This window comes from Kouleothrix sp., from assembly GCF_046328425.1.
In the GTDB taxonomy this organism is placed as follows: domain Bacteria; phylum Chloroflexota; class Chloroflexia; order Chloroflexales; family Roseiflexaceae; genus Kouleothrix.
The window spans coordinates 1-57,671 of sequence record NZ_JAXLWP010000039.1; the positions used below are offsets into that span (position 1 = coordinate 1).

The following is a 57,671-nucleotide window of genomic DNA, read 5'->3' on the forward strand; positions in this document are numbered from 1 at the left end:
TGTGATCAGCCGAATTTGGTATCACTCCTCGAGCATTCGAGCGAGCTACATATACTCGAGCTGGCTGACGCGCCGGCGCCACTCGGCTTTGATCTCCACCGGCGTGCCCTCGCTTGCCAGGAAATCCAGCAGCAAGCGGTTGAACACATTCGGCTGGTCGAGAAACGGGAAGTGATTCGAGCGCCGCAGCTCGAGCACCTGCAGCGAGCGGTATTTTTCGCGTAGCAGGTCGGCCTGGTCGTGGCTCACAATGCTGTCGTTCGAGCAGTACACCGCCAGCAGCGGCGACTCGAGCCTCGGCAGGTCGGTTCGCAGGTCGGCCTTGAGCACTGATGCGACAACCCGCTCGACCACATGCTCCGACAGGCTGTCGGTATCCTCGATGATCTCCTCTTTGATCTGCGAGTCGTCGACTTCGATCTGCCGCACCAGCTTCGACCAGATATTGGTGGGCTGGCTGCGTCCCAGCAGCCGTGAGAGCAGCGCGCCCGGGCGCACCGAGATCGCCTGAGCGCCGTGAATCGGCGTGTTGACGGTCATGATCTTGCCGAAGCGCGCCGGGTGGTTGATCGCCGCGCGGATCGCCACCATGCCGCCAAGGCCATGGCCCGCCAAGTTCACCCGCGTCAGGCCCATATTGTCCATGAAGCCCAGCAGCAGATCGACATACTCGGGCAGCGAAAACTCGCTATCGCGTCGGTCGGACTCGCCAAAGCCCCAGAAATCCAGCGCGTACGCCCGGTTGCGCTCCGAGATATGATCCATCGTCGGCAGCCAGTAGCGCCACGAGCCAAGCCAGCTATGCAGAAAGATAATGGGCTGGCCACGCCGGCCGACCATTTCATAATGCAGGAGTCGATTGTTGAGATGGATCGCGCTCACGAGACGAACTCACACTAGTAAGGCCGGTGATTATTCTTCGGTAAACGCCATTTCAGGCTGCGAGAGCGGCAGCATAAAGCTAAAGGTGCTGCCTTTGCCAAGCTCGCTCTGCACCCAGATCTCGCCGCCGTGCAGCTCGACAAACGACTTGGCGATCGAGAGCCCCAGCCCGGTGCCGCCTACTTCATCGCGCAGCGGGTTGTCGGCGCGGTAGAAACGGCGGAACAGGTGCTGCTGCTGCTCGGGCGAAAGCCCCACGCCGTCGTCTTCCACGTCTACTTGCAGTAGCCCGGCCGGGTTCATAAATGCCCGCAAGTGTACATGCGCGCCTGGGTAAGTGTATTTTACTGCATTCGACACCAGGTTGAGCACCACCTGCGTCACGCGGCGCAGGTCGGCGGTGATCGGCGGCAGGCCAGGCGCGATATCGAGCCGGATGTCGGTGGTTTTACGCTGGATCTCGGCGCGCATGGTCTGGAGTACATCGTTCAACACATAGGTCATATCCACCTGCTCGAAGTTCAGCAGGATCTTGTTTGCGTCGATCCGGCCGATCTCAAGGATGTCGTTGATCAGATCCATGAGCCGGTTGGCGTTGTTCTTCACAACGCTCAGGAATGCCTGCTGCCCCTCGGCTAGCGGCCCGGCCGCGCCCAGCAGCAGGAGGTCGACATACCCTTTGATCGACGTGAGTGGTGTGCGCAGCTCGTGCGACACGCTCGAGATAAAATCGCGCTTGGCACGGTCGGCCTCGATCTCGCGTGTGACATCGCGCAGCACCGCTACGCTGCCGTAGCGAATGCCATCGGGCCGCACCACCGCCGCGAAGTTCATGGCGATCGTCTGCGGCGGTGCGGCTAGGTCGAGGATGCGGTTCACGTATTTGCCGCTCTCGTCCACGATCTGCAGGCCCTCGCTCAGGCCGTTGAAGATCTGCGTAGCCTGCTCGGGGCGCATTCCTGCGCCGCTATACGCCTTCAGATGATCGAGCGGCTGCTGCAGCGCGTACGACGCCGGAATGTGCAACACCTGCTCGGCGGCCGGGTTGAACAGCACCACCCGCTGGCGCTCGTCGAGCACGATGACGCCCTCGGTGATGCTCTGGAGGATCGCCTGGCTCTTGCTGGTTTCCTCGCGCTGCTGCGCGAAGAGCTCGGACATGCGCAGGCCCTGCTCGGTAATAAACGAGTACAGCTCGGCATTGTGAATGACGATCGCGATCTCATTGGCGATCGTGGTCATCAGCTGCACCTGCGCCTGGCTGAAATAGTTGAGCTTGGGGCTAGTGAGCATCAGCACGCCCAGGATCTCGTCTTTCGTGCGCAGCGGGATGGCCACTGCCGAGCGCACCTCGTCGGCGCGGCCGTGCTCGCGCACCCAGCGCTCGTCGTGGCGCACATCCGGGATACTGACGCCCTGCTCCTGGTCCATCACCCATCCGGCCAGGCCGCCGCCGTCGGCGAAGCTGATCGGAATATAGGTCGAGCGCACCGTGCCGTCGGCGCCGAGCACCGCCCGGCAGATCAGCGACTTCGACTGTGGGTCGCGCAGCATGATCGAGCCGCGCTTGACGCCGACGGCCTTTGACATCAGGCCGAGCGATTTGGTGAGCGTGGCTTCGAGCTCGAGCGTCTGCGAGAGCTCGAGCGTGATCGAGTGAACCGCTTGCAGTCGCTCTTTCTCGGCCGAGAGCAGCGTATTGGCCTCGGCCAGCGCGGCAGTGCGCTCGATCACGCGCTGCTCGAGCTCGCTGGCAAAGCGGCGCACCTCGGCGAACAGCCGGCCGTTGCGGATAGCCTGGGCCGCCAGGCTGGCCAGCGCGAACGCCAGCTGGGCGTGCTCGTTGTTGTATGCGCTAATCTCGCTGCTATCGACGGTCAGCAGGCCGATCACCTCGTCGTCGATCAGCAGTGGCGCGCCGATCCAGCCGTGGATGTGCTCGGTGCCTTCGATCACAATAAAGTCGCTGTCGTGCTGCACATCGTCGATCACCAGCGGCTGGCGTGTCTCGACGATCGTGCGCATGTTTGCGTCGTCGGCCAGCTTGAATGAGAACTGCTCGATCTGCGTACGATAGTGCTCGTCGAAGCCGCGGGTCGCGACGATCCTCACGATATCGTCGTCGCGCAGCAGCAGCGAGGCTGTGTCGTATGGCACCACGCGCCGCAGCTGATCGAGGATGAGCGTGGTGATCTCGTCGATCGCCAGCACGCCCGTGAGCGTCTGCGCCACCTCGCGCAAGGTGTCGGCGGCCTGGCGGCGCGCCTGCTCGCTGGCGAACAGCCGGGCGCTCTCGAGCGCCAGCGCCGATTGGGTGGTTAGCAGCGACATGAGCGAGAGTTCGCGATCCTGCCAGTCGCGCGGCTGACGATTGCCGAGCAGCAGCACGCCCAATGGCTGTTCGCGCGTGCCGATCAGCGCGTTGAGGGTGCTGCGCAGCCGCATCTGCTGCGCGATCGAGGGCGTCTCGGGCAGCTCGTCGAAGTCGCGAATGGCGATTGGGCGCTCGGCGTGCAGCAGGCTGTGTGCAATCGCAGCGACATCCTGCGAAATCTCGCGCTCGATCACATTCGGCCGCTCGCCGTCGACGATCACCTGCTGAGTAGGCTGCTGGTGGTCGTCGAACATCAACACGATCCCGACATTGCCTTTCAGCAGGTCGAGTGCGCTGCACGCGATTGCATAGATCACCTCCTGCTGGTCGAAGTTGCCCGCGAACACCTGGCTAATATCGTAGAGTGCGGTCAGCTCCTGCACGCTCTGGCGCGACTCACCAAGCAGGCGTGCGTTTTCGAGCGCAGTAGCGCCCCACGAGGCGATCGTCGCCAGCAGGCGCGTGTCGTCGTCGCTGAAGGTAAACTCGCTCTGATCGCTCTCGATGCCGATCACGCCGATGATCCGGTCGGCGGCGATCATCGGCACGCCCAGCCATGCGCGCGCGCTCTCGCGGCGGCCATTGCCGCGGATCCGCAGCGGCTCGCGCGTGCGAATGACCTGGGCCATCGGGCCGCTCTGGGCGCTGGCCGGCGGCGCCGCGACGCGCCGGCCGTTGGTGTAGCACAGCGGGAATGTGATCAGGTCGCGCCGCTCGTCGTACAGCGCGATCGCAAAGTTGGTGGTGTCGAGCAGGCGGCTGGTCTGGCGATAGATCAGCTCGAGCAGTTCGTCGTGCTTTGATACTGCGCTCAGCGCCTGGCCGATCTGGTTGAAGGTCGCGAGCTCTTCGATCCTGCGGCCGCGCTCCAGGAACAGGCGCGCGTTGTTGATCGCGATCGCCGCCTGGTTGGCAACCGTCGAAACAAAGCGCAGGTCGTCCTGGTTGAAGGCGTGGCGCTCGTAGCTCTGGATGTTGACGATGCCGAGCACTTCCTCGCCAAGCAGAATCGGCACGATCAGGAACGATTCTTCTGGCTGGTCGGAAGGGTCGAGCCGCTGCGGGCCAGGCGGCAGGCCGTAGAAGCTCCAGTACTCGTCTTCGGTGTTGAGCAGCAGCGCTTGGCGGTGGGTGATCGCCCAGTGGTTCGCGCCACGGTCGATGATCCGCGGGGTGAGCTGGACGCGCGTGCCGCCGACGTATGCGATCGGGTAGCTGAGCTGACGCTGGCCGGCGTTGTACAGGCCGATAAACGACGTGCTGACATTGATCACTTTCCCCAGCTCGTTGTGCAGCCGCTCGAGCATGTCGCCCAGCTCCAGCGTCGAGCTGACCGCGCTGCCGATATCGCGCAGCGCATTCGCCTCGCGCAGCCGCCGCTCACGCTCGGTGAACAGGCGTGTTTTGGAAAGTGCCGTGGCCACCTGGCTGGCTACCGTGGTCAGGAAGCGCTGGTCGTCTTCGTCGAAGGCGTTGGGGCTGAAGCTCTGGACATTGATGATGCCCAGCACCTCGTCGCTGAGCATAATCGGCACGCTCAGCCACGACGCGGTCGGCGGCTCGTTGTTTGCCACCGGCGCGGTCGAGAGCTGCTCGACCTCGGCCGCGCTGCGTAGCAGGATGGGGCGCTTCTCAATCACCACGCGCTCCGACAGGCAGCTGGGGTCGTCGACCTGCATACGAATAGTGTTGGGCACGCGCCGGCTGTGCTCCCACAAGATCGGGAATGTCAGCTGGTTGGTAGCGGCATCGTAGAGCGCGATAAACGACTCGCGGGTGTCGAGCACTTCGCTGATGCCGCGATGCAGCGCCTCAAGCAGCTCGCCCTGCTCGAGTGTGGCGTTGATCGCCTGGCTGATGCTATTGAGTGAGATCAGCTCGGCGATGCGGCGCTCGCGCTCGGCGAACAGGCGCGCGTTCTGCAAGGCGATCGCCGCCTGGTCGGCCATGCCCGAAAGCAGCAGCTCTTCGTCGCGGCTGAACTCGCGGCGCTGGATGGTCATGACGCTCAGCACGCCGATCGTGACGCCGCGATAGTTTACCGGCACGCCCATGAACGAAGTATAGTGATTAGCGCGGTTGAAATCGGGGTACAGCGAGCCGCCATCGCGCTCAACATCGGCGACGATCAGCGTGGTGCCGGTGGCGGCCACGCGCCCGGTGAGGCCGCTGCCAACTGCCGGCCGCAGTGTGCGGGCGATCTCCTGCGGGATGCCGAGCATCGCTGCTGGCTCGAGCACCCGGCTCTCGGTGATTGTCCAGAGCGCGACGGTATTCACATCCAGGTGTCGCCCAACCAGCTCCATCAGGTTATCGAGCACCTGCTGCGGGTCGAGCGTCGAGCTGAGCAGGCGCGCGGCCTCAAGCAGCGTTTCGAGCTCGCCAACTTTGCTCTTCAGCGCCGAGGCGCTCTCCTGGGCTTCGCCAAACAGGCGCGCGTTCTCGATCGCCGTCACCATCTGGTTGGCGATCGTCTGGCATAGCTCGATCGTCTGATCGCTAAACTGTTGCTGCCGGCCAACAAAATCGATCCCAGCCGCGCCGATGAGCCGGTCGCCGACGATCAGGGGAAGCAAGGCCACCGAGCGAATGTCGAGCACCTTGAACATCTCGCGCGTGCGTACCAGGATCGGATCGTTCTGAGCGTCGTGTACGATCAGCGGCTGGCGATGTTGTTCGAGCCACGCGACCGACGGGTTGCCCTGCAGCGGGATGCTGATGCTTTTCGACTGCTCGGGCGTCGCTGGCACCAGCTCACCCGCGATCGTCACGGTATTGGCGGCATAGTCGTAGAGCACAATCCGCACCTGGTCGGCGCCGCTGGCGCGCGCCAGCGCTTCGATGGCCGCCCGGTAGATCTCGGAGGTTGCCAGTGTCGAGGCCGCGACCGACGAGACGCGATTCAGCAGCGCAAGGAACTGCACCTGGTCGGTAGCGCGCGCGAACAGCTGGGCGTTCTGGACGCCCAACGACACCTGGGCGCCCACGCTCACCAGGAACTCGCGGTCGCGCTGGCTGAATGCCTGGAGCTGGCGGCTGCTGACGCCCAGCGCGCCGATCGGTGTGCTATCGTAGGTGAGTATCGGGATGCCCAGGTACGAGCGTACGCGGTCGTCGGGCGAGCTCAGGAACAGCGGGTGCAGCTGTTGATTCTCGGCAGTCGCGGCCTCGATATCGTCGAGGTGCAAGATCTGGCTATTGCGAATGATCCAGCCCGCCAGCGTGCCAGTGCTGATCTGGGCAATATCGTCCTCGCTGTCAAGCGTCACAACGCCGCGGTCGAACACCAGCGCTCGCGCGATCCCACGCTCGTGGTCGATCAACGTCAGGCTGGTGCTGTCGGCGCCGAGGGTTTCGTGAAGCACCTCGTGCAGCCCGCCGACCATGGGGCGCAGGTCGAGTGTCGAGTTGGTGACGTGGCCGATCCGGCTGATCGCATCAAGCTCGGCGATGCGCCGCTCGCGGTCGGTAAACAGCCGGACGTTCTGCGCGCCCAGCGCTACTTGGCTTGCCACGGTGCTCAGGAAGGCGAGCTCGCGCTCGCCATAGACACCTGGCGTATAGCTTTGCGCCGATAGCACGCCAACAATATCGCCGTCACCTACCAGCAGCGGCACGCCCAGCCACGCAGCCGAGGGCCGCTCGACATTCCCAAACATCGAGGGCACGATATCCGCGGGCGTTTCTTCGCGCAGGTCGCGGAACAGCAGCGGCGCGCGGTGTCGCACGATCCACTCGACCAGCCCCCTGTGCGTCGGCTGGCGCTCGACCTTCTCGAACAGGCGCACGCCCTCATCGACGGCTAGCCCGCGCACGAGCATATGCGTGTCGCTGCGGTAGGTACGCACCATAAATGCGTCCATCGGCAGAAAGCTCGACAGGCAATCGTAGAGGCTATTGAACATCGTCTCGATATCGAGCGTCGCGCTGACGATATTGCCGATGCGGTTGATGACGGCAAGCTCGGTCAGGCGCTGCTCGCGCTCGGCGAACAGCCGGACTTTTTCGAGCGCCACCGCCAGGTGGTTTGCGAGCGTCGAGAGGAACTGCACGTCGCGTTCGCTAAACGCGTTTGCTTGCATGCTCTGCGCGCACATCAGGCCGATGACCTGGTTCTGGCTCAGCAGCGGGATGCCCAGCCACGATCGCACATCAGCCGCGCCCAGGCGCAGCGGCTGGATCGGCAGGCTGGCGCGCTCGGCCGGAAGATCGCGAATATATAGCATGCCGCCGCTGTCGATCACCCAGTCGCTCAGCCCGTTCTTTGGCACCGTAGCCTTGTGGTACGGCGCCATATGCTGGCCAAACTGGTTGAACAGCTCGTAGCGCATGGTCTTCTGCTGGCTGTCGACCGAGAGCACGAAGAAGAACGGCAGCTCCCCGAGATACGCGGCGATCTCGGCGTAGACGCGCGCGAGCAGGTCGTCGAGGTCGAGCGACGAAACCGTAGCTGCGCTGGCGCGCGCCAATGCGGTCATCTGGGCGGCCTGGTCGCGCGCCTCGCGCAGCAGCTCGAGGTTCTCGATGGCGATCGCCGCCTGCTGGGCGTAGATTTCGAGCGCTTCGACCGTGCGGCGATTAGGGCGCTGGCGATCGTACGGGTTTTCGACCGAGATCAAGCCCAGCAGATTGCTGCGGGTGCTATACAGTGGCACAAACAGCTCATCGCCGGCCTGCCACTCGCCGGGTGCGCGCTCGTCGGTGATCGTCGTGCCCGATACGCTGCTCAGGTCGATCTCGGCGGCTATCTCGCGCACGTCGTTTTCGGGGATGAAGAAGCTGCGCCCGATGCGAAAGCGCGGATCGAGAAATCGCTCGGCGATGGCAACCGGGAATACGCCGTGCTTGATCCGCTCGACTTCCTCCAGCGGCAGGCCAGCTGCGGCGATAATCCGCAGCATATCGGGCGCGTCGCTGTCGACGATGTTGATGACCACCACCCGGAAGCCCGTGGTATCGACGATGCTGAAGGCGATCTGCTCAAGCACCTCTTCGATCGAGCGGTCGGCGCGCAGCGCCTGGCCAATATCGAGCACTTCCTTGAGGAGGCCGGCGCGGCGCTGCAGCAGCTCGCGCTGGCGCACTTGCTCGTTGTAGCGCTGCGTATTGCCAATCGCCAGGGCTGCCTGGTCGGCCAGCGCGCGCATGAATTCGATCGCGTCGTGGTTAAAGTTGTGCGGCGTGGTGCTATGCAAGTTCACAACGCCCACAACCTGGGCCTCGTAATAGATCGGCATTGCCAGCGCCGAATGCGCCTGCGGGCCAAGGCCGGCCAGCCGATCGTCGCTGTCAAGCTCGTTGGCCAGGATGGGCTCGCCGTGCGCTATGGCCTGGTCGGCCAGCGTGTTGCTGCCGCTGACGATCTGGTTCAGCAAGTTGGCGTGTACCTCGCGCTCGAAGCCACTTGCCGCGATCACACGCACGGCGTCGAGGTTGTCGGCCGTCAGATTGGAAGTGCGCGGGCCTTCTTCGAGCGTGAACGCGCGCATAGCCTCTTCAAACGCGAAGCCCTGGTGCAGCGCGATATAGCCGCAGCCCGCGCCGGTAGCCCGCAGTGCCTCCTCGAGCGTAAAGCCCAGGATGTGGCCGAGCGACAGGTTCGAGGTGAGCTGGCGGCTGATCCGCTGGAGCGCTGTCAGCTGCTGCAGCCGGCTGCGCAGAAATTCATCGGCCGCCTCGTAGCGGCGCGCGTTGTTGATAGCCTGCGAGGCTTGCGCGGCGACAATCGTAAGCAGGCGCTCGTCGTCGGCGGCGAAGCTGTTGGGTTTGTTGCTGAACAGCTCGAGCGTGCCAAGCAGCTGATCGCCGAGGTTCAAGGCCACGCCGAGGTAGCTGCGGATGGGTGCACCGTCGGCGAATGTGGTGAAGTGCGGCCGTGCAGGCGCCTGCTGAAAGTCGTCGAGCCGCAGCGCGCGGCGGTGCATCGCCAGCCAGCCGGCCAGGCCGCCCGCTGGTTGGGTTGCTACGGCTGCATTGCTGGGCCGAATCCCGCGCGTTGTCATGACGCGCAGCGTCTTGCTGGATTCATCGAACAGGCTGATCTCGGCGCCAGTGAATGGCACCATCAGCTGCACGCCCACCAGCACAGCCGACAGCATCTCGTCGAGCGATTGGTTGATCTCGAGGCGCCGGCTGATCGTCTGGAGCTGCTCGAGCTCGTTTGCGCGGCGCTGCTCGGCGATATACAGCTGTGTATTGGCGAGTGCGGTGGCGATCTGGCTGGCGAGCGTTTGTGCGAGGTTTACATCGGCGCGGGTGAAGCGCCGATCTTGCTCGACATACCCGATTGTGATCAGGCCGACAGCGCGGTCTTTGACGCGCAGCGCCAGCACCAGCGCGCTGCGCAGGCCGCCGAGGCGCAGTGTGTTAGCCAGCGGCGAGCTGTGCGCGGCGGCGTTTGCGCCGTCGATCAGCAGTGGCTCGCTCGACTGCATCAAGCCAGTGATAAACCGGTTGTTGCCGATCGGCTGTGGCGCCGCGGCCGGCTCGTCGTGGCCTTCGAGGTTATACGAGGCGGCCTCGTATAAGTTATCGGGGTCGTTCTGATCGACCAAGAAGAGCCGGCAGCGATCCGCGCCCATCACCAGCGCGATATTCTCGGCCACGCGCGTCAGCATTGGCTCGGTGCGCAATGCCGAGCTGAGCATCTGGCCGTTTTCATACAGCACAAACAGCTCGCGCGCGCGCTGCTGCTGCTGTGTCACCAGCTGGGCATTGCGCAGCACAAGCGCGGCCGGCTTGGCGAACGACTCGATCAGCAGGCGATCGTGATCGGCGAAGCGCGCGCTCGCGCGCGTATGCATCAGCACCAGGATGCCTACCAGGTCGTCTTGCACCAGCAGCGGCACGCCAATGCTTGCCCGGAAGCCCTCGTGCTCGAAGATGCTCAGCCGATGCGCGTAGCGCTGGTAGTCGTCGATCAGGAGCGTAGCGCGCTGTAGGGCGGCCTGGCCGGCAATGCCTTGGCCGCGGCTCTGGCGCATACCGGTGTAATCGTGCGACATACCGTGGCTTACCATGAGCTGCAGGTCGTTATCGTCGGAGAGCGTGTAGATCCCGCCGCCTGCCGCGCCGCTGAGGTTCACCGCGCGCTCGAGCAACGAGCGCAGCACGCCATACAGATCGAGCTGGCCGGTCAGGTCGAAGCGCAGCGCCGAGGCGGCCTCGAGCGTAGCCTGCTCGCGCTGATGGGCGGCCTCGCGCTCGATGATTGCCAGCAGCAGCTCGAGCTGGGCGCGCAGCGCCTGTACAAACGCTGGCGAAAGCGCCAGATCAGCTTCGGCGGCGGAGCCAAGCAGCAGGGCGCCGGCCGGCGCGCCGGCATGCGTCAGCGGGATCTCGAGCACATTAGGGTTCGAGCGGTAGCCATTTTGCAGCAGGCGCTGCTCGTCGTCGCCGTTGAGGCCCCAGCTAGCGACGACCTGCGAGATTGCGGAGGTATGTAGTAAAAATAAACCCCAAGGACACGGAAGGCGTCGCTGTGCTAAATCCGCAATCTGTCGGGCAAACTCTGCCTTGCCTTGCAGTATTGCGACGCTCTGGCCACAGGCTGCCAAATCGGCCAGGAGCTCCCAGGCTCGTACCTGTGGCGAAGCTAGCGTTGTCGTGTCCATATCCAGGGGTATGCTCCTCCCAGAATACGGTTAGCTCGAAACCGTTGCTGGATGCTGGTACGGTGATATGCTCGGCGTAGGAGCAGCAACGCGCATTTCCGGCCGGCACGCGCCAGCGAGCGCCGGCGGTTGTTATGGCCGGGCATAGCTGGCATGGCTACGGCGGCCTAGCTCGCGCGCCTCGGCGAGTGCGTGTTGCCGTGCATTTTCAACTGCCTCGCTCAGCTCGCGAATATCGTAGAATGGGCCGTCGTCGCTGGTAAGCACGCCAATCGAGAGCGACATCAGCGGCACCTGGCGCGGGGTGCCCTGGTCGTCGTTGACGACGATATAGCCATTACGGCGGTCTTTGTAGTTGTATTGCAGGCCAATTTCAGCGTCGAAGCGCTCGCACAGCCGTGTGCAGATCGCCTTGAGGTGCTCGGGCGTCGAGGTCATCACGAAATCGGGGCCGACCACCATCTGGCCGATGAAATCGCCGGGGCCGCCCAGCTCGTTGATCACCTCGTTGAGCATGAGCGCGGTGAACTTGAGCACGTCTTCGCCCACCACCGCGCCATAGGCCTGGGTGAATGTCTCGAAGCCGTTGATATGAGCCTGGGCCAGGCCCCAGCCCGTGCTAGCCACCAGCTGGCGGTACTGCTCGTTGATTAGCTCGGCGGTGGGCAGATTGGTGACGGGGTGGGCCAGGTTCTTCTGGCGGGCGCGGTCGAGCGCGCCCTTGACGATCGTGTGCACCTCTTCGATATCGAAAGGCTTGACGATATAATACTCGGCCTGCACCTCGCCCAGGCCCTTGATGCGATCCTGCTTCTCGCCGCGGGCGGTGAGGAAGATGATCGGGATATGGCGGGTGCGCGCACTCTGGCGCAGGGCGCGGCCGATGTCGTAGCCCTCCATATCGGGCAAATTGACATCGAGCAGGGCCAGGTTTGGCGGCGTCTTGCGGCAGATATCAAGCGCCACCTGGCCGCGCATGGCCGTCATTACCTCGTAACCCTGCGACGTAAAGTAGATCTTGAGCAGGCTGGAAATATCTGGTGCGTCTTCAACGACAAGAATCTTATCCTTGCTCACAGGGGTGCCTCCTAATGGCGCAATCGCGCCGCCTCGGGCCACGATACATGAAGCGGCGCTATCGGTTCTTCATCGGATAGTGCGTCGGGCCGCTCGATCACGCGCGGCCATTTGTACACCGTACGCAGCGGCTCGCCCTGATCGTCGACCTCCAGGTCGTCGATGTTGGTCATGGGCCGAACATTACGGCCGACCACGGCCTCGGTGTCGGCGTAGATGAGCGTGCTATTCGAGCCGATCATACGCGCGGGGTACACCACAAAGCCGCTGCCGATCTTACAGTTGTGCCCAACCGCCGAGCCAATCACCGGCAGGCCGACCTCTTCTTTCTCGGGGCGGCTGGCGCCCTTGCGCTGGTGGTACGTATGGATCGGCTGGTTGCGCAGGTCGAAATCGGTGAAAATATTGCCCGCGCCAATAAAGGTATTCCGGCCGACCACACACATCTGCAAGCAGCTGAGCTGCGCCACCATGGAGTTCTCCATCAGTGTCGTCATGAAAATACCGGCGTTCCAGGGCAAATAGCAACGGTCGCTGACAACACTGAGCATCACCTGCGAGCCTTGCATGATCGTCACATTCTTGCCGATCAGGCTGTTGGTGATCACCACGCCGGCGCCAATGGTGACGTTATCGCCGATGATGGTTGGCCCGTGAATGGTGGCGGTTGGGTCGATCGAGCAGTTTTTGCCGACCTTCACCAGCCGCGAGCTTGAGAGGAAATGGTTGCGCCAGCGTGGCGCGAACGGGTTGAGCTTGTCGAACAGGGTGGTGAAAGAGACTGCGAGTTTTTCCTTCCAGCTTTCTTCGGCGAGCTGCTCGTGGATACGGCCCCACGAGAACACGCCAAACGGCGAGTTTGCCAGGAATAGGTGCACCCAGTTTTCGATCGAGAGAAACGCGCGCCTGGGCACCTGGAAGACCAGATCGCCGTGATTGGGGGCCATGTAGGTCGGGATGTGGTAGTAACCCATCTCGCGTGGGTCGGTCGGCACCACCAGCGGCTGTGGCTCTTCGGTGACGCCGCTCGGGTAATAGTAGAGATCGGCGATATAGACGTTATGCTGAATATCGAGCGTGATGCCGTCTTGCAGGCGTAGTGCGTGGGTGGTGATGGCCTTATCGTCGAGCGCAAACGCAATCTGGCAGGCATGGCCGCTAGCCTTCGCTTGCTCGATGAAGGTATTGATCAGCTGATCGTTGAAGAAGAGATTATCCCGGTAGACGAGCAGTTCCTCGCGTTCGCTTGGAATCTCGGCCAAGGAGTCCACTTCCAGTGCGCCGCGGCAATGGTGGGCTAATAAGTCGCGCTGTAGGAGCCAGAGCGGCTTATTCAAAATGCGCAGATCGCGGGCCGGCTCGCCGAAGGGGGGGATCGGTGTGCGCTCGCGTATAACGATGCGTTTCATAGGCTAGGTTCCCCTTGTTGTCGGCCGGAGGGCGTAGTGAGTTTGGATGGCCTCCTCCGGGGTTCTACACCCCTTTTACTATACAAGATAGCGTCAGCGTATCCAAGATTTGGAGATTACATTCGCATTACGCGTGGCGCTGCGTAATTTGTATTATTTGTTAGCAGCCGATCTGAATGGCAGCGCCTCACGCTAGTCGATGGCGTCTTTGTCGATGGCGAAGATGCAGGCGTTGCTGCCGGTGCCGCGGCACTCGATCTCGTCCATGTGGAACGAGTGCCCGCCCGTCACCCACGTCAGCGCCTCTTCCAAGATCCCCTGCGCCAGGTGGCAGCACGGCTTCTCGCTCGTCCGCCCCCAGCACACCGGGCACTTCTCGATGATATACAGAAACTGCCCCTTGCGCTCTTCCACCCGCGTCGGCTGATCCGAGAACCGGTCGAACGTCTGCGCCGTCGCATTCAGCGCAATCTTCATCTTCATCGTCATCGGCATCAGCTTGAGCGCCAGGTCGGCCATGCCCAACAGCGGCCCGAACTCCTTCAGCCCCAGGTTGAAGGCATACCGCCCGGCGCGCAGCTCCATCCCGCGCGCCCCGCGCGGCCCGTACATCGTCTCGGTCGACTTCGAGATCGTGGCCAGGTCGACGAAAGGGAACTCGCGCTTGAGGTTCGAGGCCGGGTAGTTATTGACCAGGTGGCGCGCGCCGGCGAGGTTGAGCAGCGCGTTGACCCCATTGCGGCCCATCACGTCTTCCAGGCTGATCAAATACAAGCGCCCGATCAAGTTCGGGTAGAAGCGCGGCTCGAGGTCGTTTGCGGTGCCACGGTCCTCTGGCATTGCCCGGCTCCTTACGGGGACTAGTGCGGAAGGCTAAAGCTGGATTCGCGACCAGAAAGCTTAGTTCATTGTACACGATGCGCTATGCGTAGTCAATCGCATCAGAAGGACTTCGGTGGGGTATGGCGGCAGTACCATGCGCCTAGCTGGGCCGCCGACGTGCAGATAACTGCCGCAGCGACGCCGAAATGCCATGGCTGCCAGGGCCGCTGGCGAGCGCAAACAAGCTGGTACAATTGAGATATGATCGTCATAACTGAGTATCCCGTAAGATTCACGAGCTGCGCGGTGAGTATTTTTGCCTTCGGCAGAGCGGTGCTTTTCGTTTCTCGTGCGCAGAAAGCGGCGCGGAGCACTACCTTCTGCGCACAGAAGAGATGCAGTACCTTGCTGCCACAGGCAAAATCGGCGTACGGCGCGGGCCACCGCGTCACTCGTGTAAGGTTGAGGCAGTGAAGCCGTTGCGCATTGCGGATCGGAGGCGCCGCGCCGGGCTGTTGGCGCGCGCGTGGCTGCCCGGCTCGTTCGACCATGTAGCCATCGCGGCCGTGCTGCTGCTGATCTTCGCGGCGGCGGCGCTGCCGAGCGCTCAGAGCGATACCTGGTGGCAGCTGCGCACCGGCCAGCTGATCGTGCAGACTGGCAGTATCCCAACGACCGACCCATTTAGCTCAACTGTGCGCGGCGGCCCCTGGCCGAACCACGAGTGGCTGGCCGAGGTGTTGTTCTACCTGGCGTATGCGCTGGGTGGGCTGCCAGCGCTGTTCGCGCTGTGCGCCGGGCTGATCGTGCTGGCGTGGGGCGGGCTGGCGCTGGTGTGCGAGGGACCGGGGCGGGTGCGCGCGGCCGCGCTGCTTCTCGGCGCCACCAGCCAGGCGGCGCTGTGGAGCGCGCGCCCGCACCTGTTTTCGCTGGCGCTGCTGGCGGCCGCGCTTGGGCTGGTGCCGCGGCGCCGGCTGCACTGGCTGTACCCGGCGCTGTTTCTGCTATGGGCGAATCTGCATGCCGGCGTAGCATTTGGCGGAGCGCTGCTGGCGGCGGCGACGCTGGTGGCGTTTGCGCGCGACTGGCGCGACTGGCGCGGCTGGCGGCGGAGCGATGGCGCACGTTGGGCGCTGATAGTGCTGGCGAGCGGCCTCGCGACACTGGCCAACCCGCTGGGAATAGGGCTGTGGCGGTATGTGCTGGCCTCGTTCGGCGATACGACGCGCGCGTACCTGACGGAATGGCAGCCGCCGAGCTTGGGCTGGCCGGCCAGCTACCCATTCTTCATGCTGCTGGGCATGTGCGTGGCTGCGGTGGTGGTAGCGCGCGCTAGCTGGCGCGGCCAGCGCGACTGGACGCTGCTGGCGGTGGCGCTGGTGTTTGGGCTGCTGGGGCTGCGCTCGATCCGGCATACCGCGTTTTTGCCGCTTGTGGCCGCGCCGCTGCTGACTCGGCCGCTCCGCGATTGGCCGGCGCTGGCGGCGCGCGGCGGGCGGCGCGGGCTGGCGCACCTGGCGCTGCTGCTGGTGGTCGCGGCCGGCGCTGGGCTAGCCGTACTGCGCGCATGGGCGAGCACGCCGCCAGTGCCGCTTGGCCCGGCGATCGTGGCGGCGGTGCGCGGCTGCGATGGTGTGCTCTACAACACCTACGACGCAGGCGGCCCGCTGATCTGGGCGGTGCCCGAGCGGCCGGTATTCGTCGATAATCGCCAGGATCCGTACCCGGCCGACCTGCTCTTCCGCGCGGTGCTGGCCGAGCAGCGCGGCGAGTACCAGGCGCTGTTCGGAGAGTATGGGGCGGCAACCACGCTGCGCGCTGGTGCCGGCCGGCCAGCCGCTGTACGTAGCGCTGCAGCGCGACGGCTGGGCCGAGCTGGGGCGCGATGCGCAGCTGGCGGTGCTGGAGAAGAAGCCTGATAGCAGGTAGGAGCCCGAGGAATGGCAAGAACGACGCTACGTATCTCCATGCTCGCGCCATTCGGTATCCGTCCGAAGGGCACGCTCTCGGCGCGCATGCTGCCGCTTGCCCAGGCGCTTGCGCGCCGTGGGCACACCGTTGGCATCGCCGCGCCGCCAGTGCAAAACCCGGAAGATGCGGCCACCCGCATTGTATACGGCGGCGTTCCAGTTACGCATATCGCTTTATCGCAACTGCCCCAGCCGGCACACGGCGCGCAGCAAGTTCTCGCGCTGTATCGGGCTGCGCTCGCCGATACGCCCGATGTCGTGCACCTGTTTAAGCCCAAGGGCTACAGCGGCCTGGCGGCGCTGCTGCTGCGGGCGCTGCGCCCGGAGGTGCCGCTGGTGGTGGATAGCGACGACTGGGAGGGGCGCGGCGGCTGGAACGAGCTGCTGCCATACCCCAAGCCGGCCAAGTGGCTGTTCGACTGGCAGGAGCGCGACCTGCCGCGCCGCGCCGACGCGGTGACGGTGGTGAGCCACACGATCGAGACGCAGGTGTGGGGCTTTGGCGTAGCGCCGCAGCGCGTCGTCTACCTGCCCAATGGTGTCGCAGGCGGCGCGGGCGAAGCAGCGATCGGCGAGCGCCCGCCAGCGTGCATCCTGCTGTACACGCGCTTCTGGGAGTTCGACCTGCGAGAGCTGGTAGCTGCGCTGGTGGCGATTGCGGCGCAGCGGCCGGATGCCCGGCTGCTGGTGGTGGGCAAAGGCGAGCGCGGCGAAGAGCGTGAGTTGCTGCGGCTGGCCGAGCGTGCTGGCGTGCGGGCGATGATCGACTACCGCGGCTGGGCCGAGCCGGCGAGCATTCCGGCGCTGCTGGCCGGCGCGACGCTAGCGATTGTGCCGATGCGCGACACGCTGATCAATCGGGCGCGCGGGCTGGCCAAGCTGCTGGAGCTGATGGCGGCCGGGCTGCCGATCGTGGCCGGGCGCGTGGGGCAGGTGGCCGAGTACATGGAAGATGGCCGCAGCGGCATGCTGGTGGCGCCCGGCGATGCGGGGGCGCTTGCAGCCGGTGTGCTGGCGCTGCTCGGAGACGCGGCGCTGCGCGAGCGGATGGCGGCGGCGGCGCGCGAGCGGGCGCTGACGGTGTATGCGTGGGATCGGCTGGCGCTGTGGGCCGAGGCGGCCTACCGGATCGCCTGCCGGCGCTAATACCGGCAAGCTGTTACCGTTTCGTTACCAAAACGGCATGGCACATCCGCCGCCGCCCGCTACAATAGGCGCGAAGGCTAGTGAAGGGTAACGTGCGGCGTGAGCCTACCAGCCACAGATAATCTGCGGCGCTGTGCGACGAACTGGCGCCTCTGGCTGCTGCTGGCGCTGGCGGCGCAGTTCGCAGCGCTGCAGCTTGCCACCGGCGTCGAATACCTCGACGCGCCGCGCAACCTTCACTGGGGGTTGTACCTGCTCGAACAGCCGCGCTTCCTGCTCGACGCCGACGACTCCTACGATCGCATTCACGGCTTTGTGCCAAGCCCGCCAGCCCTGGCGACCGCCGACGCGCTGGTGGGCCGCAGCGCGCCGCTGCACCCGTGGTGGGGGCCGCTGTACCTGATGCTCTTCGCGGCAGCGTGGCAGCTCAGCGGCTCGTATACGCTGCTGCGCCTGGTGTCGCCAGTGGCGGCCGGCGCGGTGGTACTGGGGACATACGCCTTTGGCGCGCGCTATTTCGGCCGCCGCGCCGGGCTGCTGGCCGCCGGGCTGCTGGCGCTGTTCCCGCTGTTTCGCGAGCATGCCACAATGGCCTTTGCCGAGCCGATCTCGGCGCTGGTGCTTGGCGCGGCCCTGTGGGCGTTTCTGGCGCGTCGCACTGCCTGGGCCATGTTGCTGGGCGCGCTGGCGATGCTCGGCAAGATCGACATGATCGCGCTGTTCTTTGGCAGCGTGCTGGCGCTGGTGATCTGGCCAGGCCGCCCCGATGCCGAGCGCATGCCCCGCAAGCACGTGGCGCTGAGCCTGGCCGCGCCGCTGCTGGTGCTGCTGCCCTGGCTGGCGCTGACGCGGCTGGTGTTCTCCCGGCCGGCCACCGTGGCTGGCGGGCCAAGCCTGGCGGTGTTCCGGGCGCTGGCGCCGCTGATGCTCGATCAGTTCTTCACCCTGGCGCGCATCCCCACGATCGCGACGCTGGCGCTGCTGGCGGCGCTTGCCGCCTGGGCCTGGCTGCGGCGCGGTGCCGCGCGGCCGGCGGTGTACCGGATGCTGGCCGTGTGGGCGGCCGGCGGCGTGGCCGTGCTGCTGGTGTACAGCGCCGCGCCTGGCGCAAGCAACAACCCGCGCGTGCTCATCCCGGCGTTGCCGCCGATCGTGTTGCTGGTTGCCGACGCGCTGGCGCGGCTGCCGCGGATCGTTGGCCGCGCGGCGCTGGCCTACGTGCTGGTGCTATTCGTGCTGGCTGACGCGGCCGGGCTGTGCTACCAGGTGCTTGAAGCCAGCGCGCTGAATGCGACCATGCCGGTGTGGGCGGCGCTGGGTGGCCAGCCGCGCGGCTTCGTGCTGACCGATCAGTACTGGGAGGCGACGCTCTACGCCCGGCAGCCGGCGACGTGGTTCGAAAACGACCCGGCGTTTCAGCACGCGATTCTGTGGGATCGGGAGCGCTTTCAGCAGTATGTTGCGGCGAACGACATCCGCTACGTCGTGCTGCCGCGCGACGATCGGCTGAATGAGCGGCGGCTGAACGAGCCGCTGGCGCGCTGGTATGCGCGACTGCCGCTCGGCCGCGCGCTGGGCTGGCCAACCGCGCCGCTGGTGTCGCCCCAAGTGCGCCAATACCTGGCGGCCCAGCCGAGCGCGACCGCTGGCGACTATATCATCTTTACACTTGGCAAGCCTGAACTGCCTTCGAAGCAGGGCGATAGCCAAACCGGGCGTAAATTCCTATAGACGCTTGCGCCCGCCGGATCATACAATCGGATCAGCGTATGATACCAACTCAGTTTGATCACTTATAGAGTGTGTTGCACGACGTGGCAAAGTCACGTCGTGCAACACAATAGAAAATTTGGGGGCGGCGAAGCCACCAAACCCCACCAAAGTGTAAGTAATCAAGCGAATTTGGTATGACAGTAGGCAAGGTGAGAGAAGCCATGGCAATGCCACCGCGAATGCCGGGCGGCCAGCATCCCGCGATCGAATGGCCCGAGCCCGCGCTGCGCGCGCCTGCCGCGCCAGCCATCCCAACCGACGACCCGGCCGCGGCGCTGGCGTTCTGCCGCCAGCTGGCCGTGGCGCTCGGCGGCGCGCCGCTATTCGGCGCGATCGGCGCGCCGGAAACCGCCGAGCCCGAGCGCCCCGAGCTTTCGGTGGTGATCCCGGTGTTCAACGAAGAAGACAACCTGCGCGAGCTGTACAGCCGCCTGAGCGCCGTGCTGCCTGCGGCCGGCGGCAGCTACGAGATCATCTTTGTCGACGACGGCAGCCACGACGCGAGCCTCCCGCTGCTGCGCAGCTTCGCCAACGCCGACCCGCGCGTGCGGGCGGTGGAGCTTGCGCGCAATTTTGGCCACCAGATCGCCATCAGCGCCGGGCTCGACCACGCGCGCGGCGACGGCGTGATTGTGATGGACGCCGACCTGCAGGATCCGCCCGAGGTGCTGCCAGAGTTCATCGGCAAGTGGCGCGAGGGCCACGACGTGGTGTACGCCATCCGCGAGGGCCGCAAAGAGAACATGCTCAAGCGCGCGGCCTACGCGGCGTTCTACCGGATACTGCAGCGGGTGGCGAATATCGAGATCCCGCTTGACGCCGGCGACTTCTGCATCATGGACCGGCGGGTGGTGGACCTGCTGGTGGGCATGCCCGAGCGCAACCGCTTCGTGCGCGGCATCCGCAGCTGGGTTGGCCTCGACCAGGTGGGCCTGGCGTACGAGCGCCACGCGCGCCACGCCGGGCGGCCCAAGTTCACCTTCACGCGGTTGATGTACCTGGCGCTGGATGGGCTGGTGTCGTTCAGCTATGTGCCGCTGCGGGTGATCACCATGCTTGGCCTGGCGGTATCGCTCATGTCGATCGTTCTGGCGCTGTTCTACGCGATCAAGAAGCTGACAGTCGGCTTGAACCCGCCGGGCTTTGCTACGCTGGTGGTGGCGATCTTTTTCCTGGCGGGCATGCAGCTGATCACCATTGGCGTGATTGGCGAGTATGTCGGGCGGATCTTCGAGGAAGTGAAGCGGCGGCCGCTGTATATTGTGCGGCGGGTCAGCGGCGGGCGGAGCTGATGCGCATCCTCATGCTGAACAACGAGTATCCGCCGTTGGGCGGCGGCACCGGAACGGTGAACCGCGCGATTGTGCGCGAGCTGGCGCAAGCGCCCGAGCTGACGATCGATCTGATTACCTCGGCGCTTGGCCGCGCGCCCGAGCAGGCCGAGGAGGCCGGGCGGGTGCGCGTGTTCAAGGTGCCGGTGAACAACCAGAACCTGCACCACTCGTCGAACCGCGAGCTGCTGGCCTACGCGGCGCGCGCGCTGCTGCTGGCGGCGCGGCTGCACCGCGCCCAGCCGTACGACCTGTGCATGGCCTGGAGCGCGGTTCCGGCCGGTGGGGTGGCGCTGGCGCTGCGGCGGCGCCTGGGCTTGCGCTACATCGTGCGGGTGTGCGGCCCCGACATCCCCGGCTTCGAGCGGCGCTACGGCGCGCTCTACCCCGTGCTGACGCCGGCCATCCGCGCGATCTGGCGTGGCGCCGAGGTTGTGGTGGCCAAGTGCGCGCGCGAGGCCGAGATGATCGGCGCGGTCGACGCGCGCGTGCCGGTGATGCTGGTGCCGAATGGCGTCGACCTGGCGGCCTTTCGGCCGGCGCCGATCGCCGAAGGCGGGCCGCTGCGGCTGATCTGCGTGGCGCGGCTGATCGAGCGCAAGGGCCAGCCCCAGCTGATCGAGGCGATTGCCCGGCTGGCCACCGAGGGGCTGGACGTGCGCGCCGAGCTGGTGGGCACCGGCGACGCGCAGGCCAGCTATGCGGCGCTGGCGCGGCGGCTGGGCGTGGCCGAGCAAGTGAGCTTCGCGGGCTACGTGCCGCGCGAGGCACTAGCCGAGCGCTACGCGGCGGCGCACGCGTTTGTGCTGCCTTCCTACAACGAGGGCATGAGCGTGGCCACACTCGAGGCGCTGGCGGCCGGGCTGCCGCTGGTAGTGACGCGCACTGGCGGCACGGCCGAGCTGGTGGACGAGCCGGCCAACGGCCTGACGTTTGGCTGGGGCGACGTAGACGCGCTGACCGCGCATTTGCGGCGGCTGGCCGCCGACCGCGAGCTGGCGCGGCGCATGGGCGCCGCCTCGCGGCAGCGCGCCGAGCGCTTCGGCTGGGGCGACGCGGCGCGCGGCTACGCGCGGCTGTTCGAGCGGGTGGCGCGGCGCGTGCCGACGGCACTAGAAAAGCTGGGGATCTAGCATGTGCGGAATTTGCGGGCAGCTACTCTCCGAGCGCGGCAGCCCTGCCGACCAGGCGCTGCTGCAGCGCATGAACGACACGCTGGCCCACCGCGGCCCCGACAGCGCGGGAATGTACGTGCAGGGCCGCATCGGCCTGGCCATGCGCCGCCTGGCGATTATCGACCGGGCCGGCGGCGACCAGCCCGTGGCCAACGAAGATGGCTCGATCCTGCTGGTGTTCAACGGCGAGATCTACAACTTCCGCGAGCTGCGCGCCGAGCTGCTGGCCTACGGCCACCGCTTTGCCACCGGCAGCGACACCGAGGTGATCGTGCATGCCTACGAGCAGTGGGGCGACGGCGCGCTGGAGCGCCTGCAGGGCATGTTCGCGCTTGCGCTGTGGGACGCGCCGCGCGAGCGGCTGCTGCTGGCGCGCGACCGCATGGGCGAAAAGCCGCTGTTCTGGCACCACTCGCCGGCCGGGCTGGCGTGGGCCTCCGAGGCCAAAGCGCTGCTGGCGCTGCCCTGGGTGACGCGCGAGGTCGACACGCTGGCGCTGCACCACTACCTGTCGCTGCAGTACACCCCCGACCCGCTGACGATCTACCGGAGCATCCGGCAGCTGCCGGCCGCGCACAAGCTGGTGGTCGAGCGCGGCGGCGCGCCGCAGATCGAGCGCTGGTGGCAGCTGGCGTTTGAGCCGAAGTGGCAGCTGAGCGAAGCCGAGGTGCTGGCGCAGGCGCGCGACCTGCTGGGCAAGGTCGTCGAACGCCAGCTGGTGGCTGAGGTGCCGCTGGGCGCGTTTCTCAGCGGCGGGATCGACTCGTCGATCATTGTGGCGCTGATGGCCGAGCGCCTGAGCGAGCCGGTGAAGACCTTCTCGATCGGCTTCGACGAGCGCCACTTCTCCGAGGCACCGTTCGCACGCATGGTCGCCGAGCGCTACGCCACCGACCACCATGAGTTTATCTTTCGCCCGAGCGACCTCGCCGCGCTGGTTGAAGGGGTGATCGCCGCCACCGACGCGCCATTCGCCGACCCGGCGGCCCTGCCGCTATACGAGCTGGCGCGCCAGACGCGCAGGCACGTGACGGTGGCGCTCAGCGGCGACGGCGGCGACGAGACGCTGGCGGGCTACCGACGCTACGCGCTCGACCAGCTGCTGCGGCCCTACTCGGCGCTGCCCGCGTGGGTGACGCAGCAGGCCGTTCCGGCGGTGGCGGCCTGGCTGCCCGAGCCGGCCTGGATCCCCGAAGACCGCAACCCGATCGCTGGGCTCAAGCGGCTGGGCCAGTTCTCGGCCACCAGCCACAAAGCCTCGATCGCGCGCTGGGGCTCGTATTTCGGCCATGCCGACAAGCTGGGGCTGTACAGCGACGATATGCGCCGCGCATTTGCGAACGCGGACACGGCCGACGTGCTTGCGGCGGCGTTTGACCAGGCACGCGCGGAGACGCTGCTCGACCGGACGCTGCACGCCGACCACGCGACCTACCTGGCCGGCGACCTGCTGCCGAAAACCGATCGCATGACCATGGCGCATTCCGTCGAAGCGCGCGCGCCATTCCTCGACGCGGCGTGGGTCGAGTGGACCGCGCGGCTGCCGCAGCGCTACAAAATGCGCGGAATGCAGACCAAGTGGCTGCTCAAGGCCGCGTTTGGCGAAAAGCTGCCGCCGGCGATTGCGGCGCGCGGCAAGCAGGGCTTCGGCGTGCCGGTGGGCCAGTGGCTGCGCCACGAGCTGCGCGGCTGGGCGCGCGAGCGGCTGATCGGCAACCGCGCGCTGGCTGCGTGGTTCCGGCCTGCGGCGATCGAGCAGCTGCTGGCCGAGCACGACAGCGGCCGCGTGAACCACGGCAAGCGGCTGTGGGCGCTGCTGATGGTGGCGGTGTGGCAAAACCAGATCAGCAAAGGAAACTCCTGATGCGCATCTTTGATTTCGGCGCGAACTGGCAGTCGTTCTCCGAGCAGCGTGTCGACGCAGGCCGGCTCGACACAGCCGCGCAATCGCTCAAGAGCCTGCTGCGGCGCGAGACGCTGGCCGGCTGCAGCGTGCTCGACGTCGGCTGTGGCAGCGGCCTGTTCGCGATCGCGGCGGCGCGGCTGGGCGCAGCGCGGGTGGTGGGGGTCGACGTGAACCCGCGCTGCGTCGAAGTTTCGCGGCAGAACCGAGCGCGCCTGGCGCCAGACGCGCCGGTTTCGTTTGGCGAGGCCTCGGCGCTCAGCGCGAGCGACATGGCGGCGCTTGGGACTTTTGACCTGGTGTATGCCTGGGGCTCGCTGCACCACACCGGCGCGATGTGGCAGGCCATTCGGATTGTCGCGCGGCAGGTGGCGCCGGGCGGCACGCTGGTGCTGGCGATCTACAACCGGCATATCACCTCGCGGGCCTGGCGGGCGATCAAGTGGTTCTACAACCAGATGCCCGCGCCGGTAAAGCAGCTCATGGCGATCGTGTTCGCCGGCATTATTTACCTGGCCAAGCTGGCAGTGACGCGGCGCAACCCGCTGGAGAAAGAGCGCGGCATGGACTTCTGGTACGACGTGATCGACTGGATCGGCGGCTACCCCTACGAGTACGCCACGGCCGCCGAGATCACGGAATTTATGGCCGGCATGGGCTTCAGCGTGCGGCGCGTGGTGCCGGCGCAGGTGCCGACCGGATGCAACGAATTTGTACTCGAGCGCGCGCGCTAGCCCGAGAGCGTTCCCAGGCGCGGCACGAATATCGACAAAGGAGCCTCCCAATGCACGAGATGAGCGTCGAGCAGTACAACCAGGGCTGGGACAGCAAGTGGGACGACATGAAGAAGTACGGCCCGATGTCGCGGCACATCCGGCGCAATATCACGCGGCTGATCCGCCCGCTGGCGTTTACATCGGTGCTGGATGTGGGCTGTGGACAGGGCTCGTTTCTGCAAGAGCTGCGCGCTGAATTCCCGCAGATCAAGCCATACGGTACCGACATCTCGCCCTCGGCAGTTGAGCTGGCGCGCAAGAAAGTGCCTGGCGGCGCCTTCTGGGTGCTCGACGCCACCAAGGAGCACCTGCCCGAGCGCTTCGACCTGATCGTGTGCAGCGAGGTGCTCGAGCATATCCCCGACGATCTTGGCGCGCTGCGGCATATCGCTGCGATGACCGGCAAGTACCTGGTGATCTCGACGGTGCAGGGGCGCATGCGCCGCTTCGAGCCCGCCCAGGTGGGCCACGTGCGCAACTACGCGCCCGGCGAGCTGGTTGGTAAAGTCGAGCAGAGCGGCCTGCGCGTGCGCCGCGTGGTCGAGTGGGGCTTCCCGTTCTACTCGCCGCTGTACCGCGACTTTCTGGACATGACCAACAGCCAGGGTACCACCGGCGCGTTCGGGCCGGGCCGCAAGCTGCTGTCGCAGCTGATCTACGGCCTGTTTCTGCTGAACTCATCGCGCCGCGGCGACGAGATCTTTGTGCTGGCCGAGCGAGCCGACTAAGCGATGAGCGAGCTGCTGCGACAACCCGAGAGGCCGAGCGCGGCGTGGTGGCGCGTAGGGCTGCGCTTGCTCCAGGCGCTGGTGACCGCCGGCCTGATGCTGTGGCTGCTGCGGCAGGTTGAGTGGGCCAGCGTAGCCGCGCTGCTGCGCCAGATGCGCTGGGAGATGATCGCGCTGGCGGTGGTATGCCTGCTGGTGAACCACGCGATCAATGTGCTGCGCTGGCGGTACCTGCTGGGCCGGCCGGCGCCGGGCCTCGGCGCGCTGACGCGCTGGTACGCGATCGGGCTGTTCAGCAACAACTTCCTGCCCACCGGTATCGGCGGCGACGGCGTGCGGGTGGCGCTTTCGAGCCGGGCGGTGGCGCTGGGCCGGGCGATGCTGGCTGTGCTGCTCGACCGGCTGGTAGGCCTGGCGGCGCTGAGCGTGCTGGTGGTGCTCGGGCTGCTGGCAGGCCTGCCGGATGGGCTGCGGCCCGGCGCCGATCTGCGGGTGGGCCTTGGCCGCTTGAACCTTGCCGCGCTGGCGCTGTGTGGCCTGGCGCTGTGCGGCCTGGCGGTGTGGGCGCTGCCAGGGCTGCGCCCGCGCCTGGCGGCGCGGCTGCGTGGCTGGGAGTTCCCGCGCTGGAGCGCGTGGCAGTGGCTGGTGCGGCTAGGCGCGGCGTACGCTATCTCGGCGTTCGCGCAGCTGTGGATCGTGGCGGCGATCTGGGCGATGCTGGCGGCCTTGCGCGTGGCCGCGCCCTGGCCAGCGGCAGTGTGGCTCGTGGCGCTCAGCAGCCTCTCGCTGCTGCTGCCGATCGCCGTCAACGGTATGGGCGTGGTCGAAGGCGTGTATGTGCTGGTGCTGGCGAGCTACGGCGTGGCGGCTTCGACGAGCTTCAGCCTGGCGCTGGCGGTGCGCCTGCTGGGCCTGCTGATCAGCCTGAGCGGCGGCGCGCTGCTGCTGGGCCGGCCGGCGCTCGAAGCCGAGGTGCGCCAGTGAGCCGCGCGCGCCGGGCGGCGCCGACGGTGCTGGTGGCCGGGCTGCTGCTGCTGGCCGGCCTGTGGGGCCTGGGCGCGGCCAGCCCGTGGTGGGACGAAGGCTGGACGCTCTCGGTGGCGCGCACGTGGGTTGAGCGCGGATTCTACGGGCGCCTGCAGCTTGGCCAGCCAGCGGCGCCGGGCCTCGAGGCGGCCTTTCCGGTGACGGATCTGGTGGCGCTGAGCTTTCGGCTGTTCGGCGTGGGCGTGTGGCAGGGCCGCCTGCCGATTGTGCTCTGCGCGGTCGGCGCGCTGGCGCTGATGTTCGAGCTGGCGCGGCGGCTGCATGGCCGGGCTGCCGCCTGGGCCACGCTGTCACTGCTGCTGCTGCCGCCGCACGGCCAACTGAACGGCCTGCTGATGGGCCGCCAGGTGCTGGCCGAGCTGCCGATGCTGTGCTACCTGCTGGCCGGGTATGCCAGCCTGCTGCTGGCGCTGCGCCGGCCGATCGCCGGCCTGCCGCTGGCGATTGTGTGCCTGGCGCTCGGGCTGCTGGCAAAGCTTCAGGCCGTGCCGTTCGTGCTGGTGTCGCTGCTGCTGCCGCTGGCGCTGCTGCTGCTCCAGCGGCGCTGGCGGCCGGCCGCGATCCTTGCGGCGGCGCTGGCGGGCGCGTGGTTTGGCGGCTACGCGCTGGTCGCCGGCCAGCGCGCGCTGGTGGCGGGCCATACTCTGCCGCCGGTGGCGCTGCCCGGCCTGGTGTCGGTGACGGCGCTGGTGCCGTCGCTGGCGCTGCGGCCGGTGGTGCTGCGCACCGTGTTGGTGTACGCGCTGCCGCAGCTGCTGGGCATCGCCGTGGCGCTGTGGCAGTTCGCATGGCGCGAGCGGCTGCGGCTAGACAGCCCGGCGGCGATCGTGCGCTGCGCGCTGCTGCTGTTCGCGGCCAGCTGGATGGCCTGGTTTGCCGGCTTCTCGATCGGCTGGATCCGCTACCTGCTGCCGGCGACGTTTGTTGGTAGCCTGTTTGCCGGCGAACTGCTGGCGCGGCTATCCGGCGGCAGCCCGCGCGCCGCAATCGGGCGCGTGGCGGCGGCGCTGCGCGCGCGGCGGCCAAACCGGCCGGCGCTGGGCGGGCTGCTGGCGCTGGCGCTGCTGGCGGCGCTGCTGCCGAGCGGGGTGCTGGCGCTGGGCCGCGGCTATGCCGCGCCCGACGGCTCGGCCATGCAGGCGGCGGCCTTCCTGAACACGCAGACGCCGCCCGGCGCGCGGATCGAAACATACGAGACCGAGCTGCACTTTCTGCTCGATCGGCCGTACCACTTCCCGCCCGACCAGGTGCACGTGGCGATCGACCAGCGCGTGCTGCTCGGCCGCGACGTGCCGCTCGGCTACGACCCGCTGGCGTTGGCCCCCGACTACGTTGTCGTCGGGTTGTTCGGGCAGTTCTCGGGGCTATACAACGCGATTATTTCGGATCGATCGTTTCGGCTGATCCGCAGAGATGGCGTGTACGAGATCTATGAGCGCATACGCGGCTAACCGGGCTTCGTCGCTGGCGCTACGCCAGCTTGGCGATAGCATGTTCGTGGCGCTGCTGACGCTGCTGGCCGGCCTGTGGAACCTGGCCGGGCCGGGCATGTGGTGGGACGAGGGCTGGACGCTCTCGGTGGCGCGCAGCTGGGTCGAGCGTGGTTTGTATGGGCGCCTGCAGCTTGGCCAGCCGGCGCCGCCGGGCCTTGAGGCGGCCATCAGCGTTACCGCCCCGGTGGCGCTGGGTATGCGGCTGTTTGGCGTTGGGCTGTGGCAGGGCCGGCTGGCCGGCGTGCTGTTTCTGGCCGCGGCGCTGGCGCTGCTGTTCGAGCTGGCGCGCCGGCTGTACAACCGGCGCGTGGCCTGGGCGGCGCTGTTTGTGCTGCTGCTGACGCCGATGCACCCGCAGCTCCACCCGCTGCTCAACGGCCGCCAGGTGCTCGCCGAGACGCCCATGCTCATGGAGCTGCTGCTGGGCTACCTGGCGCTGCTGGCGGCGCTGCGCGGCCGGCGCGCATGGATCCTGGCGGCGGCGCTCTGCTGGGGCCTCGCGCTCGCCACCAAGCTGCAGGCCCAGCCGTTCTGGCTGGCCTCGCTGGCGCTGCCGCTGCTGGCGGCACTGCTGCGGCGGCGCTGGGCCGACGCGGCGCTGATTGCCGTGGGGCTGGCCGGCGCGCTGCTGGCGGCGCGCGGGGTCGATTGGCTGCGCGGCGCACTGCTGGCCGGGCACACACTGCCGCTGGTGCCGATCAGCGGGCTGTATGAGGTGATGGCGTTTGTGCTCACTTCGTTCAATCGGGCGGTGGCCCTGCGCATGACCCTGCTGCTGGCGCTGCCAACGCTGTTCGGCCTGATCTACGCGGCTTTGGGCGTGCGGGCGATTGGCTTGTCTGCGGCTGAGCCGGGCGGTGAAGCCTGGCCGCGCGACCTGCTGCGGCTGGCGCTGCTGGGCATGGCCGGCAGCTGGCTGGCGTGGTACACCTTGCTGTCGGTGGGCGTGCCGCGCTACCTGTACCCAGCCACATTCTTCGGCAGTGTGTTCGTGGCGGCGCTGCTGCACGACATAACCGGCGGCTTCGACGCACGCGTGGCGCTGGCCCAGGCGGCCGGGGTGCTGCGCGGCCGCTTCAGCCGGCGCGGAATGTCCACCTGGCTGGCGCTGCTGGCGCTGCCGCTGATGGTGATGATCACGCTATTCACGCTGAATCGCTACTACCTGAACAACACCGACCAGTCGGCGCAGCAGGCCGCGGCCTGGCTCAACATCGCAACCCCGCCGGCGGCGCGGATCGAAACGTACGAGAGCGAGCTGCACTTTCTGCTCGATCGGCCGTACCACTTCCCGCCCGACCAGCTGCACGTCGAGCTGAACCGCCGCAGCCTGCTGCACCAGGACGTGGCGATCGACTACGACGCGCTCGCGGCCGACCCGGATTACCTGGTGGTGGGGCAGTTCGCGCGCGAGAACCGCCTGTACCAGCCGGCGATCGAGCGCGGCGATTTCCGCGCGGTGCAAACATTCGGCGAGTATGTGATCTACCAGCGGGTGCGCTAGCCAATCTACTACTACATCGAGGAGGCGGGTGTGTCGCGGTTTGTTACAGAGCCACAGCTGAGCGCGCGCAGCGGCGCCCGGTTGGCGCGGATCGACCGATCGTGGCTGTGGGCGCTGCAGCTGTATGTGGGCTACCGCGTGCTGCTCAGCATATGGGGCGCGTGGGTGAGCTTGGCCTACCCGAAGCTGCCGGAAGAGCGCAGCATCGGCCTGTGGCCGGTGGGCGCGGGCGGGCTCGGCGCGTGGCTGCAGCGGCTGCTGATCGCGCCGACCGTGCGCTACGATGTCAACTGGTATATGCGCATCGCCGAGCGCGGCTATGGCGAGCCTGGCAGCACCGCGTTTCACCCGCTGTTCCCGCTGCTGATGGCCGCGCTCGGCCGGGTGCTGGCCGCGAACTACGCGCTGGCCGGCTGGCTGATCGCGCAGGTGTGCTGCGTGGTGATGCTGATGCTGCTGTATCGCCTGGTGCTGCTCGACCACGATGAAGGCACGGCGCAGCGGGCAACGCTGTTTCTGCTGGGCAGCCCGCTGGGGTTCTCATTTCTGATACCATACACCGAGTCGCTGCTGCTGATGTGCGTCGTCGGTGCGATCTACGCGGCGCGGCGCGGGCGCTGGCTGCTGGCTGGGCTGGCTGGCGCGGGCGCGGCGCTCACCAAGCAGCCTGGCGCCGCGGTGGCGCTGCCGCTGCTGTGGGAGCTGTGGCAGCAGCATGGCGCGAGCGTGCGCGCGTGGCGCTGGCGGGTGCTCGTGCGACCGCTGGCGGGGGTCGCGCTGGTGCCGCTCGGCCTGGCCGCGTTTCTGCTGTACCGCGCCACCCTCGGCGACCTGGGGGTCTCGCTGGCGAACCCGTTCTCGGTTATCGACACGCTGCTGGTGACACCGTCGTACCGCGACACCTGGGGCGAATATTTCAGTTGGCCGTGGGAGAACCTGCTGCTGGCGATCGAGCAGATCCGCACCAAGCCATACTTCTTCTTGATCTTCAACACGCAGATCATGGCGATCGCGGTGGTGCTGACGTGCTACACCATCCTGCGCGCGCGGCGCTCGTACGCGATCTACAGCGCTGTGCTGCTGATCATGAACTTGTCGATTGTGTACCCGCTGTGGCCGTACATGGGCATTATCCGCCGCTTTACGATCATCTTCCCGCTGTTCATCCAGCTGGCGGTGTGGGCCCGCTCGCGGCGGGTTGCGCTGCTGATCGTCTGCGCCAACGCGCTGCTGTGGGTGTATATCAGCGAAGCATATATGCGGCTGGCGTTTGTTCCGTAGGGACTCGGAAAGCCCACAGCATCCCGCTTGGTGGGAGGCCTGGGGGCGGCTTTGCCGCCCCGCAGATGCTCTTTCGCGCTGTGGCCGAGCCGCCGCTCGGCCACAGCGTGAAAAACGAATATCTTTGGAAGGTCGCAGACCCTCCAAACCTCCCGCTGGATGATGACCGATTTCCAAGCCCCTTAGAAGCTGTTTGAAAAGGGTGGTTTGGAGGGACTTCGTCTCCTCAAGTTTCCACTTTTTCTGGCGGGTGGCGGCATATTCGTGGCCGCCACCCGCCAGAAAGGAGATGCGAGGGGCTATGCCCCTCGCGCGCGCCCGCCAATAGTGACGTTTGGGCGATGCACGAAGGTTATGAGCGGGACGATTACACAGCCTAACGATGTTTCGGCGCAGCCGCGTATGCGCGTGCGGCCGGCGCTGCTGTGGGCGATCGTGGCGCCGCTGTGCGTGCTGGGCGCGCTGCAGGTGCTGCTGGCCTGGGGCGAGATTGTGTCGAGCGGCATGGACATCCAGCAGGACTATATTGCCGGGAAGCGGCTGCTGGCGGGCGGCGATATCTATGCGCCGATCGCGCCGGCCGAGGTGTCGGCGCTGGGCGTGCACGAGGAGTATGGCGTGGGAATGCGCCAGAATGTGCATCCGCCGCCGACGGCGCTCGTGTTCGCGGCGCTGGCTCTGCTGCCGTTTCCTCTGGCGGCGCTGCTATGGACGCTCGGGTCGGTGGTGCTGCTGTTTGGCGCAGCCGGGCTGCTGGCGCGCGAGCTGGCGCTGCCGATCGGTGGGCCGTGGCGGTTGATCGGGCCGCTGCTGCTGCTGAACTGGTACCCGGTGTGGCTGCACCTGCATGACGGGCAGTTCACCATCCTGCTTCTGGCGCTGGTTGCCGGCGCGTGGTGGTGCGAGCGGCGCGGGTACGCGTGGCTGGCCGGGGCGTTGCTGGGCGCGGCGGCCGTGCTGAAGATCTACCCGGCGCTGCTGCTGGCCTACGCGCTGCTGCGCCGGCGCTGGCGCGTGCTGGGCGGGGCGGCGCTGGTAATGCTGGCGCTGGCGGCGGCAGGGCCGCAGCAGTGGGCCGATTACTTCACGCGCGTGGCGCCGGCCAATGCTGCCGAGTGGATGCCCAACCTGCGCAATGCCTCGCTGGCCAGCATCAGCATGCGGCTGTTTGTCGGCAGCGCCGAGGTGCGGCCGTTCTTCGCAATGCCCTGGCTCGAGCCGCCGCTGCGCGCGCTGCTGTATGCCCTGGCGGGCGGGCTGCTGGCCTACGCGCTGTGGCGCCAGCGCCGCGCCGACGACCTGGCGGCCGGCTATAGCCTGTGTGTGTGCGGTATGGCGCTGCTGGCGCCGCTGACGTGGGATCACGCGTTTATCTTTCTGCTGATGCCCTTCGGCTACATCTGGCGCGAGGCCCGCGCCGACACCGGGCGCTGGCGCGGCTGGGCGATCGGCCTGATGATCGCGGCGCTGGCGCTGTCGCTCTTCCCGACTGAGCTGGTGTTTGTCAACTTGAAGCGCGCCTACCAGCTGCGGCAGATGCCGCCGTGGGTGCATTTTTATGCAGTTGGCGTGTGGGTGATGCTGTGCGGCTATGCCGCCACGCTGCTGGCCAGCCTGCGCCGGCGAGCTTCGTAACGCCGATCGGCATATCTACCGAGGAATCAGCTATGCTTGACCTGCTGCGATCGATCTTTCAGATCGACTGGCGCATTTTCATGGCCGGAGCCGAGGCGTGGTTGGGCGGGCAGAGCCCGTACGCGCGCCTCGCTTCGGATACCTTCGGGCGCTTCGGGCCGGGCGCGTTCGCCTACCCGCCCACCGCGCTGCCGTGGCTGGCGCTGTTCGTGCCGCTGGGCGCGGCCGGCTACTACCTATGGACGCTGCTCGAGCTGGCGCTGTGGTGGTTGCTGATCCGCAAGACGCAGCGCTCGCAGCTGCTGCTGATCTGCTGGTCGCCGCTGATTTTGCACCTGGTCGAGGGCCAGAGCACATTCATGGCCATCCTGGTGGTGTGGGCTGCCGCGCGCGCGCCGCAGCGCGGCTGGCTGTGGGGCCTGGCGCTCGCCTGGGCGCTCACCAAGCCGCAGGCCGCGATTGCGCCGGTGCTGTGGCTGCTGTGGGGCGACCGGCAGTCGCCGCTGCGCGCGCGGCTGTGGGGCGGCCTGCTGCTGGGCACGCTGCTGCTGGCGCTGCCGCCAACGCTGGTGAACCCTGGGATCTGGCGCGAGTGGCTGCTGTCGCTGCCGGCCTACCACGCGCGGATCTTGCAGATGGGCGCCTGGCAGGGCTTCAGCGTGTTGCTGTTCGCGCTGGCGGCCTGGCTGTGGTACAGCAGCCGGCGCGGCGGCTGGCAGTGGTGGCTGGCGGCCGGCGCCTTCCCACAGACGAGCTTCTACAGCATGGTGGCGCTGATGCCGGCGCTGCGCCCGCGCCCCGATAACTGGACGCTGGCCGGGTTGGCGCTGGCCGGCGTGCTGCAAGGCCCAATGCAGCTCGACCTAGCCGGTGGCACCTCGCTGGTGCTGCTGCCGTGGATCCTGTGCGGCCACCTGCTGGCGGCCTGGATGATCGCGGGCGGCACGAAGCGCCTGCCTGCGCCCGCGCGTGCCGCTGCCAATCGCGGCGAGGTGGCTTGATGGCCTCGCGCGAGGCCACGCTTGCGCCAGACGAGGCGGCCGGCGCGCGGCGGGCGCGGCTGCTGAACCGCGCGGGGCTGGCGCTGGCGCTGCTGTGGGTGGCGCTGATCGGCCTCACGCTGGCGCCCGACCCCGACGACTTCCAGTTCTACTGGCAGGGCGCGGCCGCGATCGCGCGCTATGGCGACCCGTACTTCCTGATCCACGGCAACCAGCCGGCGGTCGCCTATGTGTACCCGCCGCTGTTCGCCTACCTCATCCTGCCGCTGGGCTGGCTGCCGCTGCGCGCCGCGCAGCTGGTGTGGTTCGGCCTGAATGTGCTGATGCTGGCCGTGCTGCTGGCCACCTGCGTGCGGCTCAGCGGCTCGGCGCTGGCGCGGCGCTACTGGGGCGTGCTGGCGCTGCTGGCGCTGCTGGCCCCGCCTACGCGCCTGAGCCTGCAGCTGGGCCAGGTGAGCATCCTGATGGCGCTGGTGATGGTTGGCGCGCTCGCGCTGGCGCGCAGGCGGCCGTGGGCCAGCGCGGCGCTGCTGGCGCTGGCGGCGCTGGTGAAGATCTACCCGGCGGCGCTGAGCGGCTATTTCCTGCTGCGGCGGCGCGGCGTGCTGGCGCGCGCCCTGGTGGCCGGCGCGCTGCTCGTGGCGCTGTCGCTGCTGGTGCACGGCCCAGCGCCCTATAGCAACTACCTCAGCAAAGTCGTGCTCGGGCGCGATTACCCATACTTCGGCGAGCATAATATTTCGCTCTACGGCTTCTGGGGCCGGCTGCTGACCGCGAGCGACTACGGGGTGCCGATCGCCGATGTGCCCTGGCTCGCGCGCCTGCTGACGCTCGGCTGCGCTGCTGCGGCGCTGGCGCTGTGCGCGTGGGCCAGCCGCGGCCCCACCACTGCGCTGGCCGAGCAGCTGCGCTTTGGCGCGTGGCTGTGCGCCATGATGCTGATCTCGCCCTCGAATGGCGCGTACACCTTTGTGGTACTGCTGCTGCCGCTGCTGGCGGCCGTGCGCGCGCTTGAGCTGCGGCCAGACAGGCGCGCGCGCGCGTGGCTGGTCGTTGGCGCGGCGCTGGTGTGCTGGCCGCCCGCCTGGACCGACTGGCAGCCCTGGCTGTACAATCGGCTGCATATTGGTTTCGGGCTGCTGCTGCTCACGCCCGCGTTCTACGGCCTGCTGCTCTGCACCGGCCTGCTGGCCTGGCTGGCGCGTCGCGAGCAGGCGCCGCTTGATGCCAACTCCGTTTGATCCCTATTTTCGGGGCGGCATTGCCGCTCCGAACCCCCAGCATACAGTAAGGGATTTGGAAATTGATCATCATCCAGCGGGAGGTTTGGAGGGTCGCAGATCCTCCAAAGGTATTCGTTTTCGCGCTGTGGCAGAGCCGCCGCTCTGCCACAGCGTGAAGAAGCATCTCGGGGGCGGCTTTGCCGCCCGAGCCACCACCAAGCGGGATGCTGTGGACTTTCCGAGTCCCTAAGAAGCTGTTTGAAAAGGGTGGTTTGGAGGGACGAAGTCCTCCCAAGTATCCACTTTTTCTGGCGGGTGGCGGCCACGAATGTGGCCGCCACCCGCCAGAAGGAAGTGCGAGGGGCTATGCCCCTCGCGCACCCCTTTTCAAATAGGCTCTAAGTGATCAGCCGGATGTGATATGAGCCGTGAGCCGCCGCAGATATGCTATCATAGCCGCCGTTACCTGGCCTACCGAGGGAATGTATGATCGATCTGGCGGCAACCTTCGCCTCTTTCCCACAGCTTGAAACCGAGCGCTTTATTCTGCGCGCGGCCGAGCCCGGCGACGCGCCGGCGATCTTCCGGATCATGAGCGATGCGCGGGTGACGCGCTACTTCGGCCGGCTGCCGATGACCGCGCCCGCCGAGGCCGACGAGCATGTGCAGGCGCTAGAGCAGTCTTTTCGCGAGTGGAACGGCATCCGCTGGATGATTGCGCCGCGCGCGGGCGGCGCGCTAGTGGGCAGCTGCGGTTTCTGGCGGCTGCTGGTGCCGCACGCGCGCGCCGAGGTGGGCTACGAGCTGGCGCCGGAGTGGTGGGGCCAGGGCGTGATGACCGAGGCGCTCGCGGCGATACTCGGCTTTGGCTTCGGCACGATGCGTCTGCACAGCGTCGAGGCGCAGATCCACCCGGCCAATATCGGCTCGCGCCGCGTTCTCGAAAAGCTTGGCTTCGTGCGAGAAGGCTACTTCCGCGAGAATTACTTCGATGTCGCCGAGGCGGGCTTCACCGATACGGCGGTGTTCTCGCTGCTCCAGGCCGACTGGGAGCGGCGCCACGAGGCGCGCCCATGAAGACGCGCGAGCGTATTCTAGCCACCGCGCTGCGGCTGTTCAACGAGTCCGGCACCGCGGCAATATCGACCAACCACATCGCCGAGGCGCTGGGCATCAGCCCTGGCAATCTGTACTATCACTTCCGCAACAAAGAAGAGATCATCCGCGCGCTGTTCGAGCAGCAGTTCGATTACACCGACAAGCTGTATGCGCTGCCGCAAGACCGGCTGCCGTCGCTCGAGGATCTGATGGGGCTGGTGCGCGCGACTTTCGTGATGAGCTGGGAGTACCGTTTTATCTACCGCGAGCTGATCGCGCTGCTGCGGCGCGACGATCTGCTGCAGCGGCGCTGGGCCGAGGTGCGCGCGCGCGGGTTCGCCGGCTTCCACGCGCTGTTCGGCGAGTTCGTGGCCGCCGGCGTGCTGCGCTCGACGGGCGACGCTGCCGTGGTCGAGCGCGTCGCCGATCTGTGCTGGCTGCTCAGCGAGTACTGGCTGCCCAGCGTCGAAGTGAGCGGCGTTCCGGTCGAAGAGGCTCAGTTCGAGCGCGGCATCGAGCTGATGATGCAGGTGCTCGCCCCGTATATCGCCGCGCCCGCGAGCTAGCCTGCGCTCCCGCCGAACGGCTCTCTGCCCCAATCTAATAAGTGTAGGAATTACGCAGCTGCGCTGTTCGACTTCCCAAAGCCGTGCATGGTGCCTGCGGCAGCATGGAGGTTTTTGATCATCGTGTGTCCATTTTCCGCGCGGAGCGCGGAAAATGGACACATCCAAAGAGAAAGTACGGCTCTGCCGAAGGCTGAGTACGCCAACTGCGTAAGTCTTAGAAGCTGTTTGAAAAGGGTGGTTTGGAGGGACCTCGTCCCTCGAGTATCCACTTTTTCTGGCGGGTGGCGGCCACGTTCGTGGCCGCCACCCGCCGAAGGGAAGTGCGAGGGGCTGTGCCCTTCGCACTTCCCCTTTCAAACAACCTCTTAAAGTGATCAAGCGAAGAGCGTATCAGCCTGCGGTGAGCGCGAGCGTGGCCAGCGAGTGTGGCGGCAGCTCGACGCGCCAGGCGCCTGCGCCGTCGGGCGTGGCGCTTATCGGCGCGGGCGCGACCCGATCGGGCGCCGCCGCGCTGTTGCCGTCGCGTGGGCTGGCCGATGCCAGCAGCAGCCCGGCCATGTCGCCGGACGCGCCGCCGCAACGCAGCCGCACGCTGGCGGGCTGGCTGTAGTGCCGGTTGATCAGCGTTACCGCCAGGCCGGCCGCCGAGCGCGAGGCGCAGGCGCTCACCGCGCTGGCGCCGTCGTCTAGGCTGGTGCCGTGCTCGACGGCGACCGGCAGCGCGGTGGCGCCGATGTGCGGCGCATGCAGCCGCAGCGCGTGGTAGGTGGGCGTGAGCCACATCGCCGCGCCATCGGTCATCACCGGCGCCTGAAGTACGTTTACCACCTGGGCCAGGTTGGCCATCGAGAGCACGCCGCACTGGCGATGGAAGCCTTCGAGCGCGACAGCGGCCGCCAGCCCGTCGCGCAGCGTGTTGGCCTGCTCGTACGTCACCGGCATGCGCGGCAGGCTGGTGCTCGGCCCCCAGGTGCGCGCCTCGGGGTGCCACACGCCCCACTCGTCGAGCGCGATGCCGACGCGCCGCAGGCCGCCGGTGGCGTCGTGCAGGATCGCGGCGGTGCGTTCGACAAACGCCTCGGTGGCGTGGGCCTCGGCCAGCAGCGCGTAGTACTCGGCCTCGCCAAACTCGGTCTCGGGGCCGCCGTTCACCCAGTAGCAGTGAATCGAGATGTGGTCGACCATGGCGATATGCCGGCCGATCGTCGTCAGCAGCGCGGCGTTCCAGCTGTCGTCGTAGCCGCACACCACCAGCTCGGCCGATGGGTCGACGTGGCGCAGCATGGTGGCGTAGCGCACATACTCGCGCGCGTAGCTGGCGGCGTCGTAGTTGCCGCCGCAGCCCCAGTTCTCGTTGCCGACTCCCCACAGGCGCACGCCGAACGGCTCGGGCGCGCCGTTGGCCGCGCGCATCCGGCCGAGCGTGGTGCGCACCGCCGTGTTGCAGTACTCCATCCAGTCGCACAGCTCCTGCGGCGTGCCGCTGCCGACATTCCCCGCCAGGTAGGGCTCGGCGCCGATCTGGGCGCAGAGCCACAGGAACTCGTGCGTCCCCAGGCTGTTGTCGTCTTCCACCTGCAGGCCGCACGACATGCCGAGGCGCACCGGGCGCTCGGCGGCGGGGCCGATGCCATCGCGCCAGTGGTAGTGGTCGGCGTAGCAGCCGCCGGGCCAGCGCAGCAGCGGCACCGGCAGCGCGCGCAGCGCGGCCAGCACATCGGCGCGGAAGCCGTTCTGCAGCGGAACATCGCCGCTGCGGTTGCCGAGCCACATGCCGTCGTAGCAGCAGCGGCCGAGGTGCTCGGCGAAGTGGCCGTACAGGCGCGGCGAGATCATGCCGAGCGGCGTTTCGGTTTGGATGGCGAGCGTGGTGTCGAGCATGGGTTCTACTCCTGTGATTGTACGCAGTTGCCTTGTTCGGCCTCTCAATGCGGCACGTTTGCCTGCGGCGCTTGATGTTCGTCGCGGCTCAGTGCGAAAACTGCGGCAGCCAGCGCGCCTGCTCGGCTAGCATTTCGCTCACCAGCGCGTGGATCTGCGGTAGCGTGCATACTGCGGCGCTCAGCGGGTCGAGCATGACGGCGTGATATACCGCCTCGCGCCGGCCGCCGAGCGCCGCCTCGACGATCAGCTCCTGCACGTTGATGTTTGTGCGGTTGAGCGCGGCCAGCTGCGCCGGGTAGCCGTCCACGCGCGTCGGCTGGATGCCGCTGCCGTCCACCAGGCAGGCCACCTCGACGCAGCAGCCCGGCGGCAGGCTCGCAATCAGGTCGCGGTTGGGCACATTGCCGTTGATCCGCAGCGGCTGGTTCATCTCGATCGCCTCGATGATCCGCGAGCCGTACTCGTGGGTGCGCTCGGCCGGCGGGGTTTTGCTGCCGGCGATCAGCGCGGCGAACTCGCCCTGCGCCAGCGCCTGGCGCTCGACACAGTGGCGCAGGTAGCCGCCGGTGCGCCCGTAGTCGAACCAGCCGTCGTTGCTGTTGGCGAAGCGTGGCGCCAGCTCGTCGTTCACCATCGCGGCGCTCTTGCGGAAGTAGGGCACGTACTCGCTGGCGTGTCCGCTCGACTCGGTGACGAAGTAGCCGAAGTGTTTCATCATGTCGATGCGCACCGGCTCCTGGCCGTAGATCGCCGGGTCGTCAATCGCTTGCCGGAGGCGCGGGTACAGGTCTTCGCTGCCACGGCGGAATTCGAGAAAGAACGCCTGGTGATTGATCCCGGCGCAGCGAAACACCACCTGCTCGTAGGGCACGCCGATCCAGCGCGCCAGCATCTCGCTGGTGCCTTGCACGCTGTGGCATAGGCCTACGTGCGGCCGCCCGGTGGCGCGGTCGTAGGCCCAGCAGTTTGCGGCCATTGGGTTGACATAGTTTAGCAGCAGCGCGCCGGGTGCCAGCGCGTCAAGCTCGCGGCCCAGCTCGATCAGCACCGGGATGGTGCGCAGCGCGCGGAATACCCCGCCGGGGCCGAGCGTGTCGCCGACGCACTGCTCGATGCCGTAGCGGCGCGGCGTCTCGATGTCGAGCGCGTAGGCCTCGAGGCCGCCTTGCTGGAATGTGGTGATCACATAGTCGGCGCCCTGCAGCGCCGCGCGCCGGTCGGTGGTGGCCTCGACGCGCGCCGTGAGCTTGCGCGTGTCGATCAGCGCCTGTACCAGGTCGCGCGCCTGCGCCAGCCGCGTGGCGTCGATGTCCATCAGGCTGATCGTGCTGCCCTGCAGCGCCGGCGTGAGCAGGATGTCGCTGCATAGGTTGCGCGTGAACACGACGCTGCCCGCGCCGATCAGGGTGATCTTGGCCATGGGGTGCCTGCTTTCTCTTTCAGCCGGGCGTGTATCTGCGTCAGGCGCAGAACGACTCGATCACGCGCGTGTAGATCGCCGCGCACTGGCGCACGCTCTCAAGGTCGACCCATTCTTCGGCGGCGTGCGCGCCCGTGCCGCACGGCCCGAACAGCACCGTGGGGATGCCGGCCGCCGCCAGCGAGGCTGCGTCGGTCCAGTAGGGCACGCCGGTCACCGGCACGTCGTGGCCGAGCTGCTCGGCGGCGTGCCGGCGCAGCAGCAGCGGCAGCGGCGCGTCGGATGGCGTGCTCATGGGTGGCCGGTCGACGCCGCGCCGCACCACCGCGCGCAGGCTCGGGTCTGCGGCGGCCACGCGCTCGACGATCGCGGCCAGCTCGGCCTCGGCCTGCGCGGGCGACTCGCCGGGGATGCTGCGGCGCTCGATCGACAGCACGCAGCGCGCCGGGTACGACGACAGCTCCTGCCCTCCGCTGATCAGCGAGGCGTGCAGCGAGCCGCTGCCGAGCAGCGGGTGCGCGGGGCCGGCCAGCAGCTGCCGGTTGAGCGCGCTCAGCTCGGTTAGCACCGCGCCCATCTGGGCGATCGCGTCGACTGCGCCGGGGATCGAGCCGTGTGCTGCCGCGCCCTGCGTCTCGATCTCCAGCCACACAAAGCCTTTGTGCGCCACCACAAGCTCGTGCTCGGTCGGCTCGGCGATCAGCGCGGCGTCGGCGCGGTATTTCGCCGCGACGTCGAGCGTGCCCAGGCCAGCGTACTCTTCGTCGGCCACGCCGGTGAAGAGTATGTCGCCGCGCAGGCCGCGCGATTGCGCTGCGGCCACGGCCAGCATGCACGCCGCCACGCCGCACTTCATGTCGTAGGCGCCACGGCCGTATAGCCGGCCATCGCGCACGGCCGGCTGGTGCGGCGCGGCCATGCCCGCGACGCCAACGGTGTCGATGTGGCCGTTCAGCAGCAGCGTACGCCCGCCGCCGCTGCCGCGCGCCCGCGCGATTACGTTTGGCCGGCCGGGGCGCACTTCATCCAGCCATACTTCGAGGCCGGCCTCGGCCAGCCAGCCGGCGATGAAGCGCGCGATTGCGCCCTCCCCCGCGCCGCCAGGCACCAGATCGGGGTTGACCGAGTCGATCGCTACGAGGTCGGCGAGCAGCCGTGTAGCAGTATCCATAGGCTTTTCCTCCGCTAGAAGCGAACGCGCAGGGTTTTGACTTCGCAGGGGCGCACGGCGAGGCGCACGCGGCTGCCCTCCACCGCCAGCGGCGCCAGCGGCCGCTCCCGCAGGTCGGTCTCGTCCGCCCGCGCCACCGCCCGCCCGAACTCCAGCACGATCTCGCCGCGCGTGTTGTGCGCCTCGTACAGCCGCACGATGATCCCCTCGCCGTCGTCGGCCACTTTCACCGTCTCCACCACCACATTGCCTGCCGCGCAGCGCACAAACCAGCCCGGCCCCGCTGCAGGCGCCCGCACCGCCCCTGCCACCCACAGCGGCACGTTCAGCTCGTACGCCCGCCGCTCCACCTGCGCCGCCCGCCAGTCGCCCGCGTGCGGCAGCAGGCTGTACGTGAATGCGTGCCGCCCCCGGTCGGCGTCCGGGTCGGGAAACACCGCGCCCTTCAGCAGCGACAGCCCGAGCGTGCTGCCCTGCAGGCTGTGGCCGTACTTGCCGTCGTTCAGCAGCGCCACGCCATAGTCGCCTTCCGCCACATCGACCCAGCGCTGCGCGCAGACTTCGAAGCGCGCCACATCCCACGCGGTGTTGCGGTGCGTCGGGCGCTCGACCGCGCCGAACTGGATCTCGCAGGTGGCGCGCGTGGCGTTGAGCTGGAGCGGAAAGCGCGCGCGCAGCAGCGTCTGGCGCTCGTGCCAGTCGACGGTGGTGTGGATGTCGAGGCGCGGGCTAGCGCGCCAGAGGCTCAGGCGCTGGCGGATGGTGCTGGCGCCGAGGCGGCGGGTGATCGTGATGCTGGCGCGCAGCGGGCCGGTCTCGCTGACCTCCCAGGCGAGGATGTCGCGGACGGGGTCGGGCTTTTCTTCGTAGAAGAGGTCAATGTCCCAGGCATCCCAGCGGAGGGGGCGGTCTTCGTAGGCGACGAGCTGGTTGAGGGTGTGGCCGGGAAGGACAAGCTCGCGGCCGGCGCGGCGGTCGACGAGCGATACGATCTCGCCGTGGTGGTCGAGCTGGAGGTGCAGCAGGTCGTTCGCGAGGGTGCTGTGAGTGACGCGGAGTGGTGCTGCGGGGTGCGCGGCGGCGTGGGCGCGTGGCGCAGTGGTTGCTGGTGGCTGCGCGGCGGTTTCGGCAGGTGACAGCGTGGTTTCTGGTGGCTGCGCGGCGGTTTCGGCAGGCGGCGCAGTGGTTTCGGCAGGCGGCACGGGTGCATCCGCAGGCGACGCGGCGGTTTCGGCAGGCGGCGCGGCGGTTTCGGCGAGCGCGAGCGCGCTGTCGAGCGGCGTGGCGCTGGAGGGCGGAACGTGCACCGGCAGCAGGATGTAGGGCTCGCCCTCGGGGGAGGTGACGCGCTGCGCGGTGGCGGGCGGGTGCGGCAGCAGCGCGGCGGGCACGGCGACACACTCGTCGCGCGGCCAGGGCAGGCTGTTCCAGACCACCGGGAGGGCGGGCGATGTGTCCTCGGGAGCGGCTGTGGCGTGGGCGAGCAGGAACGCGCAGGCGGAGGCGCGCACGTCGTCGGCGATCTGGCGGGCGTGGTCGTGCTGAGCGAGGCTGTCGACATAGACCTGCGCGATGCTGGAGCCGGGGAGGATGTCGTGGAACTGGTTGAGCAGGATGAGACGCCAGGCGGCGTCGAGGTCGGGCTGGCGATCGGCGGCGCCGAGCGAGACGGCCCAAGCGTTGAGCCACTCGGCCTCGCGGAGGCGCAGCTCGTTGGCGCGGTTGGCCTGCTTGACGCGGGCCTGGCTGGTGTAGGTGCCGCGATGGAACTCGAGGTACAGCTCGCCAACCCAGGTGGGCAGGCGCGGATCGTCCCACACGCGCTCGTACAGCCGCGCGAAGAATGCGTCGACCCGGCCGGGCCGCACCTGCGGGAAGTTCGGCACGCTGGCCAGCACCCGCGCAGCCTCGAGCATGCCCTCGGTCGGGCCGCCGCCGCCGTCGCCGTGGCCGTAGACATACAGCAGCTCGGGGTTGATCGCCTTCTGGCGGTAGTGGTTCCAGGTGCCGAACACCTCGCCACCTGTCATCATGGCGTTGTAGGTGTAGAACTGCGCCTCGGAAACGTGCTTGACCGGGCTATCGGTGGCGGTGACGAAGTGCGCCAGCACCTCGCTGCCGTCGATACCGCGCCAGCGGAAGGTGTCGTTGGGCATGCGGTTGAACTGGTTCCAGCTGATCTTGGTCGTCATGAAGCAGCTGATGCCGCAGCCGCGCATGAGCTGGGGCAGCGCCGCGCTGTAGCCGAACACATCGGGCAGCCATACCACGTGTGGCTGCTCGCCGAACTCGGCATTGAAGAAGCGCGCGCCGTGCACCAGCTGGCGCACAAGCGATTCGCCGCTGGTGACGTTGCAATCGGGCTCGAGCCACATCATACCCACCGGCTCGAAGCGGCCTTCGGCGACGCGGGCCTTGAGGCGCGCGTACAGCTCGGGGTCGTCCTCCTTCAGAAAGGCGTAGACCTGCGGCTGGCTCATGCTGAAATGGTACTCGGGGTAGCGCTCCATCAGCTGCAGCGCGGTGGCGACGGTATGCGCGACTTTCTGGCGGGTGCGCCACAGCGGCCACAGCCAGGCGACGTCGAGGTGCGCGTGGCCGGTGGCGACGAGCGTGGGAGCGGTGATATCAGAGCTGGCGGCCGGCTGCGGCGGCTGCGCCTCGCCGGCTTCTAGGGCCAGCGCGTGCAGCGCGGCGCGGGCCGACTCGGCGAAGCGCGCGCTCTGCCAGCCTTCGCGCAAGTCGAGCAGTGTATACGCCGTGTTGAGGCGCGCCAGCAGCGCGTGCCCGGCCGGGTCGGCGTCGCGAAAAGTACGTGCAGCCTCGAGCATCGCGCGCATAGCGCAGCCAAGCTGAAAGATCGTCTCGTCGCGCAGCTGCAGGCCGAGGCCGCCAAAAGGCCGGCGGTACGGCGTGTAGCAGCGGATGAGCAGCTCGTGCGTGCCGTCGTGGGCTGTGGCGGGCAGCAGCACCGCGCGGTGAAACTCGTCGATCCCGGCGAGCGCGCGGCCGTCGAGGTAGACGATCGCCTCGACGCTGCCGGCGAGGCCGCGATCCTCCCAGCTCAGCGCAAGCAGCACCTGGCGGCCGCGCCACTCGTCGGGCACGGCCAGTGTGGCGCGCAGCCAGTGGTTGCCGCCGCCATTCGCCGGAATGTTCCAGCCGATCGAGGGCTGCGGCGCATCGGGCGGCAGGCCCGGCGCGCCGCCCCATGGCATACCGGGCGCCAGCGCGAACCAGCCGGGAGCATCGGGATCGGGTGCGGCGGCCATGGTACTCTCGGCGGGCGCGCCGGGCGCCACGCAGGCCAGCACGCCTTCGACCGGGCGGGTATCGCGCGTCGCGGCGGCGATGATCTCGGGGATGCGCAGGCTTAACTTTTCGGCGGTGAAAAACATGGAACACTCCAGCACATGTCGCGGCTCCGGGAGGCAGCGCTATTGTACCAGAGCGCGCCGGACATTTTGTCCTTTGGCGGGGGTGTAGGATGCTAGCAGGTCGCGCGAGTAGCGCGGCCAGGGTAGCGAGGGCACAATGGCACAGGGCGAACACGCGCGTCGCGGCGCGATCTCGCGGCGGCGCGTGATCATGGGAGCCGGCGCCGCGCTGGCGGCCGGGCTGGCCGGCGCGGCAAGTTTGGGAAGCACTGCGCAGGCAGCAGAAAGCGGGAAATCAATGACTGAGAACACGGCAAAACCGATCATCGTACTGGTACACGGCGCCTGGGCCGACGGCAGCGGCTGGGGGCGCGTAATCAGCTCGCTTGAAGACGACGGCTACACCGTCGTGGCGCCGGCGGTGGGCCTCGGCTCGCTCAGCGCCGACATCGCAGCCACGCGCAAGTTCGTAGCCGACCTGGCGGCGCCTGCGCTGCTGGTGGGACACTCGTATGGCGGCGCGGTGATCAGCGGCGCGGCCAGCGGCCTGGCGAATGCGGTTGGGCTGGTGTACCTTGCGGGCTTCGCGCTCGACGAGGGCGAGAGCCTGTTTGGCCTGGTGAACCAGTTCGGCCAGCAGTACGGCCCGGCGTTCGCCGGGCAGTTCTTCAGGCCCGACGGCGCGTTCGACAACCCGCAGACGCTGGTGTATCTCGACCGGGCGAACTTCGGGGCTGGCTTTGTGCAGGACATCGACGCCGAGCGCGCGGCCGTGCTCGCCGCCACGCAGCGGCCGATCGCCGTCGGCGCATTCGGCGAGCCGCTGCAGATCGCGCCGGCGTGGCGCACCCTGCGCTCGTGGTACCAGGTATCGACGCAAGATCGGGTGATCCAGCCCGAGGCCGAGCGCTGGATGGCCAAGCGCATTGGCGCCGAGACGATCGAGATCGAGTGCAGCCACGCCTCGCCGATCGCCCGGCCGCGCGCAGTTGCCCGGCTGATCAAGCGCGCCGCGCGCGCGAGTTGAGCCGCGCCATCGGCTATGGTATTGTACACGGGCTGCATGCTGACCTGGCATGCGGCCCGTTTTGATCGCCAAAGGAGCAAGCCGTGACCAGGCCCGCCGGCCCCGAGGCAGCTAACCTCGCGCGCGTGCACCCCGACTGCCGCGAGTTTGTCGCTGCGGTCGAAGAGCTGCTCGAGCGGCGGCGCGCCGAGCAGCAGGCCGCGCCAGGCAGCCCGCGCTGGCGCGACGACGCCTGGGGGCCGCGCAGCTGGCACCGCACCGAGCTGGAAGACATGGTCTACAGCAGCTACAAGCAGATGCGCCAGGGTCGGATCACCCGGCCGCCGCGCCGCGAGATCGTGATGGAGATCGCCGGCTACCTCAACTGCACCCTGCACGAGCGCAACCACCTGCTGCTGGCGGCGCAGCTGGCGCCGGTGCCGCCGTACCTCACCGGCGGGCGGCTCGGCGAGCTGCTGCCGGTGGCGATCGGCGTCGCCCGGCAGCTGAACATCCCGGCGATGGTGATCAACCGCGACTGGAGCATCCACTACCAGAACGATCACATGCTCGACTCGTTCGCGATCAGCCCGGCGCAGCTCGCGGCGATCGCGCCCGAGCAGCGCAATGTGCTGCACCTGCTGTTCGACCCGGCGCTGCCGCTGTGGCCGAACCTGATCGGCAACCGCGCGTCGTGGACGCGCATGGCCCGGCAGACGATCTACGCCTTTAAGATGGCGAACATGCTCTGCCAGTTCGAGCCATGGTACCAGGCCCTGGTGGAGCGCCTGATGGCGCTGCCCGAGTTCGAGCAGCACTGGCGCGGCGTGCGCGCCGACACCGCCTTCGACGCCGACCCGAGCGCGCGGCGGCTGCACCCAGCGGTGACGATCGAGGTGGCGCTGGCCGCCGAGCGGGTGTGGCTGCGCCCGCTGGTGATCTCGGCCGGCTACTTTCAATTTGATTTTCCGCTGGTGCTGGCGTTTTTGCCGGCCAGCCAGGATGCGCCGGTGGAGGCCGGCCCAAGTGCATAGCCATGTCACATTCGTGGCGCTTCGCTCGTCCTGATTGCGTTGGCGCGCCCGCTGCTGGCTCTGCCCGGTACGGAGGCAGGGGCAGCGGGGTCGCCCACAGTATCAGAAAGGAGCGACGTTATGCGTACGCGAACAATGGCGCGGGTGCTGGTGCTTGGTGGTGGGTACGCCGGCATGCTGGCGGCGGCGCGGGTGGCGCGCCACGGCAACGCGCAGATCACGCTGGTCGATCAGCGCCCGGGGTTTGTGCAGCGTATCAGGCTGCACGAGGCCTTGGCGGGCGCGACGCCGCCCGGCCTGGCCTACGGCCCGGCCCTCGCGCGGCGGGGTGGCCGCTTTGTGCAGGCGCGGGTGCTGGGCATCGACCCGGCGCGGCAGGAGGTGTCTATCGCGGCGGATGGGGCCGAGCGCCGGCTCGGCTACGACGCGCTGATTGTCGCGCTGGGCAGCGCCAGCGTGCCGGCTGCGCCGGGCGTGGCCGAATATGCGCTGCGCCTGAACGACCCCGCCGCAGTGGCGCCCTTTGGCGCCGAGCTGCGGTCGCTGGCGGCGCGCGGCGGCCAGGCGCTGATCGTTGGCGGCGGGCTGACTGCGATCGAGACGGCGGCCGAGCTGGCCGAGCAGCTGCCGGGGCTGCGCGTCACCCTGGCGATGAGCGGAACCCTGGGCGCCGACTTCAGCGCTGTGGGGAGGCAGTATCTGCGCGACAGCCTCACGCGCCTGGGGGTACAGATCCGCGAGGGCAGCCCGGTGGTCGCGCTGGAGCCGGGGCGGGCCTGGCTTGCGAGCGGCGAGGCGCTGGCGTACGATCGGTGCGTGTGGGCCAGCGGCTTCGCGGCGCCCGCGCTGCTGGCCGAGTCGGGCTTGCCCGTCGACGCGCAGGGCCGCGCCGTAGTTTCCGCCACGCTGCAGGTGCGCGGCAACCCGACGCTGATTGTGGCGGGCGACAGCGCGGCGGCCGGCGACGCAGGGCGGGCCATCCGCATGGGCTGTGTCTCGGCGATGCCGCTCGGCGCCCATGCCGGCGAGAATGCCGCCGCGCTGCTGTCCGGCGAGGCGCTCCGGCCGTTTCAGTTCGGCTTCCCTGGCCGCTGCGTCAGCCTGGGCCGCCACAGCGGCATATTTCAGTTCACCGACCGGCTCGACCGCCCGGTCGAGCGGATCATCAGCGGCCGGGCCGGGGCTACTGTGAAAGAGCTGATCTGCCAGATGACGCTGGCGACGGTGCGTGGCGAGCTGCGCACCGCCCTGCCGCTCTACCAATGGCGCGGCGGGGGCGGCTGGTGGGCGGCGGCGCCGGCGGCAGCCTGACACTCAGCACGGAGGAGCGAGATGGCTCTCGATGTTCAGCAATTTGAAGCGCAACGCCCGCTGCTCTTCGGGATCGCCTACCGCATGCTCGGCAGCGCCAGCGAGGCCGAGGATGCCGTGCAGGATGCGTATCTGCGCGCGATGGCGGCGCCGGGCGACGAGATCCGCGTGCCGCGAGCATTTCTCTCGACGGTGGTCACGCGGCTGTGCCTCGACCGGCTGAAGGCCGCCCGCGTGAGCCGCGAGCAGTACATCGGGCCGTGGCTGCCCGAGCCGCTGGTGCAGCCGCCGTCGGGCGGCGCCGGCGAGGCGCAGGTCGAGCGCGACGAGGCTGTGTCGGTGGCGATGCTGCTGCTGCTCGAGCAGCTCAGCCCGATCGAGCGGGCGGTCTTTCTGCTTCACGCGGCGTTCGAGTTCCCCTTTGACGAGATCGGCGCGATGATCGGCCGCAGCGCGGCGGCTTGCCGGCAGGCCTACCACCGCGCGCGCGGCCACCTCGACGCCCAGCGGCCGCGCTTCCGCGCGCCGCCGGAGCAGCAGCGCCGGCTCGTCGAGGGCTTTCTGCTGGCGGCGCGCGAGGGCGATCTGCCGCAGCTCACCGCGCTGCTCGCCGAGCAGGTGGTGTGCGTGAGCGACGGCGGCGGGGTGGCGCAAGCGGCCATGCGGCCCATCCACGGGGCCGCCAATGTCGCCCGGCTGGTGACCCACCTGATGCAGCGGGTCGCGGCACTGGAGGGGCCGGCGGTGCGCTTCGCTGCAGAGTGGCTCAATGGCGAGCCGGGGCTGCTGATGTGGGAGGGCGAGCTGCTGTCGACGGTGGTGATCTTCAGCTGTGGCGCCGAGGGCATTACCGCGATCAATATCCTGCGCAATCCCGCCAAGCTGGCCCACCTGGCGGCGCGCGTCGGGCCGCCGGCCGCGGCGCCGCACCTGCCGGAGCTGGGCTAGGGCCAATCCCTTTCAAATACGGTGAGCATCGACGTTGCACTGTTCGGCTTCCTGAAGCCGTGCATGGCACCTGCGGCAGCACGGTATTTTTGATCATCGTGTGACCATTTTCCGCGCGGAGCGCGGAAAATGGTCACGTCCAAAAGGAAAGAACCGCCCTGCCGAAGGCTGAGCACGCCAACTGCGAAAATCCTAGCTATTTGAAACCTACCGGGCCTAGCCCTCGAACGGCTGGCCGAAGCGCTCGCGCGAGGCCACCTGGCCCAGCGGCTTGCGCTCCTTCTTGCCCTGGCCGACCGCGTCAGCCGGGTAGCCGAACGGCAGGATCGCCAGCACGTCGAGCGTGTCGGGCAGGCCGAGCAGCGGCCGCACCGCGCCCAGGCTGCTGAAGCCAACCCAGTTCGAGCCCACGCCGGCGGCCCAGGCCGTCAGCAGCATCGACTGGATGGCGCGGCTAGCGTCGGACACCGCCAGCGGCGTCGATTCGATCGCCACGACGATCGCCAGCGGCGCCTGGGCCACGTACGGCCCGGTGCGCGCCAGCGCGCCGAGCTGCCCGAGCGTCGCGCGGTCTTCGACCACGATGAAGTGCCAGGGCTGCGCGTTCATGCCGCTGGCCGTCAGCCTGCCGGCCTCGACAATCTGCGCGACCACGTCGGCGGGCACCGGGCGATCCTGATAGCGCCGCACCGCCAGCACCGTACGCACTGCCTCAAACACGTCCATATGCGTTGCTCCTCCCTGCTCTTGCGGTTAAACACCGCTCTGCCGAACGCTACCCGTTCGGCGGGGTTTGGGGGCGAGATCCAGCGTCGCTGTATCAGCCCTGCTCGGGGATTGGGCCAGGTTGGTATAATAGCACAGGAACCCCAGACTGAGGAGGCAGCATGGCAACGACACAGGCTTGCGCGGGCTATGTGCCGGCGGCGGCTCGGCCGCGCGAGGCCGCCGTGTGCGGCCGGCACTGCGCACGGCGCCGCGCATGAAACTGTACGCGATCAGCGACCTGCACCTGAGCTACCGCGCCAACCGCGCGGCGCTTGAGGCGCTGCCGCCGCATCCCGACGACTGGCTGATCCTGGCCGGCGACATCGGCGAGCGCGAGGTGCACCTTGAGTACGCGCTGGCAATCCTTACGCGCCGCTTCGCCCGGCTGATCTGGACGCCCGGTAACCACGATCTGTGGACGCCGCCAACCGACGCGGGCGGCCTGCGCGGCGAGGCCAAGTACCGCCGCCTGGTGGCGATCTGCCGCGCGCATGGCGTGCTGACGCCCGAAGACCCATACGTGCGCTGGCCTGGCGCCGGGCCTGCATGCTTGCTCGCGCCAATCTTCACGCTGTACGACTACACCTTTCGCCCCGCCGACGTGCCCGCCGGCGCCGCGCTCGGCTGGGCCGGCGCCAGCGGCGTGGCCTGCAACGACGAAGAATACTTGCACCCCGACCCATACCCCTCCAGGGCCGACTGGTGCGCGGCGCGCTCTGCCGCCACCGCGCAGCGCCTGGCCGAGGCCGCGCGCCAGGCGCCGCTGGTGCTGATTGGCCACTTCCCGCTGCGCCACGACCTGGTGTGGCTGCCGCTGACGCCGCGCTTCTCGATCTGGTGCGGCACCTGCCGCACCGAGCGCTGGCATACCCGCTTTCGGGCGCTGGCCGTGGTGTATGGCCACCTGCACATCCCCAAGACGCACTGGCGCGATGGCGTGCGCTTCGAAGAGGTGTCGTTCGGCTACCCGCGTCAGCGCCGCGACAGCCACGGCCTCGAGCACTACCTGCGCGAGATCCTGCCTGGCCCGAATTGACAAGCCTCGCCTTTGGCCATACTATAGAAGTTGTCTGACCACTTTACCACTTGTGGAGACAACGTATGGACACAGGTGCGACCTACCTTGTCACTGGCGCGATGGGCTGCATCGGCGCCTGGGCGCTCTACCACCTCACGCGCCAGGGCCAGCGGGCGGTTGGCTTCGACCTGAGCGCGAACCGTGCGCGGCTCGACCTGCTGCTGTCGCGCGCCGAGCAGAGCGAGATTGTATTTGTGCAGGGCGACCTGACCGACCCGCGGCAGGTAGCCGAGGCGGTGCGCGCGCACGGAGTGACGCATATCGTGCACCTGGCGGCGCTGCAGGTGCCGTTCTGCCGCGCCAACCCGGTGGCCGGCGCGCAAGTGAATGTCGTTGGTACGGTGAATGTGTTCGAAGCGGCGCGCCATGCCGGCGTCAAGCACCTGGCGCACGCCTCGTCGATCGCGGTGTATGGCGCGCCCAGCGAGTACGCGCCAGGGCTGATGCCCCACGACGCGCCGCCAAACCCGCACACGCTCTACGGCGTCTATAAAGTCGCGTGCGAGGGCATTGCGCACGTCTACTGGCAGGATCACGGCATCGCCAGCGTCGGGCTGCGGCCGTATGTGGTGTACGGCGCCGGGCGCGACCAGGGGCTCACCAGCGATCCGACCAAAGCCGTGCTGGCGGCGGCGGCCGGCGTGCCGTTCCACATCGGCTTCGGCGGCGTGATGCAGTTCCAGTACGCCTCGGATGTCGCGCGGCAGTTTATCGACGCCGCGCGCGCGGATTTGCCGGGCGCCAACACCTTCAACCTTGGCACGCGCCCCGCCAGCGTCGCCGAGTTCGTGGCGAGCGTGCAGCGGCTGCGCCCCGGCGCGCAGATCAGCGCCGCCGACGCGCCGCTAGCCTTCCCCGAGGGCTTCGACGACACGCGGCTGCGCGCCAGCATGCCGCAGGTCTACGACACGCCGCTGGAGCAGGGCATCGCCGAGACGCTCGAGATCTTCGAGCGCGCGCTGGCCGACGGCCGGCTGGCAAGGCCGGAGTAGCCATGGCGCTCGATATCGAAGACCCGGCCGCGCTGACCGACTACCTGCGGCGCGCGGGCCACATCCCCGCCGGCGCCAGCCCGCGTATCAGCGTGCTGGCCGGCGGCGTCTCGAACCGCACCGTGCTGGTCGAGCACCCGCCGGCGGTTAGCTGGGTGTTGAAGCAGGCGCTCGCCAAGCTGCGCGTGCAAGTCGATTGGTTCAGCGACCCGGCGCGCGTGCACCGCGAGGCGCTTGGGCTGCGCGCGCTGCCCGAGCTAGCGCCGCCCGGCAGCATCCCGGCGCTGATCTTCGAAGACGACGCCGAGCACCTGCTGGCGATGGCGGCGGTGCCGCAGCCACACGCGAACTGGAAGCAGCTGCTGCTGGCCGAAGGCCCGCAGCCGGCCCACGTCGCGCAGTTTGCCGCGATCCTCGGCCAGATCCACGCGCGCTCGCACGACCAGGCCGGGCGCTTCGCCGCGCTGTTCGGCGAGCGCGGCTTTTTCGAGTCGCTGCGGATCGAGCCGTACTACCTCTACGCCGCGCAGCAGGCGCCGGCCGCCGCCGATTTCGTGGCCGCGCTGGTGGCCGACACGCGCGCCAGCCGGCTGGCGATCGTCCACGGCGACTACAGCCCGAAGAACATTCTGGTGCACGGCGGCCGGCTGATCCTGCTCGACCACGAAGTGATCCACTGGGGCGACCCGGCGTTTGATGTTGGGTTTGCGCTGACGCACCTGCTGAGCAAGGCGCACCACCTTCCGGCGCGGCGCGGCGCGTTCGTGCAGGCGGCGCACGCCTTCTGGAGCGAGTACAGCGGCGTGGTGGCCCAGCGCTTTGGCGCGAACTACGGCCAGCGCGCCGCGCGCCACCTGGCGGCCTGCCTGCTAGCGCGGGTAGCCGGCCGCTCGCCGCTGGAGTACCTGTCTGCCGACGAGCGCGAGCGCCAGCTACGGGCCGCGCTGGGCCTGATCGCGCGGCCGCCCGCGAGCGTGCCGGCCTGCATCAGCCAGTTTATCGAAAGCATTGCACCATGAGCTACTCAATCGCCAACCTGCGTGGCCTCGAGATCCTCGATAGCCGCGGCCGCCCGACGGTTCTGGCGTTCTGCGAGCTGGCGTCTGGCGCGCGCGGGCGCGCCTCGGTGCCCTCGGGCGCGTCGCGCGGCGCCGCCGAGGCGCTCGAGCTGCGCGACGGCGACATGGCGCGCTTTCGCGGGCTGGGCTGCCTGCAGGCGGCGGGCAACATCAGCGGCGAGATCCAAGCCGCGGCGCGCGGGCGCACCTTCGCGGGGCAGGCCGAGCTGGACGCATGGCTGGCCGCGCTCGACGGCACGCCAAACAAGGCGCGGCTAGGCGCCAATGCCACGCTGGCGGTATCGCTGGCGTTCGCGCGCGCCTGCGCCGCCGAGCGCGGCCAGCCGCTGTTTGCCTACGCCGCCGGGCTGGACGGCGGCGCCGCGCCCAGGCTGCCGCGCCCGATGATCAACCTGTTCAGCGGCGGCAAGCACGCCGGCGGGCAGGTGCCCATCCAGGATCTGCTGATCATGCCGATGGCCGGCAGCATGGCCGAGATCATGCGCGCGGCGGCCGAGGTGTTCCAGTGTGCCGCCGAGATCGCGCGCGAGCGCTACGCCATGCGCCTGCTCACCGCCGACGAGGGCGGCTTGGCGCCGCCATTTCCGGCGATCGAGGCGATGTTCGAAGACGCGCTGGCGGCGATTGCGCGTGCCGGGCTGCGGCCAGGGCGCGACATAGCGCTGGCGATCGACGTGGCCGCCAGCCACTTCTACGAGGGCGGGCGCTACATGCTGGGCGGGTGCGCGCTTGACGCAGCGGCGATGATCGCTCAGATCGCGCGCTGGGCTGCCGACTACGGCCTCGCCAGCGTGGAAGACGGCTTGGCCGAGGACGACTGGGCCAGCTGGCCCACGCTGCTTGGCCAGCTCGGCGCGAGCGCGCAGATCGTCGGCGACGACCTGCTGTGCACCAACCCGGCGCGGATCGAGCGCGCGGTCCAGGCGGGCGCGGCCAACACGCTGCTGCTGAAGGTGAACCAGATCGGCACGCTGAGCGAGGCGCGCGAGGCCAAGCGGCTGGCGCGCGCCGCCGGCTGGCGCGTGATCGTCAGCGCGCGCAGCGGCGAGACCGAGGACGACTGGCTGGCCGACCTGGCGGCCGGCTGGCGCGGCGACCAGATCAAAGTCGGCTCGGTGACGCAGTCGGAGCGGCTGGCCAAGTACAACCGCCTGCTTGAGCTCGAGGCGGAATATGGCCTGCGCCTGAGCTAGCGCCCTGGCATCCCGCCTGCGGTAGAGCGGTTCTTGATTATTCCTCGGTGTGCGATTTGCCGCGCGGAGCAAGGCGAATCGCACACCGAGATGGCTGAGCACATCATGCCCACTGGAATCAGGAGCACCATGACGAATGATACTGCATTGCCAACCGACCCGTTCGCGCCCGGGCGCCCGCTGCCGCAGGCCTACGCCTGGCTGCCGCTGGGCCAGGTGCGCCCGCGCGGCTGGATCGAGCGCCAGATGCGCCGCGACCTGGAAGACGGCTTTGTCGGCCGCCTGGACGCGCTGGTGCCCGAGCTGATCCGCGACGACGATATCTACGGCGCCAACCGGCTGAGCGCGGCGGTGACGCGCAAGGATCTGGGCGTGGCCGCGCAGGAGGCCGCCTGGCACGTGCAGTACCTGTGGTGGAACAGCGAAACGCAGTCGAACTGGCGCGATGGCATGGTGCGCACGGCGCTGCTGCTCGGGAGCCCGGCGTTTCTGGCCGCGGCGCGCGCGTATGTCGAGCGCGTGCTCGCGACGCAGGACGCCGACGGCTACCTGGGGATCTACGCGCCCGATCTGCGCTTCAGGCTGAGCGGTGAGAATGGCGAGCTGTGGGCGCAGGCTTCGCTGTTTCGCGTGCTGCTGGGCTACTACGAGGCCACCGGCGAGCCCCGCGTGCTCGCGGCGGTCGAGCGGGCGGCCCAGCGCACCATGCAGGCCTACCCGATCGGCCGGTCGCACCCGTTCGCGCTCGAGCGGCCCTACGCCGGAGTCGGCCACGGGCTGGCCTTCACCGACGCGCTCGACCGGCTGGCCCAGCTGACCGGCGACGCCCGCTACCTCGCGTACGCCGGCTGGCTCTACGCCGAGTACAGCCAGAGCGAGCTACCCGAGGACGACGCGAGCTACGCCAACCTGCTCGACCCGGCGCGCCCGTTCAAGGGCCACGGCGTGCACACCTACGAGCACCTGCGCGCGCTGCTGGCCGCGCTGTACGCCTCGGGCAGCCCGCAGCTCGAGCGCGCGCTCGACGCGTTTCTGGCCAAGCTTGGCCGCTGCCTGGCGCCCAGCGGCGGCCCAATCGGCGACGAGTGGATCGGCGGGCGTGTGGCCGACGCCACCAGCACCGGCTACGAGTACTGCTCGATCCACGAGCTGCTTGACTCGTACACGCACCTGCTGCAGAAGCGCGGCGCCATGGCCTGGGCCGACCGCGCCGAGTGGCTGCTGTTCAACGCCGGCCAGGGCGCGCGCCACCCCGAGGCCAGCGCGATCGCCTACCTCAAGACCGACAGCTCGTTCTCGATGACTGGCAGGCTGCACGCCGACGACCCGGTCGACCCCGATCACCCGCAGACGCGCTACAAGTACTCGCCCGCCCACCAGGATGTGGCAGTATGCTGCGTGCCGAACGCCGGCCGGATCTACCCGTATTATGTGAAAGCGATGTGGCTGCGCAGCCCCGGCGGCCTGGTGGCCGCGCTGTATGGCCCGTGCGAGCTGAACGCCGAGGTGGGCGGCGTGGCGGTGCGTATTCTGGAAACGACCAGCTACCCCTTCGAGCTGGCGATCAGCTTCAGCGTCGAGGTTGCGCGGCCGGTCGAGTTTGAGCTGGCGTTCCGGCGGCCGGGCTGGGCCACCGGCTACAGCTGCTCGCTCGATGGCGCGGCGGCCGGCGCCGAGGCGGGCGAGCTGATCGGCATCCGGCGGGTGTGGCGCGGCGGCGAGGAAGTGCGGCTGGGCTTCGCCGCCGCGCCCGCGCTGCACGCGCTGCCGTCGGGCGAGCGCGTGGTGAGCTACGGGCCGCTGCTGTATGTGCGCCCGATCGCCGCCCTCGAGCAGCCGGGGCGCGCCTACCCGGTCGCGGGCTTCACCGACATCTACTACGAGCCGGCGGCTGGCGAGCCGGCCGAGTACGCGCTCGCGCCCGATGCTGGTTTCGAAATCGAGCCTGGCGCGCACGACCCCGAGCGGCCGTGGGCCGGCGCCCCGGCGCTGCGCACCACGCTGCTGCGCCCAGCCGATCGCCAGCCGGTCGCCGCGCGGCTCGTGCCGATCGGCGCCAGCATTCTGCGCCAGGCAACGTTTCGCTAGCGCCTGGTTCAACTCCCGGGGGTTCGCACGGGCGCGGTATAGCAATCCTAAATGAGTCATAAAAAGCAGGGGCCAGCGGGGCGCAGTCCCCAAAGAAAAATCTTCTCCCCTTTATGAATCCGATAGGATTGCTATATTGGCGCTCGCACAGAGAGCACAAGATGGCACCAGACTACCCGGCCCTCAAGCGCGACGCGATTGCCGACCAGGTGGTGCGCAGCATTGTCGAGCTGATCCGCAGCAAGCAGCTGCGCCCGGGCGACAAGCTACCCGCCGAGCGCGAGCTGGCCGAGGCGCTGGGGGTGAGCCGGCCGTCGCTGCGCGAGGGCATCCGCACGCTGGCCTACATGAACATCCTCAGCACGCGCCACGGCGGCGGCAGCTATGTGGCCTCGCTCGCGCCCGAGTCGCTGGTCGAGCACCTCGACATGCTGCTGTCGCTCGACGACGCGACGATCTTCGAGCTGCTCGAGGCGCGCCTGCTGGTGGAGCCCGAGCTGGCGGCAGTGGCGGCCGAGCGCATCAGCCCGGCGCAGCTCGAGCAGGTGAATAGCTGCCTGCGCGCCATGCAGGCAAGCCCCGACCAGCCGGATCTGCTGGTCGCGCTGGATGTCGAGCTGCACCAGCTGATCGCCGAGGCGGCCGGCAACGCGTTCATGAACCGCTTCATGGCCAGCATTCGCCACCTGAGCCAGCGCAGCCGCGCGCGCACCATCCAGATCGACGCGATCCGCCTGCAGGCGCAGCGCGATCACAGCCTGATTGTGGCGGCGATCAACGCCCACGACGCCGGGGCGGCGCGCGCCGCGATGCGCCAGCACCTGACGCAGATCGAGCAGGGGCTGCGCGCCGCCGCTGCCGCCGAGCCATAGCCGTGCCTGCCTGCGGCAGCGGTGGGGGTTCGGGGCGGCATTGCCGCTTCGAACTTTGCCCTGGCCTGCCCGGCAAAGCCGGGCAGGCCAGGGCAAAAAGAAACTGGTCAAACGGAGCTGCTGCTACTCGCTCTGCGCTCGGCTGTAGGCTGGGCCGGCCGGCGGCGCGGGGATGGCGTCGGGCTCGCCAAGCGCGGCCATGCCCGCGCGCAGCACTTCGATGATCCGGTCGACATCGTAGATGCAGCCGCGCCATGTGCCGCCGCTGGCCGCGCTGAGCGCGGCCCACAGCCGCGTATCGTCGGGCAGCCGCGGGTCGGGCGCGAGGCCGGGGTGCGGCGCGCGCGCGTCGAGCAGCGCCTGGGCCTCGGCCGGCGGCAGCTCGCGGCCGTCGGGGCCGAGGAAGTTTACCGCGCCGGAGAGGTTCAGCCGGTCGATGCTGATCTCGATCAGGTCGCCGTCGCGCAGCCGGCCGATCGGCCCGCCGGCCAGCGCCTCGGGGCCGATATGCCCGATGCACGCGCCGGTCGAGACGCCCGAGAAACGCGCGTCGGTGAGCAGCGGGCAGTGCTTGCCCCACGGCAGCATCTTGAGCGCGATCGTCACCTGCGCGGTTTCTTCCATGCCGGTGCCCGATGGCCCGATCCCGGCCAGCACGATCACGTCGCCGGGCCGCACCGGCGGCTCGCTCTGGCCCTTGATCGCGCGCATCGCGTCCTTCTCGCTGGTGAACACGCGCGCCGGGCCACGGTGCTGGTACACCTGGCCGGGGCCGACGATCGACGGGTCGATCGCGGTGGCCTTGATCACCGAGCCGTGCGGGGCGATATTGCCCACCGGGAACACGGTGGTGGGCGTGAGCCCGGCCGCACGCGCGCGGTCGGCGTCCATGATCACATTCGCCGGGTCGATCTGCCCTGCGGCGGCCAGGCGCGCGCGCGCCACCTGGCGGCGCTCGCTCTGCTCCCACCACTCCAGGTTCTCGCCCAGCGTCTGCCCGCTGGCGGTGAGCGCATTGAGATGCAGCAGCCCCATGTCGCGCAGGTGCAGCATAACCTCGGGCACGCCGCCGGCCATGAACACCTGCACCGTCGGGTGGTTGCGCGGGCCGTTTGGCAGTGCGTCGACGAGGCGCGGCGTCGCGCGGTTGACGCGGTTCCAGTCTTCGACGGTGGGCAGCGGCAGGCCGGCGGCGTAGGCGATCGCCGGGATGTGCAGCAGCAGGTTCATCGAGCCGCCGAACGCCGCGTGCACCACCATAGCGTTCTCGATCGCCTGGGCAGTGAGGATGCGGCCAAGCGGGATGCCCAGCGCCTCCAGCCGCAGCAGCGCCAGCGCCGAGCGCCGGGCCATGTCGAGCCACACCGGCTCGCCCGAGGGCGCCAGCGCGGCGTGCGGCAGCGTGAGCCCAAGCGCCTCGGCGACAACTTGCGCGGTAGCGGCGGTGCCCAGGAACTGGCAGCCGCCGCCCGACGACCCGCAGGCGCGGCAGCCCATGGTCGCGGCGTAGTCGAGGCTGATCAGGTCGTTGGCGAAGCGCACGCCGATCGTCTGGATCGTACCGGCATCCTCGGCGCCGTGGGCGGGCAGCGTTACCCCGCCGGGAACGGCGATACCCGG

Annotated in this window: 38 protein-coding genes (1 of these 38 running past the window's edge); 27 read left to right on the plus strand and 11 right to left on the minus strand. The window is 68.4% G+C overall.

Annotated features, from left to right (window positions below; translation table 11 throughout):
- Window positions 1-45: 45 nt before the first annotated feature.
- The 5 genes from U0177_RS26265 to U0177_RS26285 all read right to left on the minus strand — a co-directional run bounded on the left by U0177_RS26265 (window position 46) and on the right by U0177_RS26285 (window position 14,195).
- Window positions 46-882: an alpha/beta fold hydrolase gene (locus U0177_RS26265; protein WP_409573645.1), complete on the minus strand. Its 837-nt coding sequence runs from the start codon at window positions 880-882 to the stop codon at window positions 46-48.
- A gap of 30 nt (window positions 883-912) precedes the next feature.
- Window positions 913-10,602: a GAF domain-containing protein gene (locus tag U0177_RS26270; RefSeq protein ID WP_409573646.1), complete on the minus strand. Its 9,690-nt coding sequence runs from the start codon at window positions 10,600-10,602 to the stop codon at window positions 913-915.
- A gap of 399 nt (window positions 10,603-11,001) precedes the next feature.
- A complete protein-coding gene (locus tag U0177_RS26275; RefSeq protein ID WP_409573647.1) occupies window positions 11,002-11,946 on the minus strand; it encodes a response regulator in 945 nt (314 codons plus the stop codon).
- An 11-nt stretch (window positions 11,947-11,957) separates the two neighbouring features.
- On the minus strand, window positions 11,958-13,355 hold the full coding sequence (locus U0177_RS26280) for a DapH/DapD/GlmU-related protein (RefSeq protein ID WP_409573648.1): 1,398 nt from the start codon (window positions 13,353-13,355) through the stop codon (window positions 11,958-11,960).
- 192 nt (window positions 13,356-13,547) lie between these two features.
- The gene (locus tag U0177_RS26285) at window positions 13,548-14,195 is read right to left on the minus strand and encodes a V4R domain-containing protein (RefSeq protein ID WP_409572135.1); all 648 of its coding nucleotides are present in this window, start codon (window positions 14,193-14,195) and stop codon (window positions 13,548-13,550) included.
- Window positions 14,196-14,647: 452 nt separating this feature from the next.
- On the opposite strand from U0177_RS26285, the gene U0177_RS26290 reads away from it, so the two are divergent.
- The 17 genes from U0177_RS26290 (at window position 14,648) to U0177_RS26370 (ending at window position 35,827) form a co-directional block, all read left to right on the plus strand.
- A complete protein-coding gene (locus tag U0177_RS26290; protein ID WP_409573649.1) occupies window positions 14,648-16,096 on the plus strand; it encodes a hypothetical protein in 1,449 nt (482 codons plus the stop codon).
- Window positions 16,097-16,117: 21 nt separating this feature from the next.
- The gene (locus tag U0177_RS26295; RefSeq protein ID WP_409573650.1) at window positions 16,118-17,293 is read left to right on the plus strand and encodes a glycosyltransferase; all 1,176 of its coding nucleotides are present in this window, start codon (window positions 16,118-16,120) and stop codon (window positions 17,291-17,293) included.
- A 99-nt stretch (window positions 17,294-17,392) separates the two neighbouring features.
- A complete protein-coding gene (locus tag U0177_RS26300; RefSeq protein WP_409573651.1) occupies window positions 17,393-19,024 on the plus strand; it encodes a hypothetical protein in 1,632 nt (543 codons plus the stop codon).
- A gap of 203 nt (window positions 19,025-19,227) precedes the next feature.
- Window positions 19,228-20,358, plus strand: coding sequence for a glycosyltransferase family 2 protein (locus U0177_RS26305; RefSeq protein WP_409573652.1), 1,131 nt, complete (start codon window positions 19,228-19,230; stop codon window positions 20,356-20,358).
- The gene (locus tag U0177_RS26310) at window positions 20,358-21,530 is read left to right on the plus strand and encodes a glycosyltransferase family 4 protein (protein ID WP_409573653.1); all 1,173 of its coding nucleotides are present in this window, start codon (window positions 20,358-20,360) and stop codon (window positions 21,528-21,530) included. The genes U0177_RS26305 and U0177_RS26310 overlap by 1 nt, the downstream gene beginning before the upstream one ends.
- A gap of 1 nt (window position 21,531) precedes the next feature.
- The gene (gene asnB / locus U0177_RS26315) at window positions 21,532-23,436 is read left to right on the plus strand and encodes an asparagine synthase (glutamine-hydrolyzing) (protein WP_409573654.1); all 1,905 of its coding nucleotides are present in this window, start codon (window positions 21,532-21,534) and stop codon (window positions 23,434-23,436) included.
- Window positions 23,436-24,209 (plus strand): class I SAM-dependent methyltransferase, encoded by a 774-nt coding sequence (locus U0177_RS26320; RefSeq protein WP_409573655.1) that lies wholly within the window; start codon window positions 23,436-23,438, stop codon window positions 24,207-24,209. The genes asnB and U0177_RS26320 overlap by 1 nt, the downstream gene beginning before the upstream one ends.
- Before the next feature lie 50 nt (window positions 24,210-24,259).
- Entirely contained in the window at window positions 24,260-24,979 is a 720-nt protein-coding gene (locus U0177_RS26325; RefSeq protein ID WP_409573656.1) for a class I SAM-dependent methyltransferase, read from the plus strand.
- Between the two features lie 3 nt (window positions 24,980-24,982).
- Window positions 24,983-25,963 carry a lysylphosphatidylglycerol synthase transmembrane domain-containing protein gene (locus tag U0177_RS26330; RefSeq protein ID WP_409573657.1) on the plus strand — a complete coding sequence of 327 codons (981 nt, stop codon included), beginning with the start codon at window positions 24,983-24,985 and terminating at the stop codon, window positions 25,961-25,963.
- On the plus strand, window positions 25,960-27,477 hold the full coding sequence (locus U0177_RS26335) for an ArnT family glycosyltransferase (protein WP_409573658.1): 1,518 nt from the start codon (window positions 25,960-25,962) through the stop codon (window positions 27,475-27,477). The genes U0177_RS26330 and U0177_RS26335 overlap by 4 nt, the downstream gene beginning before the upstream one ends.
- On the plus strand, window positions 27,458-29,023 hold the full coding sequence (locus U0177_RS26340) for a glycosyltransferase family 39 protein (protein ID WP_409573659.1): 1,566 nt from the start codon (window positions 27,458-27,460) through the stop codon (window positions 29,021-29,023). The genes U0177_RS26335 and U0177_RS26340 overlap by 20 nt, the downstream gene beginning before the upstream one ends.
- A 30-nt stretch (window positions 29,024-29,053) precedes the next feature.
- Window positions 29,054-30,304, plus strand: coding sequence for a glycosyltransferase family 39 protein (locus U0177_RS26345; RefSeq protein WP_409573660.1), 1,251 nt, complete (start codon window positions 29,054-29,056; stop codon window positions 30,302-30,304).
- 354 nt (window positions 30,305-30,658) lie between these two features.
- Window positions 30,659-31,939: a glycosyltransferase 87 family protein gene (locus tag U0177_RS26350; protein WP_409573661.1), complete on the plus strand. Its 1,281-nt coding sequence runs from the start codon at window positions 30,659-30,661 to the stop codon at window positions 31,937-31,939.
- A 32-nt stretch (window positions 31,940-31,971) separates the two neighbouring features.
- Window positions 31,972-32,940 (plus strand): hypothetical protein, encoded by a 969-nt coding sequence (locus tag U0177_RS26355; RefSeq protein WP_409573662.1) that lies wholly within the window; start codon window positions 31,972-31,974, stop codon window positions 32,938-32,940.
- Window positions 32,940-34,181, plus strand: coding sequence for a glycosyltransferase family 87 protein (locus U0177_RS26360; protein WP_409573663.1), 1,242 nt, complete (start codon window positions 32,940-32,942; stop codon window positions 34,179-34,181). Before U0177_RS26355 ends, U0177_RS26360 begins: the two co-directional genes overlap by 1 nt.
- Window positions 34,182-34,649: 468 nt before the next feature.
- The gene (locus tag U0177_RS26365; RefSeq protein ID WP_409573664.1) at window positions 34,650-35,240 is read left to right on the plus strand and encodes a GNAT family N-acetyltransferase; all 591 of its coding nucleotides are present in this window, start codon (window positions 34,650-34,652) and stop codon (window positions 35,238-35,240) included.
- On the plus strand, window positions 35,237-35,827 hold the full coding sequence (locus tag U0177_RS26370; RefSeq protein WP_409573665.1) for a TetR/AcrR family transcriptional regulator: 591 nt from the start codon (window positions 35,237-35,239) through the stop codon (window positions 35,825-35,827). The genes U0177_RS26365 and U0177_RS26370 overlap by 4 nt, the downstream gene beginning before the upstream one ends.
- A 393-nt stretch (window positions 35,828-36,220) precedes the next feature.
- Here the strand turns inward: U0177_RS26370 and U0177_RS26375 are convergent, their stop codons facing one another.
- The 4 genes from U0177_RS26375 to U0177_RS26390 all read right to left on the minus strand — a co-directional run bounded on the left by U0177_RS26375 (window position 36,221) and on the right by U0177_RS26390 (window position 43,703).
- Window positions 36,221-37,711, minus strand: a complete 1,491-nt coding sequence (locus U0177_RS26375) for an alpha-N-arabinofuranosidase (protein ID WP_409573666.1) — start codon at window positions 37,709-37,711, stop codon at window positions 36,221-36,223.
- An 88-nt stretch (window positions 37,712-37,799) separates the two neighbouring features.
- Entirely contained in the window at window positions 37,800-39,134 is a 1,335-nt protein-coding gene (locus U0177_RS26380) for an alpha-glucosidase/alpha-galactosidase (protein ID WP_409573667.1), read from the minus strand.
- A gap of 40 nt (window positions 39,135-39,174) precedes the next feature.
- Window positions 39,175-40,305, minus strand: coding sequence for an ArgE/DapE family deacylase (locus U0177_RS26385; protein WP_409573668.1), 1,131 nt, complete (start codon window positions 40,303-40,305; stop codon window positions 39,175-39,177).
- 14 nt (window positions 40,306-40,319) lie between these two features.
- Window positions 40,320-43,703, minus strand: coding sequence for an alpha-mannosidase (locus U0177_RS26390; RefSeq protein WP_409573669.1), 3,384 nt, complete (start codon window positions 43,701-43,703; stop codon window positions 40,320-40,322).
- A gap of 136 nt (window positions 43,704-43,839) precedes the next feature.
- On the opposite strand from U0177_RS26390, the gene U0177_RS26395 reads away from it, so the two are divergent.
- From U0177_RS26395 to U0177_RS26410, 4 genes are all read left to right on the plus strand, one after another.
- Window positions 43,840-44,709, plus strand: coding sequence for an alpha/beta hydrolase (locus tag U0177_RS26395; protein ID WP_409573670.1), 870 nt, complete (start codon window positions 43,840-43,842; stop codon window positions 44,707-44,709).
- An 83-nt stretch (window positions 44,710-44,792) separates the two neighbouring features.
- The gene (locus U0177_RS26400; protein ID WP_409573671.1) at window positions 44,793-45,722 is read left to right on the plus strand and encodes a hypothetical protein; all 930 of its coding nucleotides are present in this window, start codon (window positions 44,793-44,795) and stop codon (window positions 45,720-45,722) included.
- Window positions 45,723-45,842: 120 nt separating this feature from the next.
- Window positions 45,843-47,033, plus strand: a complete 1,191-nt coding sequence (locus U0177_RS26405) for an NAD(P)/FAD-dependent oxidoreductase (RefSeq protein WP_409573672.1) — start codon at window positions 45,843-45,845, stop codon at window positions 47,031-47,033.
- 21 nt (window positions 47,034-47,054) lie between these two features.
- Window positions 47,055-47,981 (plus strand): RNA polymerase sigma-70 factor, encoded by a 927-nt coding sequence (locus tag U0177_RS26410; RefSeq protein WP_409573673.1) that lies wholly within the window; start codon window positions 47,055-47,057, stop codon window positions 47,979-47,981.
- 216 nt (window positions 47,982-48,197) lie between these two features.
- On the opposite strand, the gene U0177_RS26415 is transcribed toward U0177_RS26410, so the two are convergent.
- Entirely contained in the window at window positions 48,198-48,707 is a 510-nt protein-coding gene (locus tag U0177_RS26415; RefSeq protein ID WP_409573674.1) for a nitroreductase family protein, read from the minus strand.
- Between the two features lie 256 nt (window positions 48,708-48,963).
- On the opposite strand from U0177_RS26415, the gene U0177_RS26420 reads away from it, so the two are divergent.
- The 6 genes from U0177_RS26420 (at window position 48,964) to U0177_RS26445 (ending at window position 56,051) form a co-directional block, all read left to right on the plus strand.
- Window positions 48,964-49,785 (plus strand): metallophosphoesterase family protein, encoded by an 822-nt coding sequence (locus U0177_RS26420; RefSeq protein ID WP_409573675.1) that lies wholly within the window; start codon window positions 48,964-48,966, stop codon window positions 49,783-49,785.
- Between the two features lie 65 nt (window positions 49,786-49,850).
- The gene (locus tag U0177_RS26425) at window positions 49,851-50,819 is read left to right on the plus strand and encodes an NAD-dependent epimerase/dehydratase family protein (protein WP_409573676.1); all 969 of its coding nucleotides are present in this window, start codon (window positions 49,851-49,853) and stop codon (window positions 50,817-50,819) included.
- A 2-nt stretch (window positions 50,820-50,821) separates the two neighbouring features.
- The gene (locus tag U0177_RS26430) at window positions 50,822-51,838 is read left to right on the plus strand and encodes a phosphotransferase family protein (protein WP_409573677.1); all 1,017 of its coding nucleotides are present in this window, start codon (window positions 50,822-50,824) and stop codon (window positions 51,836-51,838) included.
- Entirely contained in the window at window positions 51,835-53,091 is a 1,257-nt protein-coding gene (locus tag U0177_RS26435; RefSeq protein WP_409573678.1) for a phosphopyruvate hydratase, read from the plus strand. The genes U0177_RS26430 and U0177_RS26435 overlap by 4 nt, the downstream gene beginning before the upstream one ends.
- A 129-nt stretch (window positions 53,092-53,220) precedes the next feature.
- The gene (locus U0177_RS26440; RefSeq protein WP_409573679.1) at window positions 53,221-55,179 is read left to right on the plus strand and encodes a beta-L-arabinofuranosidase domain-containing protein; all 1,959 of its coding nucleotides are present in this window, start codon (window positions 53,221-53,223) and stop codon (window positions 55,177-55,179) included.
- A 161-nt stretch (window positions 55,180-55,340) separates the two neighbouring features.
- Window positions 55,341-56,051: a FadR/GntR family transcriptional regulator gene (locus U0177_RS26445; protein WP_409573680.1), complete on the plus strand. Its 711-nt coding sequence runs from the start codon at window positions 55,341-55,343 to the stop codon at window positions 56,049-56,051.
- Between the two features lie 123 nt (window positions 56,052-56,174).
- On the opposite strand, the gene U0177_RS26450 is transcribed toward U0177_RS26445, so the two are convergent.
- Window positions 56,175-57,671: the 3' portion of a YjhG/YagF family D-xylonate dehydratase gene (locus U0177_RS26450; RefSeq protein WP_409573681.1), read on the minus strand. Its footprint extends 543 nt past the window's final position; the window shows 1,497 of its 2,040 coding nt (coding positions 544-2,040); its start codon lies off the right edge, out of view — the gene reads right to left on this strand; it ends in the stop codon at window positions 56,175-56,177.

Coding starts and splice junctions, on each gene's coding strand:
- U0177_RS26280 (WP_409573648.1), bottom strand. CDS start 13,355: ATGAAACGCATCGTTATACGCGAGCGCACACCGATCCCCCCCTTCGGC.
- U0177_RS26285 (WP_409572135.1), bottom strand. CDS start 14,195: ATGCCAGAGGACCGTGGCACCGCAAACGACCTCGAGCCGCGCTTCTAC.
- U0177_RS26295 (WP_409573650.1), top strand. CDS start 16,118: ATGGCAAGAACGACGCTACGTATCTCCATGCTCGCGCCATTCGGTATC.
- U0177_RS26305 (WP_409573652.1), top strand. CDS start 19,228: ATGGCAATGCCACCGCGAATGCCGGGCGGCCAGCATCCCGCGATCGAA.
- U0177_RS26310 (WP_409573653.1), top strand. CDS start 20,358: ATGCGCATCCTCATGCTGAACAACGAGTATCCGCCGTTGGGCGGCGGC.
- asnB (WP_409573654.1), top strand. CDS start 21,532: ATGTGCGGAATTTGCGGGCAGCTACTCTCCGAGCGCGGCAGCCCTGCC.
- U0177_RS26320 (WP_409573655.1), top strand. CDS start 23,436: ATGCGCATCTTTGATTTCGGCGCGAACTGGCAGTCGTTCTCCGAGCAG.
- U0177_RS26325 (WP_409573656.1), top strand. CDS start 24,260: ATGCACGAGATGAGCGTCGAGCAGTACAACCAGGGCTGGGACAGCAAG.
- U0177_RS26330 (WP_409573657.1), top strand. CDS start 24,983: ATGAGCGAGCTGCTGCGACAACCCGAGAGGCCGAGCGCGGCGTGGTGG.
- U0177_RS26340 (WP_409573659.1), top strand. CDS start 27,458: ATGAGCGCATACGCGGCTAACCGGGCTTCGTCGCTGGCGCTACGCCAG.
- U0177_RS26350 (WP_409573661.1), top strand. CDS start 30,659: ATGAGCGGGACGATTACACAGCCTAACGATGTTTCGGCGCAGCCGCGT.
- U0177_RS26355 (WP_409573662.1), top strand. CDS start 31,972: ATGCTTGACCTGCTGCGATCGATCTTTCAGATCGACTGGCGCATTTTC.
- U0177_RS26360 (WP_409573663.1), top strand. CDS start 32,940: ATGGCCTCGCGCGAGGCCACGCTTGCGCCAGACGAGGCGGCCGGCGCG.
- U0177_RS26365 (WP_409573664.1), top strand. CDS start 34,650: ATGATCGATCTGGCGGCAACCTTCGCCTCTTTCCCACAGCTTGAAACC.
- U0177_RS26370 (WP_409573665.1), top strand. CDS start 35,237: ATGAAGACGCGCGAGCGTATTCTAGCCACCGCGCTGCGGCTGTTCAAC.
- U0177_RS26375 (WP_409573666.1), bottom strand. CDS start 37,711: ATGCTCGACACCACGCTCGCCATCCAAACCGAAACGCCGCTCGGCATG.
- U0177_RS26380 (WP_409573667.1), bottom strand. CDS start 39,134: ATGGCCAAGATCACCCTGATCGGCGCGGGCAGCGTCGTGTTCACGCGC.
- U0177_RS26385 (WP_409573668.1), bottom strand. CDS start 40,305: ATGGATACTGCTACACGGCTGCTCGCCGACCTCGTAGCGATCGACTCG.
- U0177_RS26390 (WP_409573669.1), bottom strand. CDS start 43,703: ATGTTTTTCACCGCCGAAAAGTTAAGCCTGCGCATCCCCGAGATCATC.
- U0177_RS26395 (WP_409573670.1), top strand. CDS start 43,840: ATGGCACAGGGCGAACACGCGCGTCGCGGCGCGATCTCGCGGCGGCGC.
- U0177_RS26405 (WP_409573672.1), top strand. CDS start 45,843: ATGCGTACGCGAACAATGGCGCGGGTGCTGGTGCTTGGTGGTGGGTAC.
- U0177_RS26410 (WP_409573673.1), top strand. CDS start 47,055: ATGGCTCTCGATGTTCAGCAATTTGAAGCGCAACGCCCGCTGCTCTTC.
- U0177_RS26415 (WP_409573674.1), bottom strand. CDS start 48,707: ATGGACGTGTTTGAGGCAGTGCGTACGGTGCTGGCGGTGCGGCGCTAT.
- U0177_RS26420 (WP_409573675.1), top strand. CDS start 48,964: ATGAAACTGTACGCGATCAGCGACCTGCACCTGAGCTACCGCGCCAAC.
- U0177_RS26425 (WP_409573676.1), top strand. CDS start 49,851: ATGGACACAGGTGCGACCTACCTTGTCACTGGCGCGATGGGCTGCATC.
- U0177_RS26430 (WP_409573677.1), top strand. CDS start 50,822: ATGGCGCTCGATATCGAAGACCCGGCCGCGCTGACCGACTACCTGCGG.
- U0177_RS26435 (WP_409573678.1), top strand. CDS start 51,835: ATGAGCTACTCAATCGCCAACCTGCGTGGCCTCGAGATCCTCGATAGC.
- U0177_RS26440 (WP_409573679.1), top strand. CDS start 53,221: ATGACGAATGATACTGCATTGCCAACCGACCCGTTCGCGCCCGGGCGC.
- U0177_RS26445 (WP_409573680.1), top strand. CDS start 55,341: ATGGCACCAGACTACCCGGCCCTCAAGCGCGACGCGATTGCCGACCAG.